Source organism: Burkholderia sp. AU30280, assembly GCF_020420125.1.
Taxonomy (GTDB): Bacteria; Pseudomonadota; Gammaproteobacteria; order Burkholderiales; family Burkholderiaceae; genus Burkholderia.
On sequence record NZ_JAIZRY010000001.1, the window covers coordinates 856,128 to 909,730 of the forward strand.

Consider the following 53,603-nt stretch of genomic DNA (forward strand, 5'->3'; position numbering starts at 1 on the left):
TGAAAGACTGCGTCATCCGCTGCGGGATCGGTGGTGGGTGGAAGCTTGCGCATGAAGGTGGACGATGGAGGAAGCCGGACGCGCTGCCCGCGCGTCCTCTCGTGCTTATACCAGAAAGGTGCCGGGGGCAGCCGTGCGGTTGCCTCGGCTGCGTCGGCAGCCGCACGCCGAAGCGAATACAATGCCCCGATCCCCCGCCGCTGCGCCAACCTGCCGGAGCCGCCATGTTCGACCTGACCACGCTGACCACCTTCACGGCCGTCGTCCTGGGCCTGTTCCTGATCCCCGGCCCCGCCGTGCTGCTCGTGCTGAGCCGCACCGTGCAGGGCGGCCGCAAGACCGGCATCCTGACCGGCCTCGGCGTCGCCAGCGGCGATTTCGTGCATACGCTGTTCGCGGCGGTCGGTCTGTCGGCTCTGCTGATGACGTCGGCGCTCGCGTTCAATGTCGTGAAGGGGGTCGGCGCCGCGTACCTGATCTATCTCGGCGTGCGCGCGCTGATCGAGAAGCCGTCCGATCCGTCGCTGCCGGCGGTGTCGCCCGTCACGCCGCTCAAGGCGTACCTGCAGGCGATTCCCGCCGAAGTGCTGAATCCGAAGACCGCGCTGTTCTTCCTCGCGTTCATGCCGCAGTTCGTGCATCCGGAACGCGGCTCGACGTTCGTGCAGTTCGCGGTGCTCGGGCTGATCTTCGTCGTGCTCAGCTCGCTCTACACGACGCTGATCGCCTGTTCGATCCGCCCGCTCGGCCGCATCGTGAAGCGGCTCACGTGGCTCACGCGCTGGCAGGGGAAGATCATCGGCTCGATCTTCATCGCGCTCGGGCTGCGCGTGGCCGTGCAGCAGCGCTGACGCGCGCGGCCGCATGACGTCCAGCACGGCGCCCGCCGACGAAGCCCTCTATACCGACCCGCGACTCGTCGCGGTCTACGACCTGTTCAACGCGGGCGATCGCGATTTCGCGTTCTACGCATCCGTGATCGGCACCGCGCGACAACGCATTCTCGACCTCGGTTGCGGCACCGGCACGTTCGCGCGCCGGCTCGCGGCGGCCGGGCACGACGTCGTCGCGATCGATCCCGCGCCGGCGATGATCGATTACGCACGACGCCAGCAGGGCGCCGACGCGGTACGCTGGATCGCCTGCGATCTGGCCGGCCTGCCGCCCGACGCCCGGTTCGATGCGGTCGTGATGACCGGCCACGCATTCCAGTGCCTGCTGACCGACGACGACATCGACGCGACATTGCGCGGCGTGCGGCGCGTGCTCGCCGACGGCGGCCGTTTCCTGTTCGATACCCGCAACCCGCGCGTCGAGCCGTGGCGTGCATGGACACCGGAGCATTCGGCACGCAGCGTCGAATCGCGCGAATCCGGCGTCGTCGATCTCCATCATGCGGTGCGCGCGGTAGACGGCGCGATCGTGACGTTCGACACGTACTACCGTTTCCGCCGCGACGACACATTGCTGACGAACACGAGCCGGCTGCGCTTCATCGCGCAACCCGAACTGCAGGCGCGCATAGTCGCAGCCGGATTCTCGTCGGCCGACTGGTTCGGCGACTGGCAACGCACACCGTTCGATGCCGCGACCAGCGCGGAGATCATCGCGATCTGCCGCGCGTGAGTGCGCGTTCGATGACGTCATCCCGCAACGGCCAGCGTGTCCACCGCATACGCATGCCGGAGCATGCGGCCCGATAACCCGATACTGGAAGATCACCATGCCCCTCCCGCTTCATCCCGCGCAGGTTCGCGCGCTGCTCGAATGCTATCTGCGCGCGAAGGACCAGAACCGGCCCGCGTTGATCGCCGACTGCTTCGCTGCCGATGCCGAGCTGAGCTTTTCGCTCGCGAACGACGATATCGATTTTCCGCCGCGCGTGACGGGTGCGGCGGCCATTGCGCGCACGCTGGTCGAGGAATTCGGCGAGCGGTTCGAGCGGTGCCGGACCTATTACATCTGCACGGAACCGGCAGTCGACGAACGCGGCGTCAGCGCAATGTCGTGGCTCGTCGTGATGCGACAGAAGGACAACGGCGCGTTGCGGATCGGGCATGGCACGTACCGTTGGCAGTTCGCGGACAACCGCGAAAGCGAGGACGCCGCGCGGATTGCCGCGCTGCACATTCATATCGCCCGGATGGATACGATCGACGATCCGAAGTCGGCGAAACTCGATGCGCTGCACGCGGCGTTCGGATATCCGTGGCTGCCGGCGCAGGCGTTCGCGCGCGGGCTGGCGGACGTAGCGGCGGCGCAGCCGGATTGGGCGTTCCTCGCGCCGTTCCAGGGGGCGGCAGCGGCAACGGCGTGACCGAACCCGCCCGCGTGCCCGCGGGGCCGCTCGGCTCCGCGCGGCATCCGCGCCGCCGCGCTCACCGCGCCCCGTCGAGCGCCTGCCGCACGCCCTCCCAATCCAGCCCGAATCGCGCGAGATACTTGCGCAGCCGGTCCGCATCGTTCGGCTGCTTCTTGTTCTGCCGCGAAACCGCGAACAGCGTGCGCCCCGCCTCCGACAGGCTTGCCGACACGCGGCACACGTCGAGCACGCGTTCGAGCTGCGCGCGGTCGAACAGGTCGAGTTCCGCCGCACGCGCGCCGAACACCGCGTCGACACAGCCATCGGACGCACCCGCGCCGCCCGGCGGCGACCACGTGCGCGTCAGCCGTTCGACTTCCTGCTCGGCGAGCGCTTCGGTAATCCGCCCGGCATCGGCCAGCGTCGCCATCCGCGTGACCGACGCGGACAGCTCGCGGAAGTTGCCGGGCCACGCCGCACGCGGCGACGCGGCGAACGCGAGATAGCGCCGCTTTGCCTCGACGTTGAAACGCACCTGCTCGCCCTGCTCGCGGCCGAAACGGTCGAGTTCGAATTCGAGGTTCGGCTCGATGTCCTCGCGCCGCTCGGCCAGCCCCGGCAGTTCGTACGTCCACAGGTTGATCCGCGCATAGAGATCCTCGCGGAACGTGCCGGCCGCCACCATCTGCCGCAGGTCGCGATGCGTGCCCGCGATCAGCTCGAAATCGCTGGTGGCCTCGACGTCCGCGCCGACCGGCAGGAAACGCTTCTCCTCGATCGCCTTCAGCAGCATCGCCTGTTCGTCGAGCCCGAGTTCGCCGATCTCGTCGAGAAACAGCAGGCCGCCGTCCGCCGCGCGCAGCAGCCCGGCCCGCGCAGATTGCGCACCCGTGAACGCGCCCTTCACATGACCGAACAGCGTCGACATCGCCGCGTCGCCGCGCAGCGTCGCGCAGTTGATCTCGATGAACGGCCCCGCGAGCCGATGACGGCCGCGCTTCAGCTCATACACGCGCTTCGCGAGAAACGACTTGCCGGCGCCCGTCGGCCCGACCAGCAGCATCGGCGCACGCGAACGCACGGCCACCCGCTCCAGTTGCTCGATCAGCGCGTTGAAGCGCGCGTTGCGCGTCGCGATGCCGGCCTTCAGGAACGACACCGTTTCGTCGCGCTCACGGGTGAAGCGCTGCGCGATGCGGTTGTAGCGCGACAGGTCGAGATCGATCACCGACATCGTGCCGGGCCCGCTCAATCCTTCGTCGGTCTTCTGCGGTGGCGCCGTCTGCGCGAGACGCGCAGGCAGGTAGCGCGCTTCCGCCAGCAGGAACCAGCAGATCTGCGCGACGTGCGTGCCGGTCGTGATGTGGATCAGGTAATCCTCGTGGTCGAGATCGAACGGGTAGGCGCGCGCGAAATCATGCAGCGTCGCATAGACCTCCTCGAAATCCCACGGGTCGCGAATCTCCATCGGGACGAGCCGCACGTCGGTGTGCGGCGACACGCGCTCGAGATCCTGTTTCACGCGGTTCGCGAGACGCGCGTAGTTCGGCGAATGCAGCAGTTCGAGCCGGTCGATCGGCGTGTCGCGCTGTTCGCACAACGAAATCGTCGGCCGCCAGTTGCGCCAGCGGCGCTGCGAGCCGCCGCCCTGGTCGAGCACGGTACCGAGAAAACCGATCGCGACGGTCTTGCGCATGTTTATCCCAAAAGATAATGGACGATCCGATTGTATCGACATTTCCGGATCGAGCCATGGCCCGATTTCCCTACGCAACCCACCACACAAAATAATTCCCCTTTTATTTCAACGGCTTGGGATTTATCGAGCACATCAAGCCGCCTACTGGCACGCTCCTCGCTAAATAGAAGGCGCCGGATGTCCCGCTGGCCCGCGAGCCAGGGTTCAACAAGCCCTGCTGGTGCGCCGCCGCCGAACCTGGTTCGTCGCGGTCGCGCATGCCGCCATGGGCAGACGAAGGCAAACGGGCGCGTACTGGAACTTCGCCCGGGTTCGAATCCCGGGGCGCCCACCGTTCGGTAGCTCATTTGGGTAGAGCAGCCGGCGCAAGCCGGTGTGTAGCGGGTTCGAATCCCGCTCGAACACTGTCCGCAAGGACAGTCTCTTGATAGCAGCAGTACCCGCCGGTGCGGGCCGCGAGGCCCGCCGCGCGTCGGACCGGTTGCGGTTCCGCGCGATCGGCCGGACGGCCGCACGGCCCGCGCGAAGGCGCACGACGACGCGATGCAGGATGCGTCGCCGTGCACGTCGGCGCCGGGCCGGCGCGCCGCCCGCCCGGTTGCGTCGCCCCGCGATCCGCACGATGTGCGTCACCCGGCGGTCATTGAAGAAAAGGACAAGAATATGTGGATGCGACATGTGGTGAAAAAGAACGAACGCGCGCTGCTGATGAATGAGGGCGATTTCGTGAAGGTGCTCGAACCGGGCGTGTTCAAGGCCTTCGATCCGTTCAAGCGTTTGTCGGTGCAGACCGCGCGTCTGGACGCGCCGCTCGCCGACGCGGCCCTGGCCGACTACCTGCGTCACGACGCACCGGACGTGCTCGCCCGGCACTTCGTCGCGATGGATCTCGCCGACGACGAAGCGGGCCTGCGCTACGAAGACGACGTGCTCGTCGAGATCCTCGCGCCGGGCACGCGCCGGCTGTACTGGCGCGGCCTGACCGCGCACCGTCTCGAACGCGTCGATCTCGCGCAGGACAGCATGCTGCCGGCCGCCCTCGTGAAGCGCATCGCGCAACCGGCGCTGCGTGCGCGCGGCGTGGCGGGCCTGACGGGCGTGTTGCTGGCGCAGGTGCCGGCGTACCACGTCGGCGTGCTGAAGATCGACGGCAAGATCGAGCGGCTGCTGGACGCGGGTGTCGCGGCGTTCTGGCGCTTCAACCGCGACGTCGCGGTCGAACTCGTCGACCTGCGCTTGCAGGCGATCGAAGTCGGCGGGCAGGAAATCCTGACGCGCGACAAGGTCGCGCTGCGGCTCAACCTGTCGGCGACGTGGTGCTATGCGGACGTGCTGCACGCGTTCGGCCAGTTGCAGAAGCCGGTCGAACACCTGTATCGCGAGCTGCAGTTCGCACTGCGATCGGCCGTCGGCACGCGCTCGCTCGACGAACTGCTGGAAGACAAGCAGTCGATCGACGACGTCGTGATCGCGCAGGTGCGTGCCCGCCTCGGCGATTCGGGCGTGGACGTGCGCAGCGTCGGCGTGAAGGATATCGTGCTGCCGGGCGACATGAAGACGATCCTCGCGCAGGTGGTCGAAGCGGAGAAGTCCGCGCAGGCGAACGTGATTCGCCGCCGCGAGGAAACGGCGGCCACGCGTTCGCTGTTGAACACCGCGAAGGTGATGGAAGAGAACCCGACCGCGCTGCGGCTCAAGGAGCTGGAAACGCTCGAGCGCGTCGCGGAACGGATCGACCGCATCTCGGTGTTCGGCGGTCTCGACCAGGTGCTGAACGGACTCGTCAGCATCAAGGGCGCATAAGGCTCGAAACAAGCGGCGCGGCGCATGTGCACCGCGCCGCACGAATGAATGAATGAATCAGGTGAAGCAAATGAGCAACATGGATTATCAGGTGATGGAACTGGCGAACGGCAAGCCGGTGAAGATGTGGACGCAAGGCGTCGCCGTCGAGGACGAAGCGCGCGCGCAACTGCGCAACACCGCGCAGATGCCGTTCATCTTCCGCCACGTCGCGGTGATGCCGGACGTCCACCTCGGCAAGGGCTCGACGATCGGCAGCGTGATCCCGACCAAGGGCGCGATCATTCCGGCCGCGGTCGGCGTCGACATCGGCTGCGGGATGATGGCCGCGCGCACGACGCTGACGGCGTCCGACCTGCCGGATTCGCTCGCGGGCCTGCGCAGCGCGATCGAACGCGCGGTGCCGCACGGCCGCGCGCCGGGCCGCCGCGATCCGGGCGCGTGGGGCGACCGCACGCCTGCCGCCGTGACGGAATCGTGGAAGTCGCTGCAACCGGGCTTCCAGCGGATCGTCGACAAGTATCCGAAGCTGGAAAAGACGAACCACTACGCGCATCTCGGCACGCTCGGCACCGGCAATCACTTCATCGAAGTGTGCGTCGACGAAGCGGACCACGTGTGGTTCATGCTGCACAGCGGCTCGCGCGGCGTCGGCAATGCGATCGGCAGCCTGTTCATCGAGCTCGCGCAGGCCGACATGCGGCAGCACCTCGCGAACCTGCCGGATCGCAACCTCGCGTACTTCACCGAGGGCAGCCGGCACTTCGACGACTACGTCGAGGCGGTCGACTGGGCGCAGGACTACGCGCGCCGCAACCGGCAGGCCATGATGGACGCGGTGATCGGTGCGGCGCGCGGCGTGATCGCGAAGCCGTTCTCGGTCGACGAACACGCGGTGAACTGCCACCACAACTACGTGCAGCGCGAACGCCACTTCGGCGAAGACGTGCTCGTGACGCGCAAGGGTGCGGTGTCCGCGCAGAAGGGGCAGCTCGGGATCATTCCGGGCTCGATGGGCGCGAAGAGCTTCATCGTGCGCGGGCTCGGCAATCCGGAAAGCTTCTGCTCGTGCAGCCACGGCGCGGGCCGGACGATGAGCCGCACCGAAGCGAAACGCCGCTTCACGGTCGACGACCAGGTGAAAGCCACCCAGGGCGTCGAATGCCGTAAGGACGCGGGCGTCGTCGACGAAATCCCGATGGCCTACAAGGACATCGACGCGGTGATGGCGGCCCAGCGCAGCCTCGTCGAAGTGGTGCATACGCTGCGCCAGGTGGTGTGCGTGAAAGGATAGCGCGGTGCGCGGCCGATGGCCGGCGGCCGCGCGCAACGAAAGGGAAACGACAACCATGAAAACGGAAAAAGCAATGACAACCGTGCGCAGCGCGCACCCGGTCGACCCGGCCGTGCGGGCGCGCGTGATGGCGGAGCTCGCGGAAGTCGAGCGCCGCCACGACGTGCGCGTGCTGTTCGCATGCGAATCGGGCAGCCGCGGCTGGGGGTTCGCATCGCCGGACAGCGATTACGACGTGCGCTTCGTGTATGCGCACCGGCGCGACTGGTACCTGAGCGTCGAACCGCAACGCGACGTGATCGAGCGGCCGCTCGACGACGAACTCGACGTCAGCGGCTGGGAACTGCGCAAGGCGTTGCAACTGCTGCGCCGCTCGAACCCGACGCTGCTCGAATGGCTCGACTCGCCCGTCGTGTATCGCGAAGACGCACGCTGGGCGCCGCGGCTCAGGTCGCTGGCATCGGCGTTCTTCTCGCCGGTGCGCGGGCGGCACCACTACCTCGCGATGGCGAAGAAGAACTTTCGCGGCTACCTGCAAGGCGACACGGTGCGCTACAAGAAGTACCTGTACGTGCTGCGGCCGCTGCTCGCGGCACGCTGGATCGACATGGGGCTCGGGATGCCGCCGATGCGCTTCGCGGATCTCGTCGACGGCACCGTGCACGCGCCGGCGGTGCGCGCGGAACTCGACGCATTGCTCGCACTGAAGATGCGCGCGAACGAAAGCGAATACGGGCCGCGCCGGCCGGCGATCCACGCGCTCGTCGAGACGATGCTCGCCGATGCCGAGCACGATCGCGAATACAAGCGGCCGTGGGGCGACGTGGCGATGCTCGACGCATTCCTGCGCGACGTGGTGGACGGTCGGTGAAAGACGAACGGCGCGATGCCTGCGGGCATCGCGCCATTTTCGCATCCGCACGTGTCCGCCCCATGCCGGCCAGTCATGGCCGTGTCCGCACACTACGCGTCGTCGTCACGATCGCAGCCCGTTGCGGCGGTATACTCGACGCTGTTCGGTAAAGCGCGCCGCCGCATGCGCCGCAGCCCTCGACCTGCCCGGCTTGCTGACGATGCGCTTGCAGCCCGACGTTTCCGCCCGCCCATCCACCGTCGATACGAACCGTCATGTCGCACCGCCTTTCGCTCGCCATCGCCGCTCTCCTCGCCGTTTCCCCGATCGTTGCCCAGGCTCGCCCGCTCGCGCGGCCGCCGGTCGAGCGCGATTTCAAGAACTGGTCGGTCGTCTGCGACAACGGCAACCGTTGCGTTGCCGAAAGCCAAGCCGACGATAGCGACGACGCACGCACCCGCCTCATCCTGCGCGTGACGCGCGATGCCGGCCCGGACGCGCAAGCATCGCTCGACCTCTACGCGTCGGCGCCGCTGGACCTGCGCACCGCCCGCGTGGACGGCCGCCCGTTCGATGCAATGGCGGCCCAATGGCATGCGTTCGGCGGCAAGCCGGACGATGACGACGCGTACCCGTTCCGGATCCGGACCCACGATCCGGCAACGGTTGCCGCATGGCTCGCCGCATCGCGCAATGCGCAACTGCTGAGCTTCGGCGATCCGGCGTCGGCGCAAACCGCCCGCACGCCGTTGACGGGATTGAATGCCGCACTGCTGTTGATCGACGACACGCAGGGCCGTGTCGGCACCGTCACCGCGCTGCTGCGCCCGGGCACCCGGGCCGCATCGTCGGTACCGGCCGCACCGGCGCTGCCGCCCGCCGTCACGCCGGCGCCGGCCGTCGCGAACCTGTCGGCCGCCGAGCAACGCTCGCTCGTCGACGCGGTGCTCGCGAAGTTCGGCGGCGACGTGAAGCAATGTGCGGCCGATGTCGAAGACGAAATGCCGGCGAGCGATCGCAGGAAGGCGTCGCGCGCCGTGGCGATCTCCGCCGACGAAGCACTGGTCGCGATTCCGTGCCAGACCAGCAGCATGTATAACCACACCGACCTGTGGTATCGCGTGCGACGGATGGCGCCGCTCACGCCGACACCGATGAATTTCGGCGAGAACGCGAACGCGGGGCTCGATTCGGCGTCGTTCGCGAACGAACTGACCGACGCCGCCTACGATTCCGCCACCGCGACGCTGTCGAGCAAGGTCCGGCTGCGCAGTCTCGGCGATTGCGGCTCGACCGCATCGTGGATCTTCGACGGCCGGCGCTTCGTGCTCGACGATATCGCCACGCACGGCACGTGCAACGGCCTGTTCGACGATCAGTGGCCACGCCTGTATCGACGGGCGGATGCGGCAGCGAGCCGCTGACGTGCGCATCGCACCGAAACACGCCGGCAGACATCACCCATAACAAACCGAGGGGCTGCAGCATGTTTCTCCCGTTCATCGATGCGTCGCGCCACGCGAGCGCGACGCGGCGCACGCGCGGCTGGCGTGGCGCGCTTGCGTTCGCGCTGGTCGCCATCACCGCGTTCGCGTCAGCGCCGGTGCGTGCCGCAAGCGCCGACGATTCGGTCGAAATCCCGTTCTGGTCGCGTAACTGGACCGGCACGATCGGCAACCGGCATGTCGAGGTCGCGTTGTCGCGCGTGGCCGATGCGGTATCGGGCTGGTACTGCTACGCGCCCTGCACGTCCGACAAACGCTATCGGCTCGCATTGAAGGGGACGCTCGACGCACACGGCGCCACGCTGTCGGAGCGCGACAGCGGCGCGAAAGTGAACGCCGAGCGCGTAACGGGCACGTGGCGCGTTGCCTCCCTCGACAATGCCGTGACCGGCACCTGGGCGTCGCCGGACGGCAAGCGCACGCTGCCCGTCTCGCTCGCGCCGAAACAAGACGGCAGGCCGTTCCCTTACGAGATCCGCCTCGTCGCGGACAAGCTGCCCGACGACGGCAGTGCGTGCAACGATCCACCGCACGTTTCCGCGATCCGCCTGTACGATCGAGGCCGCCTCGTACAGACGCTGCAGACCGATTCGCAAGGCACCTGCAGCCTGTTCACGCCCGAATTCGCCGACGTGAATTTCGACGGCTGGCCCGACCTGATGCTCGCGCAAGCATTGGGGGCGAGCCCGAACATTCCGTACCAGACGTGGATTTTCGATCCGAAGACGCGGCGCTTCGTCGATGCGCCGCCGGGGCTGCAGGGCATCACGTCGCCGGATTTCGATCCCGAGCACAGGATCATCTGGACAAGCTGGCGCGCGAGTTGCTGCGAGCATGGCGTGACGACTTACCGCTGGCAGGGCGACGACGTGAAGGAAGTCGACTCGGCCAGCAGCTACATGCTGCCGGTGCTCGACGGGAACACGCGTCGTTATTGCTACGTCGTGCCCGGCTACGGCGACGGTTACATCGAGTTTCCGCAGCGGATCGAGCAGACCGACACCGGGCTGCGTTCGACACTGGGCGACCCGAAGGCGTGCGACGCGAACGATTCGCCGTGGATGTCGCGCGTGTACATCGATATCTGGAAGCCGGGCGCGCCCGGCCATGCGCCGACGCTGGTACGCACCGAGAAGGTCACGTGGAAGCGCACGCAAACCCGCGCCGGCATGAAGTTCTGCCCCGATGTCCCGTTCTACGACAACGGCCGCATCCGCCGCATCGTGCTGAGCGACGAGCCCGACCAGTGCGAAGAGAAGAATCCAGACAAGAACTAGCGTGCGGGCCGACCGCACGCGCGACCCGACATCACATCACGCGCCGACGATCGAGATCGAGAACCCGTCCCAGCCCTTCTGCCCGACCGTCTGCACGGCGGTCGTCGTGACGTTCGGGGCGGCCGCGAGACGCGCGAACCCGTCGCGCACGCCCGCCACGTCGGGCTCGCGATTGTCCGGATCGGCCACGCGCCCACCGCGCACGACGTTGTCGACGACGATCACCGTGCCGGGCCGCGACAGCTTCAGCGCCGCGTCGAGATAGGCCGGATTGTTGTCCTTGTCGGCATCGATGAAGATGAAATCGAACGGTGCTTCACCCGCGTCGATGAGCCGCGCGAGGCTGTCCTTCGCGCTGCCGACCACCACCGTCACGGCCTGTGCGAACCCCGCACGTGCGATGTTCCGTGTCGCGACCTGCGCATGCGCGGGGTTCAGTTCGAGCGTCACGAGCGTACCGCCCGGCGGCAACGCGCGCGCGAGCCAGATCGTGCTGTAGCCGCCGAGCGTGCCGACCTCGAGGATCCGCCGCGCGCCGCGAATCGTCGCGAGCAGTTGCAGCAGCTTGCCCTGGTTCGGCGCGACGTTGATCGCGGGCAGACCGGCCGCGTCGCTCGCCGCCAGCGCGGCGTCGAGCGCGTCGTCGGACGGCACGAGCGTCGCGGAGAAATACGCATCCACCTGGTTCCAGTGATCCTGATTCATCGCGCACCCCTTGTTTGCGGAACAGGCATTTTATGCGGCGCCCCGCCATAAGCAACACACCATTCGTTCTAAAGCTAGCCGTGCACGTGCTCCTATAATCGCTCGACCACCACAACAACGGAAGGAGCACCCATGACCGATCAGGCCGCATCGAACTGGCGTCTCGAAACCATCGCCGTGCACGGCGGTTATCGTCCCGACCCGACCACGCGCGCTGTCGCCGTACCGATCTACCAGACCGTCGCGTACGCATTCGACGACACGCAGCACGGTGCCGACCTGTTCGACCTGAAGGTCCAGGGCAACATCTACACGCGGATCATGAACCCGACGACGGACGTGCTCGAGCAACGGATCGCCGCGCTCGAGGGCGGCATCGGCGCGCTGGCGCTTGCATCGGGGCAATCGGCCGTCACGTACGCGATCCAGACGATCGCCGAAGCCGGCGACAACATCGTGTCCGCGAGTTCGCTGTACGGCGGCACCTACAACCTGTTCGCGCATACGCTGCCGCAATACGGGATCACCACGCGCTTCGCCGATCCGCGCGATCCCGCATCGTTCGAGCCGCTGATCGACGCGCGCACCAAGGCGATCTTCGCGGAATCGGTCGGCAACCCGCTCGGCAACGTCACCGACATCGCCGCGCTCGCCGAAGTCGCGCATCGCCACGGCATCCCGCTGATCGTCGACAACACGGTGCCGTCGCCGTACCTGCTGCGCCCGTTCGAGCACGGCGCGGACATCGTCGTGCACTCGCTGACGAAGTATCTCGGCGGGCACGGCACAAGCCTTGGCGGCGCGATCGTCGATTCGGGCAAGTTTCCGTGGGCCGAGCATGCCGACCGCTTCAAGCGGCTGAACGAGCCCGACGTCAGCTATCACGGCGTCGTCTACACGGAAGCGTTCGGGCCGGCTGCCTATATCGGCCGCGCGCGCGTGGTGCCGCTGCGCAACATGGGCGCGGCGATCTCGCCGTTCAATGCATTCCAGATCCTGCAGGGCATCGAAACGCTGGCGCTGCGCGTCGAGCGGATCAGCGACAACGCGCTGAAGATCGCGCAGCATCTCGCGCGCCACGACAACGTCGAATGGGTGAACTACGCGGGCCTGCCCGATCACCCCGATCATGCGCTCGTCGCGCGCTACCTGTCGGGCCGCGCGCCCGGCATCCTGACGTTCGGCGTGAAGGGCGGCCGTGACGGCGGCGCGAAATTCCAGGACGCGCTGAAGCTGTTCACGCGGCTCGTCAACATCGGCGACACGAAATCGCTCGCGACGCACCCGGCATCGACGACCCACCGGCAACTGTCGCCGGCCGAACTCGCGAAGGCGGGCGTGAAGGAAGAAACGGTGCGGCTGTCGATCGGCATCGAGCATATCGACGACCTGCTCGCGGATCTCGATCAGGCGCTCGCGCAGCTTTGACCGGCACCGGCGCGCCGGCTTGCCGGTGCGCGCCGCATCGAATGGGTTGACTTTGAAGCGGCTTCAAGGTGTTCAATTGCCGGTTGATGCCGGGGCCACGCCCCCGCGCGTATGAACCGTACAACGCAGCCGGGCAGCGCGACGCCGGGCCCGCTGCGGTACGCCAACCGTTCGAGAGGCCTCATGACACCGACCGCGAAGCTTGCGCTGCTCACGTTGCCGCCCGTGCTGGCGGCCAGTTTCGGCGCCCTCGCGGCCGCCTGGCGTGCCCCCGGCCCGAAAACGTCCAGCGTCATCCAGCATTTCACCGGCGGCATCGTGTTCGCGGCCGCCGCGCTCGAGCTGCTGCCGCAGGACCGCGCGCATGCGCTGTTTCCGGTCGTCGTCGGCTTCGTGCTCGGTCTCGCGCTGATGCTCGCGATCCGCGCGCTGTCGGGGGCGATCGAGACGCGCTTCGAGCAAGCGCGGCTGCCCGTGAGCCTCATCATCGTCACCGCGATCGATCTCGTCATCGACGGCCTCGTGCTCGGCATCGCGTTCTCGGCAAGCGACGAAAGCGGCATCATCCTGACCGTCGCGCTGACGCTCGAGGTGCTGTTCCTCGCGCTATCGGTGAGCGCTGCGCTCGCGGCCGCCGGCGTCGGCCGCATGCTGTCGATCGTCGTACCGGTCGGGCTCGCGGCGCTGCTGAGCCTCGCGGCCGTTGCCGGCAACGCGGCGTTCGCCGGACTTCCGCCCACGATCTACGCGGCGCTGCTCGGGCTGGGCACCGTCGCACTGCTGTACCTCGTCACCGAGGAACTGCTGGTCGAAGCGCACGAGGTACCCGAAACGCCGTTCGCGACGGCCGCGTTCTTCGTCGGCTTCATCGTGTTCTTCCTGATCGAAGGATCGGTAAAGGCCGGATAAGCCGGGCGCGGCTGCGCACCGGCTACCACGTCGTCGCGCCCGTCGGATACGACTCGACGATGCGCGTGCCGTTGACGGGCGTCACGCCTTGGTTGCGCAGCGCGGCCCACAGGTCGATCGCATGTTCGCGCGACTTGCGGCTGCCGTCGTCGGTCAGCACGTTCAGCGCGATCACTTCGTCGCGCGTCGCCAGTTGCAACTGCTCCTTCAGCTTGCGCGACTGATGCGATGCGGTGCGGACCTCACCGAGCACGATCCGCTGCTCCGCGGCAATCGATCCGCCGCCTGCATCGGCGGGTACGAACGTCAGCCGGCCGTTGTCGACCTCGCATTGCCCGCGCGTGAACGTCGCGCTCCACGCGCCGGCCGGCACGGCCGCGAACTCGCAGCGCATCCGCTCGTTCTCGCGCCGGCCGACATCGTGCGCCGACGCGTGCGACAGCGCACGTTCCGGCCAGCCGGCCGCCATCGCGGCCGTCGACATCAGGGTCACCGCAAGCACGATTCCTTTCGCGAAATGGCGCATGGCGCCCTCCTCTTCGTGTGGGGGGCGGCCGACAGGCACTGCGCCGGTCGGCCGCGAGGGAACGATCAGCGAACCGCAAAACGGTTGTCGTGCGCATCGACCAGCGGCGCCGTCTCGCCGCGATGCACGGTCGCGCGATGGATCTCCTGATTGCGTGCGACGGCGGCCGGGCTTGCCGGGTAGTCGTGACTCGGGCTCGGGATCGCGCCGTCGTGGCGCGCGCGCACCAGTTCCTGACGGACTTCCTGCCGGGTCTTCTGCTGCGCGGCCACTGCCTGAGAGAAGGCCGCAAACGATAGTGCGGTGGCGGCGATGACGATCATCGGTCGCGGAATATTCATGTGGTTCGCTCCTTGCTGTTGATCCATGACAGGAGCCTTCACTTTGATCCGGCGGCGGTGCGAAATCGTGATCGCAGTATGACGGTTTCGTCACCGCCGTGACATCCGCTGCATCGCTCTGCGAATCAAAAATTCGTCGTCGGTTTTTGCGTCCATGATTACGTGCTGTCGAAGCGTACCGATCTCTACACGGTCGGCGCGTGGCAACGCGCGAACGGCGAACGGCGCACGCTCGACGGCGGCACGCAGACGGCGCAGGCGTCGATCGGCTCCTGCGGCTATGGCGGAACGCGCACGCAGGGCATCGTCAATCTCGGGTTGCGCCACCGGTTCTGACCGCAGGAGCAATACGCGCGCTGCATGACGAAAATTTCATGTTCCGGTCAGGTTCGCGAAGCGTCGCGTCGCTACGATCGTAAACGTGACGGGCAGCGCCCGTTCCAGACCACGCAAGCGAGTCGCTGCCGCACGGCGCGTCACGCATTAGGCCCGGACACGTCGAGTGCCGGGCATTTTTTTTGGTTGCGCCCACATGATCAGGGTGTCGAATTGCGCCGCGGGAACAGGCACGGATGCGTTTTCACGTACAGGTTCGGATTGCCGCAACGATGCCCGGCATAGTCGACCTGCTCGCCGGGCATGAGATCGGCCGGCACCGGCTTTTTAGCCGCTGCCCGCGTGGCCTGCGCAGTTGACGTCGTGCCGGAACGAGTCGATGCGCATCCCGCGAACAACGGGACGATCAGGACTGCGATCCAGGCTAGGCGAGTGGCGGGACGATACACGTTTCAAGTCCGGTGTGAAAGTCAGAACAGGGCCGCCCGCTTGCCATAAGGCTATCGCGAACGGCGCGAATGCCTCCGGCCACATCGACCCTCGGCAGACTTCATGTTCCGCTTCCCGCTCATCGCGCCCGTGACGCGAACATGACGAATGCGTCATGTCGACTGCCCCCGAACGGCGTATCTGCGCATCACGCTATCTGACGCATTTTTCATCTCGCGATCACGATCACGCACGGCTGCTTTCGCATACTGGGTCCATGGTTCGCCACCCGGCGGCCCTGATCAAGGAGAGCACTCGATGAAAACGGCAACACTCGCAGCACTGTTCGTCACCGCCGCGCTGTCGCTCGGCATCGCCACGCAGGCCGCGTTCGCGCAGACGCAGACGCAAACGCAAACGCAGGGCAAGACCCGCACGCAGGTCGTCAATGAACTGAAGCAGGCGCAGCACGACGGCGTCGTGCCGACGAGCAAGACGCAGTACCCGCCGACCGGCGAGCTCGTCGCGCGCAACAAGGAGCTTCACGGGATGTCGGTGCATGGCGGCGAGAAGAAGCCGCAGACCGACAATCACGACAACCTGACCGCGCGGTAATGGCGCTCGGCCACACGACCGCGGGCAGCGCGCCGCGCGCGGCCGCTTCATGGCGAACGCGCGCGCGGGCCCGCCCGCGGTGTCAGGTGCCGATGGCCGCCGGCCGTTTCAGTTCGGCCGGCTGGCGCGGAAAGCGCAGCCAGAACGTCGTGCGACGGCCCGGGTCGCTGTCGACGCCGCATTCGCCGCCGTGGTTGTCCATGATCGACCGGACGATCGCAAGGCCGAGCCCCGTCCCCGACGCCGAATTGTGCCGCGACGGATCGACGCGATAGAAGCGCTCGAAGATCTTTCCGACGTGTTGAGCCTCGATGCCGGGCCCCGTATCCGACACGGCAATCGTCGTCGCACCGCCCTGCTCCACACAGTCGATCGTCACGACGCTGCCGCGCGGCGCGTACCTCAGCGCGTTCGACAGCAGGTTGCTCAGCGCGCGCTGATACAACGTCAGGTCCGCATCGACCCACGCATGGCCGTCGACCTTCACCGTCACGCCGGCATCCTCCGCCAGCGGCTCGTAGTATCCCGCGACGCGCTCCGCCTCTTCCGACGCGTCCAGGCGCCGCACGTTGATTGACGTGCCGGCCTGTTCCGAACGCGCCAGGAACAGCATGTCCTCGATCATTCGCGACAACCGCTGGTATTCGTCGATGCTCGACTCGATCACGTTCCGGTATTCATCCGCGCTGCGCGGCTGCGACAGCACGACCTGCGCGGCCGCCTGCAGGTTCGTGAGCGGCGTGCGCATGTCGTGCGCGAGATTCGACGAGAACTGGCTCAACCGCGTGAACGATTCGTTCAACCGCCCGAGCATGCCGTTGAACGCGTGCTCGAGCTCCTTCAGCTCGCCGGCGGTATCCAGCGCCGGCAGCGGATGCGCAAGCCGGCTCGTCGACATCTGTTCGGCGCGCGCCGCGAACCGCCGCAGCGGGCTCAGCCCGAGCGCCGCAATGCCGTATGCGATCGCGGCCGCGAGCACCACGCCGAACACCTCGATCACGACGATCGTATAGGCGTGCGTGCGCAGCAACAGCACGTCGGCGCTACGGTCGTACTGCACCACGACGCGCACCACGGGCGCGCCTGCGCCGGCAAGCGGCACGGTCGCGACGAGATACCGCTGCCGTGCGCCGGGAGGTGCGACGCCGACCGGCACACGCCCTGCATCCAGCGACATCAACGGCGCGACCGGACGAAATCCGGGCGTGCCGACGAGGCGCGTCCCCGTCGCATCGAAGATCGCGAGATCCATGTTCGGATGGCCGTGCAACTGGTCGATCCAGATATCGGTGTTGCGCGCGACGTCGGCCGTCGAGCGCGCTTCGGCCAGGTGCGCGCCCAACGCGGCGGAAATGCCGGCCATCTGCTCAGCCGCCGTCGTTTCGATGCGATTGCTCAGTGCTTCGTAAAGCGCAACGCCGCTCGACGCGAGGATCACCGACGTCGACAGGATGATCAGCGCGGTCAGGCGTCCGCGCAGCGTGCGCGGCAGCAGGCGCGCAATCATGCCGCGCCGCCGCCGCGCGCCTCGAGCACGTAGCCCATCCCGCGCACGGTGTGGATCAGCTTCGGGTCGTACGCGTCGTCGATCTTCGAGCGCAGGCGCCGGATCGCCGAATCGACGACGTTCGTGTCGCTGTTGAAATTCATGTCCCAGACCTGCGACGCGATCGTCGCGCGCGGCAGGATCTCGCCCTCGCGGCGCATCAGCAGCCAGAGCAGCGCGAATTCCTTTGCGGTCAGCAGGATCGTGTCGCCCTGCCGCGTGGCCTTGCGGCGCGTCAGGTCGAGCTCGAGGTCGGCCACGCGCAGCGTGTTCGAGTCGCGCGGCTGGCCGCGTCGCAGGATCGACTTGATGCGCGCGGTCAACTCGACGAAGTCGAACGGCTTCGCGAGATAGTCGTCGGCGCCGAGCTCGAGCCCTTTCACGCGATCGCCGACGTCGTCGCGCGCCGTGAGGAACAGCACGGGCGTCGACTTGCTGCGCCGCAGGTTCTGCAGCAGCGTCCAGCCGTCCTGCCCGGGCAGCATCACGTCGAGCACGAGCAGGTCGTACTCCTCGGTCTCGGCCTGATGCTGGCCCGTGATGCCGTCCTCGACCCAGTCGACGACATAGCCGGCCTCCGTGAGCCCCTTGCGCAGGTAAGCGCCCGTCTTCGGTTCATCTTCGACAATCAGAATTCGCATCACGCATTACCCTTGAAGAAACCCAACCGGCGCAGCACGCCCATGCCGAAGCCGCCGCCGAAGCTGCCCCAAAGCGCGGCGCGCCACGACACCGCATGGCTGGCACGGTACAGCACGGGCAGCACCAGCAGCGTCAGCGCCGTGGACGACAGGATACCGCCGATCACGACCGTCGCGAGCGGGCGCTGCACCTCGGCGCCGGTGCCAGTCGCGAACGCCATCGGCAGGAAGCCGAGCGACGCGACGAGCGCGGTCATCAGCACCGGCCGCAGCCGCGTGAGCGCCCCTTCGCGCACGGCGGCCTCGAGCGGCATCCCTTCATCACGCAGGTTGCGGATGAACGAGATCATCACGAGCCCGTTGAGCACGGCCACACCGGACAGCGCGATGAAGCCGACCGCCGCCGTGATCGACGGCGGAATCCCGCGCAGCCACAGCGACACGACGCCGCCGCTCAGCGCGAACGGAATGCCGGTGAACACGAGCAGCCCGTCCTTCGCGTTGTTGAACATCACGAACAGCAGCACGAACACCATGAACAGCGCGAGCGGCACGACCAGCTTCAAGCGCTCGCTCGCGCTTTGCAGCTGCTCGAACTGCCCGCCCCACGACACCCAGTAGCCGGCCGGCACACGCACGTCCTGCTGCAACCGCTCGCGCGCATCGGCGACGAACGAGCCGACGTCGCGGCCGCGCACATTCGCGCTGACGACCACCCGCCGCTTGCCGTCCTCGCGGCTGATCTGGTTCGGGCCCGGCGCGACGTCGATCGTCGCGAGCTCCGCGAGCGGCACGTACGGCGCCGCCGCGAGCGGCGCGCGGGCGCCGGCCGCGGGTGCGGGCAGCGCGATCGGCAGCCGCTTGATTGCCTCGATGTCGGAGCGCAGCTCGTCGGGCAGCCGCACGACGATGTCGAAGCGGCGGTCGCCCTGGAACAGCGTGCCGGCCTTCTGCCCGCCGACGGCCGCGGCCACCGAGTCCTGCAGGTCGGCAACGCTCACGCCGTAGCGCGCGAGCTTGTCGCGATCGAGGTTGACGGTCAGCACGGGCAGGCCCGTGGTCTGCTCGACCTTCACTTCGGACGCGCCAGGGACCTTCTGCAGCGCGGCCGCGATCTGCTCGCCGGTCTGGTTCAGCACGGCCATGTCGTCGCCGAAGATCTTCACCGCGACGTCGCTGCGCACGCCCGAGATCAGCTCGTTGAAACGCAGCTGGATCGGCTGCGAGAACTCGTACGCGTTGCCCGGCAGCTCGGCGAGCGCTTCCTCGATCTCGCGCACGAGTGTGTCGCGCGGCTTCTTCGGGTTCGGCCACTGGTCGGCCGGCTTCAGCATGATGTAGCCGTCCGACAGGTTCGGCGGCATCGGGTCGGCCGCGATTTCGGCCGTGCCGGTGCGCGCGAACACGCGCTCGATCTCGGGGAAGCGCGCCTTCAGCGTCTTCTCGATCGACTTCTGCATCTCGACCGACTGCGACAGGCTCGTGCCGGGAATCCGCAGCGCGGAAACGGCCAGGTCGCCTTCGTTGAGGCTCGGGATGAACTCGCTGCCGAGCCGCGTGGCGAGCCCGAGGGTGACCAGCACGATGGCGCCCGCGCCGATCATCACGCGCGCCGGGCGCGTCATGAACGCGGCGAGCGCCGGTTCGTACGCACGTCGCGCCCAGCCCATCAACCGGTTCTCCTTCTCCTCCACGCGCTCGCCGATGAACAGCGCGACGGCCGCCGGAATGAACGTGACGGTCAGCACCATCGCGGCCGCGAGCGCCATCACGACGGTCGTGGCCATCGGGTGGAACATCTTGCCTTCGACGCCCGTCAGCGCAAAGATCGGCAGGTACACGACCATGATGATCAGTTGCCCGAAGATCAGCGCGCGGCGCGCTTCCTGCGACGCGCCGAACACTTCGACGAAGCGCTCGTCGCGTGTGAGGGGCCGCCCGGCCGCCGCCTGCGCATGCGCGAGCCGCCTGACGCAGTTTTCGACGATCACCACCGCGCCGTCGACGATGATCCCGAAGTCGAGCGCGCCGAGGCTCATCAGGTTCGCGCTCACCTTCGCGTTCACCATCCCGGTGAAGGTCATCAGCATCGACAGCGGGATCACGAGCGCCGTGATCAGCGCCGCGCGCATGTTGCCGAGGAACAGGAACAGCACGGCAATCACGAGGATCGCGCCTTCGAGCAGGTTCTTCTTCACCGTCGCGACGGCCTTCTCGACGAGCACGGTGCGGTCGTATACGGGAATCGCCTTCACGCCGGACGGCAGCGTGCGGTTCACGTCTTCCATCTTCGCGACGACGGCCTTCGCGACCGTGCGGCTGTTCTCGCCCATCAGCATGAAGACCGTGCCGAGCACGACCTCCTCGCCGTTCGAGGTCGCCGCGCCCGTGCGCAGCTCGCGGCCGATGTCGACCACTCCGATGTCCTTCATCCGCACCGGTACGCCGCCGACGTTGGTCAGCACGATGTTCGCGATATCGTCGACGGTGCGCGCCTGGCCCGGTACGCGCACCAGATACTGCTCGCCGCGCTTCTCGATGTAGCCGGCGCCGACGTTGTCGTTGTTGCGTTCCAGCGCGCGCACGACGTCGGCGAGCGTCAGCCCGTACGACATCAGCTTCGCCGGGTTCGGCGCGACGCGGTATTCCTTCACGTAGCCGCCGATCGAGTTGACCTCGGTCACGCCGCGCACGTTGCGAAGCTGCGGCCGGACGACCCAGTCCTGCAACTCGCGCAGGTCGGCCGCCGTATAGCGCGTGCCGTCGGGCTTGCGCGCAGCCGCGTCGGCCTCGACGGTCCACAGGTAGATCTCGCCAAGGCCCGTCGACGTCGGCCCCATCGCGGGCGCGATGCCGGGCGGCAGCTTGTCCTTCGCTTCCTGGATGCGCTCGTTGACGAGCTGTCGCGCGAAATAGATGTCGGTGCCGTCCTTGAAGATCACCGTGACCTGCGACAGCCCGTAGCGCGAGATCGAGCGCGTCTGCTCGAGGCCCGGCAGGCCGGCCATCACGGTCTCGACCGGATAGGTGATGCGCTGCTCGGCCTCCAGCGGCGAATAGCCGGGCGCGGACGTGTTGATCTGGACCTGCACGTTGGTGATGTCGGGCACTGCGTCGATCGGCAGCTTCTGGTAGCTGAACACGCCCAGCGCGGCCACGGCCGCAATCGCCAGCATCACGAGCCAGCGATGCGCAATCGCAAAGCGGATCAGGCGCTCAAACATGACGGGATTCCTTGAAACGGGGGACGGTCACCCTCGACGGACGGGCCGCCCGGCCGGTCAGGCGGCGAGCCGGAAAGCGGGCCGCATGGCGGGCCGCGAGTCGTGCAACGGCGCACACGTCACGCTCATTCATGTTCCGCGCTCCCCTTGCCGAGTTCGGCCTTCAGCACGAAGCTGTTCGACGCCGCGTACTCCTGGCCCGGCTTGAGGCCCTTCAGCACTTCGGTCGCACGGTCGTCGCGCCGCCCCGTCTCGACGGCCTGGGCGACGAAACCCTTCGGCGAGCGCACGAACACGGACGGTGCGCCGTCCACGTCCTGCAGCGCGTCGCTCGCGACCGCGATGGGCACGCCCTGCCTGCCCGCGTCGACCGACACGTTCACGAACATCCCGGGCCGCCACACGCGGTCCGGGTTCGGCAGCACGACGCGCGCCGGCGCGGTGCGGGTCTGTTCGCCGAGCAGCGAGCCCACGTACGCGATCGGGCCGCTCGAACGCGATTCGAACGCGGTCGCGACGACCGTCGCGTCGCGGCCGACCCGCACGTCGTTCAACCGCTGCGCGGGCACGGCCATCTCGGCCCATACCGTCGACAGGTCGGAGATCACGAACATGCTGGCATCGGCGGCGATCGCTTCGCCCGGCGTCGCGTGCTTCTCGACGAGGGTGCCCGCGAACGGCGCGCGCAGTTCGTAGCGGTTCAACGCACCCGCGCCGGCCGGCGCGTTCAGCGCGGCAAGCTTCTGCCGCGCGTTCTGCACGGCGATCTCGGCTTCACGCAACTGCACCTGCGCCTGCTGATAGTCCTGCTCGGCCGAGATGCGCTCCTGCCACAGCGTGCGTTCGCGCTCGTAGGTCGCGCGTGCGCCCGACAGCCGGCGCTCGGCGGTCAGCAGCTCGCTGCGCCGCTCGGCAAGATCGGTGCTCGCGATCACGGCCAGCACCTGCCCCTTCGCGACGTTCTGCCCGAGCGACACCGACACCTGCTCGACGATGCCGGCCACGCGCGGCACCACGTGCGCGGTGCGATCCTCGTTGAACTTGATCTCGCCCGGCAACTGGAACGGCGTCGCGATCTGCGCGGGGCCCGCTTTCGCCAGCGTGATCTTCGAGGTCGCCAGTTGCGCGTCGGTCAGCGCGATCGCGCCGTCGGCGCGCGCGAACGGGAACGACGCGGCCTCCTTGCCCGCCTTCACGTCGATCGTCGCATCGAACACGTGCGGCTTGCCGATCGACTGCGCGGACACGAACTTCGGGCCGGCCGCATCGAAACGCAGGGGTTCGTGCGTGCGGTCGTAGCGAACCAGCGTGCCGGACACGGTGACGCCCTTGCCGGCCGGCTTGCCGTCGACGAACGGATAGACGACGAGGCGCGCATCGCCGGGCTTCTCCGTCATCACGATTTCGACGGACAGCTTGCCGCGCTTGAGCACGACACCGCCGCGCTCGCCGGCGACTTCGGCGGATGACGCGGCTCCGGAAGCCGTCGATGCGGCCGCGCCGTTGCCGCCGCCGTTGCGTGTGACGCCGAGTGCGCCGATGACGATCCCGGCGCTGCCGAGCACGACGGCCGCGATGATCAGGATTCTGTTGCGTGACATGGTGATCCTTCAGGTAAAAGAGGCGTCTGTTGCGCTATTGCGTGACCGGCTCGGGTGGCGCAAGCGGCGCGAGCGGCGTACCGACGAGCCGGCCGAGGTCGGCGCGGGCCGTATGGGCATCGGCGAGCGCGCGCACGTACTGCGACTGGCCCTGGAACAGCGTGCGCTGTGCGTCGAGCACGTCGAGGAAACTGAACTTCCCGAGCTCGTAGCCGCGCGACATCGCGTCGAGCGCGAGGCGCGCGGCCGGCAGGATATCGGCCTTCAGGCGCTGCGCTTCCTGCGCGGCGGCTTCGAAATTCGCGTACGCCTGCGTGAGGTCCAGCCGCAGGCGCGTGCGCTCGCGATCGAGATCCGCGTTCGCGCGCTCGGCCTTGTGCGTCGCCTCGAGCAGCGCGCCCTGGTTCGTGTTGAACAGCGGAATCGGGATCGACACGCCGACCACCGCCTGGTTGTCCGGCACGCCGCCCGTGGTCACGCGCTTCACACCGGCACTGATCGTCACGTCCGGCATGCGCCGCGCGCGTTCGAGCGACACGGCCGCGTTCGAGCGCAGCATCTCGGCGCGCGCGATCCGCGCGAGCGGTGCATCGTCGAGCTGCGCGGTCAGCGCGGACAGCGGCTCGACCGGCGGCACGGTTTCGAGATCGCCCTGCACCGCCAGCCGGCCACCGCGTGCTTCGCCCATCACCGCGTTCAGCTTCTCGCGCGCGACCTCGACACGGCCGCGTGCCGTCACGACCTCGATCTGCACGCCGGCCGCCGCCACATGCGCCTTGGTCGCCTCGACCGGCGACACCTTGCCGGCCTGTGCACGGCGGCTCGCGAGATCCGCGGAGCGCGCGGCGATCGCGGCCGATTCCTCGGTCACCTGTAGCTGGCGCTGCGCGGCGAGCAGCCCGTAGAACGCGGCAATCACGTCGGCGCGCACGACGGCGCCCTGCTCGTCGAGCGATGCATTGGCCGCTTCCCTGCCGTACGACGCGACATCGAGCCGCGCACGGCGCTTGCCGCCGAGTTCGATCGTCTGGTTGATCAGCGCGGTCGACGTGCGTTCGGCGCGACGGAACCCCTCCTGCAGGAACGACACTTCCGGATTCGGACGCGCGCCGGCCTGCATCAGCGCGCCGGCCGACGCATCGACGTCCGCGCGCGCGCCGCGCAGCGCGGGATTGTTCCGGGCCGCGACCGACAGCGCGTCGGAAAGCGTCAACGAAGTGGAAGGGAGGGCGTCGGGTGCCGGGGCGCCGATCGGCGCGGCGCTGCCGGAGGCAGCCGGGGCCGGCTGCGGAGACAGCGACGGCTGCGCGTGAGCCGTCGCGGCCATCGCGAAGACGACGGCCGCGGCGAGGTTGAGCTTGAGCATGTTCGGTTCTGCGGTAACGGTTCGCGACCGATGCTACGGTCCGGCCGCAGTGCGAACATGAGGCGAAGATGACATTTCCGTCATGTTCGACGCGTGGTACTCGCGGAATCAACGGGCATATCTGCCCAGATAGCCACCTGCACACAACGTCTAAACGCTCGCATGCGATCCGATGGTGTCGTCACATTCCATCGGACTCGTCGCCTCGCTTTCGAACACTCAATTCGATCGCGTCAGAATCACAAAGAATAATTGTCCATTCAAAAATTTCGAACAAGTTCTATGGACATTTTCACTTGAAAAGATGACCGTTCAAGGCTGCGGGAACGCGAATGTAATCATGCTGCTTCATGACCTCCGGTTGGGCGGCGCCGGTTTGCGTGATCAGAATATGTTCGGAGATTCTCGCCTATCCACGCTCATTCATGAAGTAACGCACTTCGCCGACACCTTCGGCAGCAGCGACCCTCGTTACGGGCTCGACCCTACGGCGACCGCATGGGCAAGAGCCCATCCTGATCTCGCATTGAGAAATGCGGATACACTCACTGGATTCGTGATCTATGGTGAAGATTTATTTGCAGAGTAAGGAGTCGAATTCAGCATGAACATCGCGATTGCGGCACTACCGTCTATTTTTGCAGCTCTATTCCTTTTTTCCACAAATTCCATCGCAGAATGCCAGGGTTCGCAAAATTTACCATCGCGACAATTTTTTGTTTCTTTTTCACCAGACAGCCACGAAATCAGCGAATCCGAGAAAATTCGAATCGAACAATGGGTCTCGGAAATCAACTCCAAGCACCCAATTCAGAAATGGATCGACATAATTGGCAGCGCGTCCAAAAACGAAAGCACCCCCGATCAACTTGCAAAGAAACGTGCGTCCGCGGTGGCAAAGACCGTCATAGACGACGGCCTGACAAACGCACCATTTCAGATACAAACGCAAATCTATCCAGCCGGCAGCACAACCGAATCAACGCCGGAAACCCGTGAGGTCACCGTTCAGGTAAGTCCCGGCTGCCTCGACAACTGCTGTACGGGCCGTTGACATGAAGTCGGATCATTTATCGCCGCCGCGCTTGCGTTGAGCTGCCCATCTCCAACGCTCGCGCGCGACGGTCCATGGAAGCTATCCAGACGATATTTCGTTATACGATTCAATAATGATTCGCGCGACATATCGACCGCCGCACGGGTGAAGCTATCAGGGCGCTCTCAAGACTCAAACGATCCCGTGCTTCGCGCGCCGGCGCTGCACGAGCCAGTCGAGCAGTTGCCGTCCGTCGCGTTCGCCGAACCAGCGCGCGTGCCCGATCAGATAACCGTCGTACGCGATGTCGACGATGGCCGGCGCATCGATGATGCAACCGAAATAAGCGACCTCCGACAGCGCGAACTCCGTGTGCACGATCGGCAGCAGTGCGACCAGCGCCGCGTAGGCTTCGTCTCCCAGCGGTTCGAGCGATTCGTACCCGTCGAGCAGCGCGTCGATCTGCGCGTACTCGACGCGGCGCGCGTCGGCCGGCGCCATCCAGTCGACCGTGTTGCGCTCGATCGCGAGCGCAAGGTCCATCACCGCGCAGGTGCGATCCGACAGTCCGAAATCGAGCACGGTCCGCACCTGCGCGCCGGGCCCCGCTTCGGTCCACAGCAGGTTCGACGCGTGCCAGTCGCCGTGTGTCCACAGCGGCGGCAGCGCAGGCAGCAGCGGCACGAGGCGCGCATGATACGGGCCGATCGCGTCGGCCACGTCGCCGCGCCAGTCGCGCGCGCCAAGCGCGCGCACGAGCAGCGGCTGCGCGTCGACCCAGCGTTCGAGCGCGCCCGCCAGATCGGCGGACAACAGCACGCGAAAGCTCGACAGCAAGGTCCGCACGGGCCGCGCCGGCGCATCGTAGCCGGCCGACGCGCGATGCAGCTCGGCCAGTGCTCGGCCGGCCGCGTACGCGTGCGAAGCATGCGTGAACGGCTGCCACGACATCACGCCGCGATACGGGTCGACGCCGGGCGCCCGCACGTGCACCTCGTAGGTCCACTCGCCGGACGCGAATGCGGTCGCGCCGTCGCGATCCGCGAGAATGTCGACCACGGGCATCCCGCGTTCGCGCAGATGCGCGATGAAGCGATGCTCTTCCTCGAGCCCTTCGACATCGCGCAGGCTCACGTGATGACGCTTGACGAACAGCCCGCGGCCGTCCGTCATCTGCACCAGGACGGCCGCCGCGAACTGCCGCGGGCTGTGCCATGTGAGCCGCGCCGGCTCGCCGGCGCCGTCGATCCGCGCGAGCACCGCCGCCACCTCGTCGTGCGTCATCAGCGGCCAGTCGCGTTCGGCCTGCACGCCGTCGACGCCGAATTGCGGCGGCGCGACGTCGCGCGGCAGGGATCCGTCCGGCTCGAGTGGGAATGACATGAACGACGTTGCTCCGTAGTTGAATCCGAATCGGCGCGTGGATCAGCGCGCGCCGCCGCCTGTTGCCAGCGCGCCGCCGGCCGCCGCGCGCAGCGCCGCGGCCGTGCGGTTCCAGTCGCGCCAGCCGACGACGGCCAGCCCGATGAACAGCGCATAGAGTCCGGCCGTCAGATACAGTTCCTTGAACACGAACATCCCGACGTACACGACGTTCACGACGATCCACAGCCCCCACGACGCAATGTAGCGCCGCGCGGTCCAGTATTGCGCGACGAGGCTGAACGCGGTCAGCGATGCATCGACGAACGGCAGCGCCGCATCGGTCCAGCGCGCCATCATGCCGCCGAGCAGCGCGCTGCCGACGATGGCCGCGATCAGGTCGGGCAGCATCTGCATCGGCCGCACGCCCGTGACGGGCGCCACGTCGCCGGCCGGTGCCGCATTGCCGTCGGCCTCGCTTGCACGCTGCGCGAGCCAGCGCTGCCAGCCGTACACCTGCAGCACCGCGAACGCACCCTGCAGCAGCATGTCCGAGTACAGCTTCGCGTCGAAGAAGATCCAGCCGTACAGCGCGACCGACACGAGCCCGACCGGCCAGCACAGCATGCGCCGCTTCGCGGTCAGCCAGATCGCGAGCGCGCTGACGATCACGCCGGCGATTTCAAGTGGGGACATCGTCTGTGCTCTCCAGGTTAGCGGCCGGTTCCGGACGGTCAGAAATCATAGGTCAACGATACGCGCGCGGTGCGCGGCGCACCCGGGAACAGGTACGCATCGCCCTGCTGCTCGCCCGCGTCGCGCCAGTAGAACTTGTTGAACAGATTGTCCACCGACACGCGCAACACCGTGCGATGGCCGCCGATCTTCGTCGTATAGCGCGCGCCGAGATTGAACACGAACCACGACGGCACGCGCGCGGTGCCTTCCTCGTTCGCGTTGCGGGCCGCGCTGTACTCGACGCCGCCGAGCACGTTCAGCCCCGCGACGCCGGGCACCGCATAGTCCGCATACAGCGACGCGCGCAGCGCCGGTACGTTGATGATCTGGTGTCCTTCGTACGCCGGCGACCCGGAATCGTATGCACGCGCGCGAATCGCCGCGACGCTGGCCGTCAGGCCCAGGCGCTCGGTCACGCGCCCGGCCGCGCCGAGTTCGATCCCCTGGTGCCGCTGGGTGCCGCGCTGCACGAACGTATAGCTCGTGCCCGATGCGTCCGGATCGGCGAACTGGAACGGCTTGCTGATCGAGAACACGGCGGCCGTGAGGCTCAGCCGGTCGAGCCAGTCGTATTTCGCGCCGACTTCGACCTGGTGCGATTCGACGGGCGGCAGGAACGCATACGCGTTGGTCGCGCGCACCGGCGCCTGGTCGCCGAGCGACAGCGCCTTGCTGTACGACGCGTACAGCGACAGCACGTTCACCGGCTTGTAGACGAGCGCGACCTGCGGCAGGAACACCGAGCGGTCGGTATGCGTCGCGTCGCCGTCGAGGCTGCTCCAGCTACGCTGGCGCAGCAGCACTTCCTTGCCGCCCGCGAGCACCTGCCAGTGTTCGCCGAGGCTGATGCGGTCGAGCCCGAACACGCCGTACTGCCACGCATCGAGGTGCGTATACGATGGCCCCGGCGAATTCGGCGACGGCGAAAACGTCGTGTCGGGCCCGTAGATGTTCTCGCTGCCGACGTAGTCGTACACGGCGTCGGCCATGCTCACGACGCGGCGCTGCACGCTCACGCCGAGCGTCAGCTCGTGTCGCAGCGGGCCTGTCGCGAACTTGCCCGTCGTGACCGCGCGCAGATCGTCGTTGCGGCGATATTCGCCGGGGCTGCGGAAGTCGTACACGTCGTAGTCGCCGTTCGCGCCGAAGAAGAACGGCGACGTCGCACCGGCCGTGCAACTCGCCGCATACGAGCAGCCGTACGGGAACGCGCTGTTGTCGTCGATCATCGTGCGGCTGCGGCCGGCGGCAATGTAGGCCTTCCAGTCGTCGTCGAACTGGTAGTCGAAGCGCGCATTCAGGTTCAGCGCGTCGGTCGTCACCGGTTTCGCCCACGGCTGCGTGCCGAGCGCCTTCGACGTCGTGTTGACCGACGGCACGACGGTGCCGCCGAGCAACTGGTAGCCGGGCGCGGAACGCTGGATCCACTGCTGGAATTCGGCGTTGAGCTGCAGGCTCGCACGCGGGCTGATGTCCCAGTCGGCGGCAATCGAGCCGAACGTGCGCCGCCCGTTCGTGCCGTCGACGTACGAGTGCATGTTCTCCTTCGCGGCATTGATCCGGAAGCCGAACTGGTTGTCGGGGCCGAAGCGGCGGCCGAGATCGACGGCCGCCGACGTCGAACCGCGGCTGTCGACGCCACCCGTCACGCTCGCGACATTGGCCGAGCGCTTCGTCACGAAGTTGATCACGCCACCCGGCGCGACGACGCCGCTGTCGATGCCGGCGAGCCCCTTCAGGATCTCGACGCGCTCCTTGTTCTCGAGCGGCACGTTCTGCTCGCCGGATACCGTCAGCCCGTCGATCCGGATCGCGCTCGCGAGGTCGACCGGAAAGCCGCGGATCGCGAAGCCTTCGAAATAGCCGACCGGCGCATAGTCGTTGACGACCGACGCGTCGTTGCGCACGACGTCGCTCAACCGCTTTGCCTGCTGGTCGTCGAGCTGCGCGCGCGTGACGACGCTCACCGACGCCGGCGTGTCGCGCAGCGGCGTGTCGTCGAGCCCCGCGACCGATGCGTTGCGTGCGCGCAGCGCATTGCCGCGCTCGCCGCTCACCGTGATCGTCGGCAGCGTCGCGCTGCCGGCTGCCTCGGCGTCCGGCGCCGGCGCATCGCCCTGCGCCGCGGCGGCCTGCGCCGCGAAAAGCGTGATGCCGAGACCGACGCCAAGCCCGATCTTCGCGCGCCGCCGCCGTGCGGGCGACGCTGTTGTTCTATTCACCGTCATTGTTCTGGATGGAAAACTCGCCACTCGACCTGTCGAAACCTGTTACGAAGCTTCGAAGCGTGCCCGCGACCGGACCCCGCCCTTCAGCCGCACGCATGGGTCGGCTCGATATTCATCAGACGAACCGGACGATGCGGCGCGCAAGCGGGCCGCTCGGTCGGGACGACGCGGGATGGAACATCGGATTCAGGTGACGCACCGGGCACCGACGCAGCCGTCGACGGGTTCGTCGGGGGCGTGTCGGGTGGCCGGCTGCATCGCGCGGCCTTGTCATGCGGAGGGACGCTTCGAACGCCTCGGTGCGGGTGCGACGCGCTTGCGCGCACCGTTCGATGGAACGGCGGCGTGCCCGTCGCGCGCGACATCGCGGCGCGGCGCGCATTTTACCCCGGGCGGGGCTGGCCGCCCTGGAATCGGGCGAAACGGGAGGCGGCGAACGCGGAAATCGGGAAAGCGCGATTCGTGCGGCGCGACGACGGCGCCGATGTGCGCGTGACTGGCGTCGTGCGCGGCAGTCTCGAAAACCGGCGCAGTGGCGCGCCGGTCATGCGGCCGCCATTCGGAGCGGGCGCGATTGCCCGCTCGCGATCCGGCGACCGGCCACTCAGAACCCCTGCATCGTCACCGTCGGATCGACGACCAGGTGCACGACGCCGTAGATGACCGCGCCAACGAGCAGCGCGAGGAGGATCGCCACGAACGGCAGCAGCGTGAAGTTCGCGTTCGCGAGATCCGTCGCGTGCGCCTTGCTGTTGCGTACGCCGAAGAAACTCCACAGGACCAGTCGGATCATGCCGAGCAGTTTCATGATTGCGCTCCTTTCATCTATCGGTTGACGCTATCGTCGATCCGACCGGCATCCGAAAAAAGAAGCAGTTGTGCGCGCTTTTCGCGCAGCAGGCCGTCTGCGGCGGCATGTCGCAGGGTGCATCAGCGGTCGAGCACGAGCGGTTCCGTCCCTTGTTCGGGCCGCGCAATGCACAGCAGCGCGCAACCGGGTTCAACCGGCGCATCGGGGGCCTGCTCGTAGCCGACCGCCCCGGACAGCACGCGCGTCGCGCATGTGCCGCACGACCCGGAGCGGCATTCGGACGGCACGTCCACGCGCTGCCCCTCCGCGAATTCGAGCAAGGTGCCGTCGGCGGACGTCCACGCGGCTTCGCGGCCCGTGCGCCGGAATACGACCGGCACGCTCGCCACCGCGGGCGCTGCAGACGCGCGGGTCGCGCTGCGTGCCACGCTCGACGGCCCGAATGCCTCGAAACGGATGCGTTCGTCGGGCACGTTCAGCGCGCGCAGGCCGTCGTACAAATCGCGCATGAACGCCGACGGTCCGCAGAGGTAGAAATCGTAATCGTCGAACGAAAGGATCCGCTTCAGTCGATCGATGTCGATGCGGCCGGCATGTGCCGCCGAGCCTTCGTGAGGATGACTGTCGAACCAGTGGAGCGACAATCGTCCATCGGCGGCCGCGACGCGTGCCAGCGCCTCGGCGAACGGTCGATCGTCCGGCTCGCGCGCGCCGTGTACGAACACCACGCGGCGCGACGGTTGATCGTCGGCCAGCGCGCGGCGCAGCATCGCGATCATCGGCGTGATGCCGATACCGGCCGACACGAACACGGCCGGGCGCGGGCTCGCGAGATCGAACGAGAAGCGGCCGCGCGGCATCTGCGCGTCGAGCGTCATGCCCGCCTGCGCGTGATCGTGCAGCCACGCCGATACGCGCCCTTCGCGCTTCACGGTGATCCGGTAATGCGCACCGCCCGCTGCATCGGAGAGCGTGTAGCTGCGAATCGCCGGCGCATCGCAGCCCGGCAGCGCGACGCGCAGCGTCAGGTGCTGCCCGGCTTCGTAGGCAGGCAACGCGCCGCCGTCCGCCGGTTCGAAATGGAACGAACGGATCGCACGCGCTTCGTCGACGATCTTCGCGATGCGCAGCGGCCGCCATGCGGGTGACGAGGCGCTCGCCGGTGTCGGTGTCGGTGTCGGTGTCGGTGTCGGTGTCGGTGTCGGTGCCGATGCCGATGCCGATGCCGGTGCAGGTGCAGGTGCAGGTGCTGATGCAGGTGCTGATGCAGGTGCTGATGCAGGTACCGTTGCCGATGCAGGTGCAGGTGTGGATGTGGACGACACCACCCCCGCCCCCGCAGCTGCGCTTGCGCTTGCGCTTGCGCCCGCGCCCGCCGCCATTGCGGCGAACTGCAGCGCACGCTCGACCGCCGACCACCGGAACGGCAGCACCGCGCGCATGCGCCGCACTTCCCGGACATGGAACCGCACGACCCGCTGCGCGCCGTCGAACGACGCAACAAGCGGCCCATCCCACACGATCTCGGCATGCGCTGCCACATACAGCAGGTCGCCGTTGTCGAAATCGACGAACAGCAGCCCGGCACGCGGATCGTGCTGCAGGTTGCCGAGCGTGTTGAAGAAGCGGTTGCCGCTGAAATCCGGCGTCGTCAGCGTGCGCGCATCGTCGACGCGCACGAAGCCCGGCATCCCGCCGCGATGCGACACGTCCGCGCCGCGCGCGGCGCCCGCGTCCGCCGACGTGTTCGCGCTCGCGACGAAAAACGTATCGGCCTGCGCCAGCAGCGCACGATCCGCATCGTTCAGCGCGTCCGACACGCGGGGCCCGGCGGACCTATCGACTTCCCGTGCGACGAACGTCGGCTTGCGGCCCTGGATGTACTTCGCGCAGTTGCCGAAGCTCTGCTCGACCGTGATCGTCAACGCATCGCCGTCGACCGCGCGCACGACGCCGTTGACGCGATTGCGCCGCCGCGTAGCGAATTCGATGCCGAGCCCGCCGAGCGGCGCGCCCGGCTGCCACGCGCCGGTCAGCGGATCGCCCGGCAGCGCGCGCGCCGCGATGCGCAGCGTGCGCGCGTCGGGCGACGTCACGAACCCCGGCGCGCCGGCCCGCAGCGTCGCCCACGGCTGACCGTTCGCGTCGACGCCGCCGAGCACGAAGAACGGCAACTGCGCGAAAAACGTCCGGTGCTGATCCGGCATGAAGCGCCGGATCCCGCGCCGGCCGGCCGAACCGGCAGCCTCCGTCACGCCCGCGCGCTGCTGCACGGCGAGCTCGCCCGCGTGAAACGGCGCGGCATCGAGTTCCCAGCCCGGTACGACGGCGGTCGGGGTGTTCATCACGTTCTCCCTGTTCAGGCCCGGCTTCGGCGGGCGTTACGCGGCGAGCAGGCCCACGCGCGTCGTCGGCATGGCGACGAAGCCCGGCAGCGCCTCGATGCGCGCCAGCCACGCACGCACGTGCGGATACGGCTCGAGCGTCACGCCGCCCTCCGGCGCGTGCGCGATGTACGAATACGCGGCGATATCGGCGATCGTCGGCTGCGCGCCGGCCGCGAACGGCTTGCCGGCCAGCTCGCGGTCGATCACGTCGAGCACCTTCGCGGCCGTGCGCTTGGCGGCCTCGTGGTCGAGCTTCGCGCCGAACACGGTCACGAGCCGCGCGGCGGCCGGCCCCGATGCGATCGGCCCGGCCGCATACGACAGCCAGCGCTGCACGACTGCCGCGCCGGCCGGGTCGTCAGGCAACCAGTGCGCGTCGCCATAGCGCTTCGCGAGGTAGACGAGAATCGCATTCGAATCGGCGATCACCGTGCCGCCATCGTCGATCACGGGCACCTGCCCGAGCGGATTGACCGCGAGGAATGCCGGTTCGCGCTGCGCGCCGGCCGCGAGATCGACTTCGACCGTCTCGGACGGCAGGCCGAGCAGCGACAGGAACAACCGGACGCGATGGGCGTGCCCGGACAGCAGGAACGAATAGACGCGGATCGGCGAGGCGGGCTGGCGGGCAGCAGACATGGAAGCACTCCGGAATCTCGCGCCGCCGGGGATCGGCGACGAACAACTGCAGCGTAGCGCTCGCGGTTCATCACCAGAAGACGGATAATCGTGGAAACATTATCCTCTTTCATAGGACAATCGACGATGGCCGATCTGCGCGACGTGAACCTGAACCGGCTGGCGATCTTCGTCGCGGTGGTCGACGCCGGCTCGCTGACAGCCGCTGCCGAGCGGCTCGGCCTGGCGAAGACGGTCGTCAGCACGCACATGCAGCGCCTCGAATCCGAGGTGGGCGCGAACCTGCTGGTGCGCACGACGCGGCGGCTGAGCGTGACCGACGCGGGGCGGGCGTTCTACGACGCGTGCCGCGACATCGTGCGCGCCGCCGAAAGCGCGCTCGACGCGGTGTCGTCCGACGCGGGGCCGCTGCGCGGTACGCTGCGCGTGAGCGTGCCGATCGACTACGGCGCGCTGGTGGTCGCGCCTGCCGTCGTCGCCTTGCGCGACCGGCATCCGGGGCTCGACGTCGAACTCGTCGCGAACGACCGCGTGGTCGATCTCGTCGCGGACAACCTCGACGTCGCGATCCGCATCGGCCGCCTCGCCGATTCGAACTATCGGGCGGTGCAGCTCGGCACGTACGAGAAATGGCTGGTCGCGAGCCCCGCGTTCGTCGCGCGCCACGGGCGGCCGCACGATCCGGATGCGCTCGCCGCGCTGCCGTTCGTGATGCTGTCGACGCTGCCGCGCCCGCATACCGTCGAACTCGAAGACGCGAACGGCGGCGCCGCTTCCGTGCGCTGTGCCGCGCAGGTCGTGTCGAACACCGCCACCGCGTGCCGCGCGATCGTGCTCGCGGGCGGCGGCTTCGGGTTGCTGACGGATTTCTCGACCGCCGACGACGTCGCGGCCGGCCGGCTCGTGCGACTGCTGCCCGCGTGGCGCTCGGCGCCGGCCGGGATTCATGCGGTGTATCCGTCGACGCGGCTGCCTTCGCCGAAGGTGCGGGCGTTCGTCGATGCGATGAAGGCGAGGATCGGGGAGACGGCGGCAGCGCCGGTGCGCGCGACATGAGTGAAGCCCACGCGCGGTCGATGCCGGACTGCCGGCGTCACCCTGCACGATCGCCGGCGATCGATGCGCTTTAATCCACCTCCAGTTTCCTTTCTCCGGGCCTTCTCATTCGGAATGAATACGCCCTTTATTTTTATGAAAATCGCTCTTTGCCTTTCCTGATTTTCTACTAATCTTGTTCCCAGCAATACGCTGATTTGCGTTTACCGAAATGCTTCAATTCCTCGCTTTATTCAATCGAGAAGTCTGAAATGCAATCCGCCGTGATTTCATGGGGGACCACGCCGTTGATCCGCGTCTAGGTGGACAACGGCAACCAGATCACCGAGCGCTGCCGCGACGGCCGGAACCGGTACACGGGCGCGTTCAACCAGACGGGCGACAACGTATCCGCAACATGCCGGCTGGTCGGACGCACGATCCACATCCGCGTGTATGCAACCTGCGGCGGCGCGACGACCGAATGGTACTGGGATGGCAACTGCCGGACCCGCAGCGGCTATACGGGTTTGCGATCAAGCGTGCCTGGGGCGCGAATATTTTCGCGCCACGACCGGCGCAATGCGAACCCAATTTCGCATTGCGCCGCTTTTTTTGTTTCGCCACATTGTTTCGATCAGCCCACTGCCACCCGGAATCGAAACCGAGAAAAATGACAGCCTATTGAAAATAGTTTTCGCCCAAAATCTCCGGATTTTTATTTACGCAACAGGCGATTAAATCGAGCAAGAAATCGACACGGCGTTCGGGGCGCGTGCCGCGAATGCTTCATTTTCAACCGGCAATCTCTTCCGGTCAGCCGATCTCCCGCAGCGTCCCCAGCAGCACCTTCCTGCAACTCGCGATCATCTGCGCCTCGGGATCGCGATACTCGGTGAGCAGCCACGCCGCGCCGACGTTCGTCATCGCGCCGACGAGCGCGAGCCCGACCAGCCGTTGTTCGGTGCGCTCCGCGGGCGTCGCCGCTTCGCGCGGCGCGCCGATCGCCATGATCAGCTTGCCGAAGTCGATCAGCATGCGCTGGTAGGTCATGTCGGTGTCCGCGCTCACGCCCATCACCTCGAGCAGCAGCACGCGCGCCGCGCACGGGTCGCGCAGGAACGCGAAGAACGCGGCAAGCCCCGCCTCGACGCTCTCGTGCAGATCGCCGCCGCGCTCGGCCACCGCGCGCGCGACCGCGTCGTGCAACTGCTGCGCGTGATGCAGGTAGGTGCAGCGCAGCAAATCCTCGGTGCTGTCGAACGCCGCATAGAAGTAGCGATCGTTCAGCTTCGCTTCCTGGCAAATCGACCGCACGGTCGCTTTGCGGAACCCGACCGTGCCGAACACGCGCGTTGCCGCGCGGATCAGTGCGTCGCGCCGCTCCGCGGCCCGCACCTCGGGCGCCACGCCGCCATACGACCGGCCCCTTTTTTTTGTTTCGAGTGCTTTCTCCATTCCGCTATTTGACATCAGGACACCCGAAAACTAAAGTGGTGACGAACAACACCACATTAGATGCGCCGTCGGTGCAGCGCAAGCGGAACGGGAGGAGCAACGGATGAACGGGTTTTCCGGCAAGGTCGCCGCGATCACGGGCGCCGGTTCGGGCATGGGCCGCAGCCTCGCGGTCGAGCTCGCGCGGCGCGGCTGCGAGGTTGCGCTCGCCGACGTCAACGAAACCGGCCTCGCCGGCACGGCGGCCGCCTGCGCACGGCACGGCGTGCGCGTGAGCAAGCGGCGGCTCGACGTGTCCGACCGCGATGCGGTGTTCGCGTGGGCCGATTTCGTGCGCGCCGAGCACGGCAAGGTCAACCTGGTCTTCAACAACGCGGGCGTGTCGCTGGCCGCCAGCGCCGAGACCGCGCGCATCGCCGATCTCGAATGGATCGTCGGCATCAACTTCTGGGGCGTCGTGCACGGCACCCAGGCGTTCCTGCCGCACCTGCGCGCGTCGGGCGACGGGCACGTCGTCAACACGTCGAGCCTGTTCGGCCTCGTCGCGATGCCCACCCAAAGCGCGTACAACGCGACCAAGTTCGCGGTGCGCGGCTTCACCGAGGCGCTGCGGATGGAGCTCGAACTCGACGGCGCGCCGGTGAGCGCGACCTGCGTGCATCCGGGCGGCGTCGCGACGAACATCGTCGATGCGGGCCGCGTCGACACCAGCATCCACGCACTCACGGGCCAGGACGAAGCGACCCATCGCCGCCAGGCGAACCGCCTGATCAACGCGACGACGGCCGACGACGCAGCACGGCAGATCCTCGCGGGTGTCGAGCGCAATGCGCGCCGCGTACTCGTCGGCGCCGACGCGCGCCGGCTCGACCGGATCGCGCGCCTGCTCGGCGCCGGTTACCAGTGGCTGATGCTGCGCCACGTACGCCGCGCCCGCACTCGCAACCTCGAACGCGCGCACGCCCCGGCCGCGCTCCCGACCACGCCGACCAAGGATCCCGCATGACCTCGACGACGACCGACCGGCGCGACGCGCCGCCCGCCCCCGACGCCCGCGGCGACAGTAACGACCTCGACGTGCTGATCGTCGGCGCCGGCCTGTCCGGCATCGGCGCGGCCTATCACCTGAAGCAGCGCTGCCCGCATGCCAGCGTGGCCATCGTCGAGGCGCGCGACGCGATCGGCGGCACGTGGGACCTGTTCCGCTATCCGGGCGTCCGTTCGGATTCCGACATGTTCACGCTCGGCTACAGCTTCCGCCCGTGGCACAGCGACAAGGCGATCTCGGACGGCCAGACGATCCTCGACTACATCCGCGACACCGCACGCGCGTACGGCATCGACAAGACGATCCGCTACGGCCAGAAAGTGGTCGCGGCCGACTGGGACTCGAACCGCGCGCGCTGGACGGTACGCATCGAGCGCACGCGGAACGGCGCGACCGACACGCTCGTGTACACCTGCCGCTTCCTGTTCATGTGCAGCGGGTACTACGACTACGACGCCGGCTACCTGCCCGACTGGGCCGGCATGGACACGTTCGAGGGCACGCTCGTTCATCCGCAACACTGGCCGAAGGACCTGTCGTACGCGAACCGGCGCGTGGTCGTGATCGGCAGCGGCGCGACGGCCGTCACGCTCGTGCCGTCGATGGCGGCCGATGCGCAGCACGTGACGATGCTGCAGCGCTCGCCGACCTACATCGTGTCGCTGCCCGCCCGCGACAGGATCGCGAACGCGCTGCGCCGCGTGCTGCCGTCGCGGCTCGCCCACCGGCTCGTGCGCGTGAAGAACGTACTGCTGACGATGTACCTGTACAACGTGTCGCGCCGCAAACCCGACCGGACGAAGCAGTTCATCATCCGCGCGGCCAGCAAGCAGGTCGGCCCCGGCTTCGACGTCGCGAAGCACCTGACGCCGCGCTACATGCCTTGGGACCAGCGCGTGTGCCTCGTGCCGAACGGCGACCTGTTCAAGTCGATCCGCGCGGGCCGCGCGTCGATCGTCACCGACGAGATCGAGCGCTTCACGCCGACCGGCCTCAAGCTGAAAAGCGGCCAGCAGCTCGACGCGGACGTGATCGTCACCGCGACCGGGCTGAAGGTGAAGATGCTCGGCGGCGCGCGCGTCACCGTCGACGGCCGCGCGGTCAACCTGCCGGATACCGTGTCGTACAAGGGGATGATGTACAGCGACGTGCCGAACCTTGCGTCATCGTTCGGCTACACGAATGCGTCGTGGACGCTGAAGGCCGAGCTGATCGCGCGCTACGTGTGCCGGCTGCTCAACCACATGCGCGCGAACGGTTACGACACTTGCGTGCCGCGGCTCGGCCCCGGCGATCTCGGCAACGTGCCGGCCGTCAACCTGAGCTCGGGCTACATCCAGCGCGCGGCAGGCATCCTGCCGAAACAGGGGCATGGCAAGCCGTGGAAGTTCCACCAGAACTACGTGCTCGATCTCGCATCGCTGAAGTTCAGCGGACTCGCCGATTCGGCGATGCGGTTCGAACGCCGCGCGAAAGCCGGCCCGGCCGCCACGACGCCGGTTGCCGAACCCGCACTCGAAACCCGTTGAGGCCGACATGACCCCTACGCTCCATCTGATCCAGAACGTGCTGCTCGGCGTCGTCGCGGTGCTCGCCGCGCTCGCGCTGTTTACCGGTTACGTGGGCCGCCGCGTGACGCGCGCGTTTCCGCCCGAAGGCCGCTTCGTCGATATCGGCGGCGACCGCATCCACTACGTCGAATACGGCAACGGCCCGCCGCTCGTGTTCGTCCACGGGCTCGCGGGGCAACTGCGCAATTTCGCGTACCTGCCGCTCGCGCGGCTCGCGCAGCAGCATCGCGTGATCCTCATCGACCGTCCGGGCGCCGGCCGCTCGCTCCGCGGCGCGGGCTCGCAGGCGAACGTGTTCGCGCAGGCCCGCACGGTCGCCGCGTTCATCGATGCGCTGCAGCTCGACAAGCCGGTGCTCGTCGGCCATTCGCTCGGCGGCGCGATCGCGCTCGCGGTCGGCCTCAATCATGCGGACCGCGTGAGCCGGCTCGCGCTGATCGCGCCGCTATCGCACGAGCAAAGCGAGCCGCCGGCGCCGTTCAAGCCGCTGATGCTGCCCTCGCCGCTGGTGCGCCGCTTCGTGTCGTGGACCTTCGCGATTCCGCTGACGATCCTGACCGGCCGCAAGGCGGTGCGCCAGGTGTTCGCGCCGGAAGACGTGCCGCGCGACTTTCCGGTCAAGGGGGGTGGACTGCTCGGGATGCGCCCGCACGTGTTCTACGCGACTGCGACCGACCTGCTGTCGGCACCGCTCGACCTGCCCGCGATGGAGCGCCGCTACCCGGACCTCGCGCTGCCGGTCGACGTGCTGTACGGCCGCGCCGATCCGATCCTGAACTGGCGCGAGCACGGCGAAGCGCTCGCGAAAAAATCGGCGCGCGTACGGCTGAAGGTTGTCGAGGGCGGGCACATGCTGCCGGTCACGATGCCGGATGCAACGGCCGACTGGCTGCTCGAAGTCGCCGCCGCACCGGCCGAGGCTGCCGCGCCGGCGACACGCATCGCGTAAGCCGCAACCGCGTCACCGGGCCTGAGTCCGTGCCGCCGGCGCGGAATCAGGTTTCGTCGTCGGGCACCCGCAGCCCGAGATCCGATATCACTTCCCGTGCGCTGCGGAACGCCTCGACCGCAGCCGGTGCGCCCGCGTACAGCGCGCTGTGCAGCAACACCTCGCGGATTTCGACGAGGCTCGCGCCGTTGTTGAGCGCGCCGCGAATGTGACCCTTCAGTTCCGTGCTGCGGCCAAGCGCCGCCAGCATCGCGCACGTGCACAGGCTGCGCGTCTTCAGGTCGATCCCGCCCCGCTGCCACGTGCTGCCCCACGCGTGCTCGTTCAGCCAGTCCTGCAGCGGGCGCGAAAAACCGTCGAGGTCGCGCATCGCGCGCTCGACGAACGCCTCGCCCATCACGTCGATGCGTCGCGCCTTGCCGTATTCCCTGTCCTGTTCGCTCATGTCCGTGTCCTCGGTGGGGTCGTGGCGGCTGCGGCGGCGTCGGCAGCCGGGGAGTCGCGTCATGTTCATCGGGCCGGCGCGTTTCGTCAAAGATGCGGCCCTCGGTTCGCGGCCGCCCGCGTCACGCGATATCGAACGCTACGTAACATCGCGCCGCGCGTTACGGCGGCTTGCGGGAACATCGCAACCGCCGCGCCGGCGCACCCTGCGTGCCCGCCGCGCGAAACCACCGCAACTCCGTTTAAATCGCGCCGATATTCCCGATTCCTGCAATAAAGCGCGACACCGTTTCGGGACAACTGTCATGGCGCGAAATTTGCAGAGGAGGCTTGGACACACTTCCAATGTCGAGGCCAACATGCACACATTCTTCAAGAAGACGACGGTAACGATGGCCGTCTCGTCGCTGCTCGCACTCTATGGTTGCGGCTCGGTCGATGGACCGACGACGCCGCCGACGATCAAGCCGAGCACGTCAGGGACGGGCGGCAGCTCGGGGACTTCGGGGACGTCGGGTTCTTCCGGTACATCTGGTTCTTCGGGGACCTCGGGATCTTCCGGTACGTCGGGGACTACTTCTGGTACCTCGGGCACCTCCGGCACGTCTGGCACCTCCGGTACGTCTGGTACGTCTGGCACGTCGGGTACGTCAGGCACTTCCGGTACGTCAGGCACTTCCGGTACGTCGGGCACTTCCGGCACGTCGGGCACCTCCGGTACGTCGGGTACTTCCGGCACGTCGGGCACCTCCGGTACGTCGGGCACTTCCGGTACCTCGGGCACTTCCGGTACCTCGGGCACTTCCGGTACGTCGGGTACTTCGGGTACTTCGGGTACTTCGGGTACTTCGGGTACTTCGGGTACTTCGGGTACTTCGGGTACTTCGGGTACTTCCGGTACGTCGGGCACTTCCGGTACGTCGGGCACTTCCGGCACGTCGGGTACGTCAGGCACTTCCGGTACTTCGGGTACTTCCGGTACGTCAGGCACCTCCGGTACGTCGGGCACTTCCGGTACGTCAGGCACTTCCGGTACGTCAGGCACCTCCGGTACGTCGGGCACTTCCGGTACGTCAGGCACTTCCGGTACGTCAGGCACCTCCGGTACGTCGGGCACTTCCGGCACGTCGGGCACCTCCGGTACGTCGGGCACTTCCGGTACGTCGGGCACTTCCGGTACGTCAGGCACTTCCGGTACGTCAGGCACTTCCGGTACGTCAGGCACCTCCGGTACGTCAGGCACCTCGGGCACCTCGGGCACGTCAGGCACCTCGGGCACCTCGGGCACGTCAGGCACCTCGGGCACCGGCGTCACCCCTCTCGGCAATGTCCTCCAGAAATCCGGCAACCTCGTGACGGCAGTCGGCACGACGGTCGCGAACGGCGGCGGCCAGATCGGCGGCGTGCAGATCCCGGGCACGAACCCGACGACGGCCACCAGCGTCGGCAACGCGGTCACGAGCCTCGGCAACGGCGTGCAGGCGCTCGGCAATGGCGTCGCGGCCGGCCTCGGCTCGATCGGCGTGTCGGCCAACCCGCTCGGACCGACGCTGACGTCGACCACCGGCCTGCTGACCGGCACCGGCGGCGCGGTCAACAACCTCGGCAACGCGGTGAAGAGCCTCGGCTCCGGCCCGCTGTCGCCGCTGTCGCCGGTCACGACGCTCGTCGGCGATCTCGTCAACACCGTCGGCGGCGCCGTCAATTCGACCGCGTCGGGCCTCAACACGGCGCTGAACAGCTCGCCGGTCCAGCAGCTCGAGACGCAGGTCGGCAAGGTGATCAACCCGATCACGAACACGCTGACCGGCGGTGTCTCGACGCCGGGCGCCACGCAGACGCTCGGCGGCGTGACGCTGCTCGGCACGCCGCTCAACGGCCTGCTGAGCGCGCTCGGCAACGGCCTCGCAAGCGCCGGCACGAAGGTCGGCGGCGCAACCGACAACCCGGTCGGCGCCGGTCTCGGCGGCGTCGTGGCACAGCTCGGCAACACCGTGACGTCCACCGGCGGTCTCGTCCACGACAACAACGCGGGCAGTTCCAGCAGCGGCACGGGCGGCAGCAACCCGCTCGCCCCGATCACGGGCCTGCTCGGCACGCTGACAGGCGGCCTGGGCGGCGGCAGCTCGAGCGGTTCGGGCGGAACCAGCGGCACCAGCGGCACGAGCAGCGGCGGCCCGCTCGGACCGGTCACGGGCCTGCTCGGCTCGCTGACGGGTGCGCTCGGCGGCCTCGGTTCGAGCGGCACGAGCGGCACGAGCGGTACCGGCGGAACGAGTGGCACCGGCGGCACCAGCGGCACCGGTGGCGCGGGTATCGGCGGCCTGCTGGCGCCGGTCACCAACCTCGTCAACTCGCTGACGCCGCTCGGCGCCAGCCTCACCGGCACGGTCACGACGCCCGGCGGCAACGTGACGGGCACCCTCGGCGGCCTGCTGACGAGCGGCCCGGTCGGCACGGTGGCGGGTGCGCTGACGACGTCGGCAGGCGGTGCGGGCGCGGGCGGCACGGCCAGCCCCGGCGGTGCGGCCGGCTCGGTCACGACGCCGGCTGGCGGCGGCACCGTGGTGGGTGGCCTGACCGGTAGCTCGAACGGCGGTGCCGCGGGCGGCGCCGGCAACCTGCTCTCGCCGGTGACGAACCTCCTCGGCGGTCTGCTGGGCGGCGGCAACAAGAAGTAACGCTTTACCTATCAGAACCACAGGCCAATGGCCGGGCGCGCATCCCTACCAAGCCCGGCCGACGGCCGGCGTCACCCGCCAAGCGGGGGCGCCGGCCCTCAAACGTACGAGGACCCGATCATGAATTCCACGCTTGACGGCATCGCCGCGGTCCAGGACCGCCCACCCCGTTCCGCCACGCCCCTGCGCGCCGGCCTGCTCGGCATTGCCGCCGGGCTCTTCGCGCTGTGGATCACGCGCGGCCAGCCGACCCTCGACGCAGCCACGCGCGCGGTCATCGCCAGCCTCGCGATCATCGGCACGATCGCGCTGCACGAAATCTTCATCTCGCGCGTCTACCTGCGCCCGAGCGCGGGCCTGTCGCGGCAGGCGGTCCGGCCGCTCGGCATCGCGCGCGTCGCGACGCGGCTCGGCGCGCTGACGTCGATCTATGCGGGCATCGGCGCGATCTACTGGCTGCTGCCCGAATACCATGGCGCGTTCTACCTGCCGTTCTGGTCGCTGCTGCGCTCGCTCGCACCGTACGTGATCGTCGCCGCGCCGTTCTACTTCGCGTGGATGGACCGCCACCAGCGCGAGACCAACGACGCCTACCTGCTGTGGGGCCGCTTCCTGTTCCGCCGCGAGCAGCCCGCGAGCTGGAAGCCGGTGCGCGAGATGCTGGCCGGCTGGGGCGTGAAGGCGTTCTTCCTGCCGCTGATGACCGTCTACCTGTCGAAGGACGCCGATCACCTGACCGCGTCCCTCACGAACGCGATGCACGCGCCGATGACGATCGCGGCCTTCGTGTTCATGTATGACCTGTCGTTCACGATGGACCTGATGTTCGGCACCGTCGGCTACCTGTGCACGTTCCGCATCCTCGACAGCCATGTGCGCACCGTCGAGCCGACGACTCTCGGCTGGGTGGCCGCGCTGATGTGCTACCAGCCGTTCTGGTCGCTGTTCTCGAACAACTACATCCGCTACGAAGGCTCGATGTTCTGGGACAACTGGCTGATGTCGGCTCCGACGCTGCGCGTGATCTGGGGCACCGTGATCATCCTGCTGCTGCTGACCTACGCGCTGTGCACGATCTCGTTCGGGCTGCGTTTCTCGAACCTCACCAACCGCGGGATCATCACGTCGGGCCCTTACCGCTTCACGAAGCATCCGGCGTACATCACGAAGAACCTGTCGTACTGGATGGTGTCCGTACCGTTCGTCGAGCCGCTCGGCTGGCAGGTCGGGCTCATGCATTGCGCGGGGCTCGTCGCGGTCAACCTGATCTACTACACGCGGGCGAAGACGGAAGAGCGCCACCTGATGCGCGATCCCGACTATCGCGCGTATGCCGAATGGATCGCGCAACACGGGCTGTTCGCGCGGATCAGGCAGGCGTTCGGGCAGCGCGCGCCGGCCTGACGCGGCGGCAAACGGCGGGGCCGGCTGCCCCGCCCTCGTCTGCGTTACGTTAGCGTGCCCGCATCGACGTTTCGCCGGTTCCGGCGCACAATGCGCGCTCCCTCGAGAACGGTGCAACAGACCAACGATGAGCGTCACCACGGTACGGCCGGCTACGACCGATGATGCGGCGATTGCCGCACGCATCCTGACCGATGCCGTTGCGTTCAAGACCGCGCACGACGACCCGGCATGGGGACACCGTGCGCGAACCGAACAGGACGTTCGACCGATGCTCGACGCCGGCAGCCTTCACATCGTCGAGCAGGACGGCGTCGCTGCCGCGATGTTCGTGCTGAGTTGGGAAGACGCGGAGTACTGGGGGCCGCAGGCGCCCGTCGCCGGGTATCTGCACCGGCTCTCGGTACGTGACGGCTTCCACGGCCGCGGGCTCGGCCGCCATATGATCGACTGGTGTGCGGATCAGGTACGCGCGCAGCAACGTACGTTTCTGCGGCTCGATTGCGATCCGCGCAACGCGAAGCTGTGTGCGTATTACGAGGCGTTCGGCTTTGAACGTGTCGCGCTTCGCCCGCTGCCCAGCGGTTACATCGCTTCGCTCTACGAGCGCGCGGTGGCCGGTTGACGGCGCCGGCCGCGCGCACCCGCGACTTCCGCTGAATGCCGCGCGGCCCGAAACCGCCACGCGTCTCTGCACGCGTGCTCAGTCGAACTCGACACTGCTGTCGCGCCCGTCGCCCGTGCGACCAGTCGTACGCGCCAGCCCCCTGATCGCGACGAAGCTCGCGAGGCCCATGCCGAAGCAGCAGGCCGCCAACGGCCACGGGGTAGCCGCGTCGAAGACCAGTGTCGCGAGCGTGCCCACGCCGGTGACGATCACGCCCTGCACCGCGTAGTAGAGCGCAACCGCCTTGCCTGCCGCATCGCCGAAATCGCGCAGCGCCCCGTTCGCGGACACCGACGACATCAGCACGATACCGACCGCAACCAGCCACATCGGCATCACGAACGTCGCGAACGACGGCTTCGCCAGGACCGTACCGACGGCCAGCACGATCGCACCCGTCATCATCGTGAGCGCCCCTCGCGCAACGCAGTCTGCCTCGCCCCACCTCGACACGAACGTCCCTGCGAAACGCGACACGACGACCATCACGATCGCGACGGTCGCGAAGGCCATGCTGAATGCCCCGCGGGAATAGCCAGCACCGCCGACCAGCACGCGCGGCGCGGTGGAGAAGAACACGAAGAACGCCCCCATCGCGGCGGCAAACGCGAGCGTATGAACCCGAAAAGGCCGGCTGCCGAGCATCGATGCAACGGACGGCCCCTGCCGGTTCGCCGTCCGTGGCCGCGTTTCGTGCCAGCGCGGCCACGCGCGACCGCACGCGAGCACACCCAGCAGGCCGAGCGTCGCGAAGATCGCGCGCCATCCGCAGGCTGTCGCGATGGCCGCGCCCAGCAGCGGCCCCAGCGCGGGCACGCACGCCAGCATCGCGCCGAACCGGCTGTAGATGAGGCGGCCTTCGGGGCGATCGGCGTAGACATCGCGAACGGTCGCGAACGTGGCGACAAGCGCGGCCGACGCGCCCAGCGCCTGCAGCGCCCGTAGTGCGACGAACAGGCCGCCGCCGGTGGCGATCGCAAGGGCCAGGGAAGCCGCCGCAAAACACAGCGCGCCGCCCAGCACCACCGGCCGTCTGCCGACGCGGTCCGACAACGGGCCGAAGATCATCTGGCCCAGCCCGAGGACGACCATGTAGACGCTCAGCGTCAACTGGACGATGGCCGGCGACGTACCCAGCGCGGACGGCATCTCCGGGATCACCGGCAGGTACACGTCCATCGCCAGCGAAGCGAGGAGATCGAAAGGCGCCATCAGCAGCAGCGCCGACGGCAACGAATAGGCCCAGACGGGCGTGGATTGTTCAGGCATGACAAGGCATCCGCTCAGAAAAGGGAATCTGGCGGCGATCTGCCTGGTCAGCGAGGGACAACGGGAGATCGCCGCAACGACCGGTTGACGAAGGTCGTTGCGGCTTAGCGATCCGTGGACGGGCCGGCTCCCATGGAGGAATCCTTGCGGTGTGCGTTGACTGCGCAGTGTAGTCGGTTCGACAGAACGGCACCAGCCGTGCACGCACGGCCGGGTGGTTGCGACCCGGTCGGCCAGCTCGCGTATCGTGCTGGCCAGCCGCGTGCGATACGGCGCCGCGCATTCCGGTGGAACGGAACGTGGCCCACAAAGTCCCGATCCGGTTCGCACGCTGCCTGGCTGGCCGCGCCGCGATCGCCGCCGCGAATCGGCATATCGCCAGCGGATTCGCGGCCCCGGCTCGCGCCGCCGAGCGTTAATGCTTCAGACGCACAACGTACAGGCCGGTGAAGTTTGCAGCCGCCGCCAGGCTGAAGTTCGGCGGGGTCGAAATGATCGATCCCATGATGGTTGGCTTGTACGTGACGGTCCCGCCCGAGATGTCGGCCATTTCAATGACCGCCGGGCTCGGATTGGGAATGATGTTCGAGGTGAAGTTCAGGGTCAGCGTACGGTCGTACATGTTGTCGAACCCACCGTAGGACTTGATCTCGTAGACAAAGTCCGCGTTCACGCCTGTCGGCACCGGATCCGGTTTGCCCAGGCAAATCAATCCGTCGCGAACCACGCCATTCGGCGGAGTCTTGAAGGTCAACGTCGCGATGCCGTCGTCGGTGACCAGCGTCATCGTCGCATTCGCAACGGCACTCTTGGTGAGCTGGATCGACTTGTAGCCGTCCGGACACTTGAACGTGACAGGCTGAGGGTCCGGTGCGGTCGGCGAAGGGGTTCCCGCCGCGCTGTCGCTACTCGTCGCGTTGCTCCCGCCGCCGTCACCGCCACCACCGCATGCCGATTCGGAAGCACGCCGTTTCGACGGGAAGTGTCGGATACGCCTCGATGCGCGGCACGTCCGAACGCACGGAGGGCGTGTGCACGGCCGCGTCGCGCTGCTGTGCGTCGCGCTGCTGCTGTGCTTGTCGATCCTGTTCAGCGTTCGCGCGAGCGGCGGCAGCCTGATCCGCGGGAGTCGGCGCCTGTTGCGCGTGAACGGCGGCCGCGACAAAAGTCGTAAGCGGCAAAAGGGTGAGCCGATGAATAATTTTCATTTTGACTTTTCTTGGTCTTAGCTTTCGTTTGTTTTGTAGCTAACGCGTGCTCTCCTGCAGCAGGTGTGGAATGGTTTGATCTTCAACATCGCAGCGAACACTACACACCTATCAACGCCTGCCCTATTAATGAATCTGCGCCCGCTGCCTCGACAGCGCGGTCAAAAACTTCAGTCGGAGATGATGCGCGAGCATGTATAGCCAATACCGACCTCACAAGAGCGGGAGTCATTCGACCCGGACGCTTAATCTTTCTGGGTCATCGCTCGACATTTCAGCTTTGCACGACCATCGATTGAACCGAATTGCACGATGGCATCACAAATTATTTCTTTCTCACAAAATTCACTGTCACAAAGACACAAAACACTCCACCCAGTAGAGCACCGTTCACTAGAATGAATTTGGCATCGTTATTTTCCCACTGCAAACCGCCACCATAAAAATAAGCCACAAAAATCATGACAAATACTTTTATTGAGGCAAAACACATAAATGACACAAAGAAAGCAGCCAAATATGAGGCAATCAATCTAATCACTTCCTCGCCCCCCAAATTCGAGACTTGGCATCATTTATCGACTTCACTCCTGCTTCAGCGCCGGCAGCACCGTCAATACCAACACCAATTTCAGCAACTTTATCCCAGTTAACCAGATATTGCCCTGATGATTCCACTTAAACACCAGTCCCAGGGCAAGCTCTACATCGCGCTTATCGGAATTTCATGATGCAACTGCCGGTTGAAGCGGCTCGCTCTCTCAGAGTTTCATTGCTGTTAGGACTTGTCCTGCGTGTCGTCCTTCACTTCGTAGATCTTGCGCGCCTTTTTGTAGCTGTTATCGAACGGTCTGATTTTAAGCAGTCTTGCCTGGCTAGTCATTCCACCAACTATCGCCAGCCCAAAACCAAAACACACCATCAGAACGCTAATAATTGATGGAGGGCCGTACTTCAAGAAGCCGAACATGATTGCAACACCAATTAACACCATCACCACACTCACAGGGCGCGAAAAATTCCCCTCTACAATAATCTTCATTTTGATTTACCCCCGCCAGTCAAGCGCCCGGCCTTCGGCTTTCTGTTCGGTGATGCCAAGTTGCTTTGCGACGATCTTCGCGTCCTTCTTCGCTAATGCATATTGATCTGGATGCAACTGCCGATTGAACCGATCAGCGCATTCTCCGGCGACAGAAATCCTCGGTTCCCGCATTGAATTCCATGCTTACAGAAAAGACACGCCTTCCCATCCTGTCCAACTCCTGCTTATCAGATTTTTCAGCAAGAGACGCCTTCATTCCACTCTTGCACATCACATATGTACCATCATCCACTCCCAAAAACACCCACCCCTTTTCTTTCAGAGAGTTTTTGAGAAATTTTTCTTTTTCCTCACCGAAAGTCGATGCATCCACATCATAAAGCGCAAGAGCCGCCCCCGTTTTTGCACTTTCATGTCGAGACAAAATTGTTGCATTATCAAAAAGATAACTTAAATCCGCAGTCATAATTTCCAATTTCGCTTTCGCAGTGGAAACTATCGGAGTCCGGGAAATCACCCAAACTCCCAGCACCACCCAAACGAGGAAAAAAATGACTTTCTTTGTCGACAGCCTCTTCATATCTTTACTCGATCATTGCACGAATGAAGTGCCACAAACAGCAGCGAGGCTGCAATGCAATTCCCCCGTCGGTTAATGCTCATAGATGTTGTTCTTATCAATCGGGATCGTCGATTTATGGAATGCATCGATCCAACGCGACTCGCAGAGCAGCGCCGATTTCGGCTTCTGGCGAATCGAATGGAAGGATGACTTTGGTGTCGTCGCCCAACCCTTCCCACGCTTCGAGCTTGTCATGACGGTTTGGATCAAGCGTTAGAACACCGTCAACGACTTTTGCGTGGCACAAGATCATTTTCTTGAACAGGGCTTGCTTGGTTTTGTACCCGAACCGTGTAAGAAGGCCATCGACCCACTTCTTATAGTTCTCTCCAACCAGCCGAAAATCGAAGAAAAGCGGATTTTCCGCACGTTGCTGCGGGGTAATGAAACGGCTTTTCAACAACGCATCGTTGAGACAACGACCGAGTGTTTCGTCATCAGCATCTGTGTCGAGAAAATGTGCACCTCCATCCGGATCTGCGATTGAAACGCTATATCCAGACTGCGTTCCAATGAAAATGAAATCTCGATTTCGATAAATGGCCGCACCGCGCCAAGGATTAACGTCACTCAATTCACTTCCCCTTTACCGTTGTCACAACAACCTTAACACCCTGGCTCTCACCGTACTGGATAGCCCGATTGATCTGCTCCCACTGCGCCGCGTTTGTTTGTTCCGGCACTGCAAGTTGCAGTTCTTTACTCACTATTTGTGCAGGATCAACCCGTGTGCCAAGGAGGGTGTAGGGTTTGTCATAGTTCAACATAGCGTCAATGTTGACCTTCACCGACGAATATACCTGCTGTGGGTTGGTGACCCGAGATTGCAATGTCGTGTCCAATGTCTTGGCGCTTGTCGCCGTTCGGGTTTCAATATCGTAGAAATCGAACGTCTTGAAATTCGGTGGCAAACGTGATCCCGCGGGCATCTTCGTCTCAAGATAATTTTCCCACGGAAGTCCCTGCGTACCAATGCCCTTCCCCCACGTAATGCCGGCATCGACCACGGTCGCGCTACGCCCCGCGAGCGCCATGCTATCAAGCATATCGCGACCGACCGTGATGCCGACCTTGGCAAGGCCTACACCGGCCTTCACAGCACCGCCAACGCCAGCCACCACGGAACCGACCTGCCAAGTCAGATCGCCTATATTTTCACCGAGTTGCAGCGCCTGGTCCGTCCCGCCGACGCGCAGCGCGGTCTGAATCTGTCCGATCTTGACATTCAAGTTGTCAACGACCGCCTGTCCAAGCTGGTCACGCATCTCCTTGCTGTTGATCAGGTCATACATCCCTTTCAGGCCGGTCACCGGGTCGCTCAGGAATTCCGCCAACCCACGGACGTCGTTCCAGCCTGCCTGCGCAAGCCCCTTGCCAAATCCAGCCAACGTCGCGGCATCCTGTACTGACGATACCGTTGCCCACTTTCCTGTTGTCTGGACAGCACACATCAGATTCGTACAGGCCATCAACTCCTTCTGCGCCTGCACCTTCTGTTCAGTCGCAAGCCAATTGTTCTGCGCGGCCACGGTCGCGCTGGTCGTTGTCGTGGTCGCGCCCGAGGCGCCGCCCACCCCGGATTCAGCCGCCACGCCGGCCACGATGGACGAAATCAGATTCTGTTTCGCTTCCTTCTCCTGCTCGGTCATATCAGGAGTTGGGGGCGCAAACAGATTCGTCAGCAGACTGGATGCCGCCGCGCCCATCGCACCGGCGCCGCAGCTTTGGCTGCTGGCAGCCGCTCCCGCACATCCAACAATCGCATGCAGCGCAGCATGCAGCGGGCTACCTTCCGTCACCGTGCCATTTTCGACCAGCTTGCCTATGTACGACGCGCCTTGCTGCTGCAGGTAATTCACCAAACCAGCCTGCGCAAACTGGCCAGCGCCACCGGTCACGTTGCCGCCCGCAGCTGCGGTCAGTGCGGACAGCACTTGCCGGTACGTACCGCCTGGGCCCCATTCCGCCGTCAACTGGTCGGCCTGCTGCTGCGCCTGCAATCGTTGCTCGGGCGTCAAATTCGGATTCTTGGCGGCAGTCTGCGCTGCGTCCGCTTCCTTCAATCGATTGTCGACGAAGGTCCCGACCTGGTTGATAAACTGGCTCGTGATGTCGAACCCGGCCTGAATCTTGTCCTTGTCGAAGATCGGCGCGAGCGCACTGCTCGTGTTCGACGTGTCGCGATTGATGTTCGCTACCGCTTCGGCGGCGGTCTCGCCCGTCAGCTGCTGTTGCTTCGCGCCGTCTGTAATCGTGACCGTACCACCGCTCACACCGCTCTTCGTGGTCGAGCTCGCGTCACCTGATGCGCCCATCACCACTGGCGGCGCAACCGACACCCCGCCCTTGCTCGGCACACTGGTTCCCGGCACCGGATTCACGTTATCCGCCGTGCCTTTCTGATCCTTGCCGATAGTGCCGCCATAGCCGCCCGAGAGCCCGACCGACGATGCGTCGTACGATGCGTGGTTCTCGATGTCGCTATGGGTGAGGGTGCCGGTCGTCAGTTTGTTCAGGTTGTCCTGCACTGCCTTGTCGCTGCTCGCGATCACACTGCCTTTGAGATCGGTATTGCCCTTCACATCGACCTGGAAACCGCCATCACCCGCCTTGATTCCCGATTGCTCGATCACACTTGCGTAATCGCTGTTCATCTTGGTCTGGCCGACACTGCCCGCCACGCTCGACTTCCCGGCGCAAAGCGGCGGCGCACACACGCTCGCCGAAATACCGGCGCTCTGCTGCTTCGAATCATAGTGATCCTTGTCCTGCAGGCTCTCGATGTTCAGGTTACCGCCGACATCGGCAACCACCTGTTTGCCTGACACGACCGCGCTCTTCAGATTCGTATCGCCGCCCGACTGGATTGCAAGCTGGTTGCCTGCAGCCACGTGCGTATTCGTCCACGTCGACGAATCTCCATCCGCGTTGCCTCGATTGCCTGCAACGCCCGCCGTAAAGGCTATCCCCGACTTGTCGCCGACCGTGAACGACACGCCCACCGACGCACTCGACCCACTGTTCGTACTGTGCTGGCTACTGGTATTTTCTGCCGCCTGCAGGTTCACATTGCCTTCGGCGGCCAACTTCGCATTGTTGCCTGCAGAAATCGTGCTGCCGATCACGTCGATATTGCTGTCCTTGCCGGCGCCAGCGGCAGCGGCAGCGATCGTCACGTTGCGGCCTGCCGACACGGTACTCCCCACCGCAGTGTTCGACTGTGCCTGCATCTGGCTGTCGCTCTTGCTCGCGCCGACCGACACGTTGATCCCGACACTTGTCGCGGCTTTCACCGGGTCGCCGCCCATCTGCTTCAGCGAGTCATAGGTGTTCTTCGCCGCAAGGCCCGTCGTGGCGGCTGCCAGCGCGATCAAGCGCGGATCGCCACCCACGCTTTGCGCAGCGTTCGTCATCTGCCGACCAGTCTGCACCGCGGCCACGACCGGATTCGTCACGCCCACCGTCACGCCGGCCTGACGAAACTGCTGCTGCTCTGCGAAGTTGGATGTATCCGTCGCGGCGTCGATCTTCACGGTCTTGCCGGCAAGATTCACGTCGTTGCCCGCATGCAGGATGCTGCCGGTCGCGTGCAAATCGTTGCCCGCACTCACAGTCAGGTTGCCGTTCAGTGCTCCAATCGCACTGCCGTTGTTTGTCACCGATGAAGACTGCTGCTTGTCCGAGTTCGAACGAGAACCGACGGACACCGAGAGGCCCCCATTCGACATCAGGCCGGTTTCCTTTTTGTCGTAATAGGTAGACGATTGAATCGTGTCCTGCGAGGTCTTGATGTTCACGTCTCGCGCAGCCGACAGCGACACATCGTTTGTACCGACGATATTACTGCCCGTCACGTTGATGTCCCGGCCGCTCGTGACCGTCACGCCATCCGCCGAAATCGTACTGCCCTGGCTATAGGTCGCCGTCTGGTCGATTCCGCTCGCGATCTTCGAACCGCTCACCACATTGCTGTGGCTATGCGTCTCGTGTGAGTTCAGCTCATGCGTCTCGGTTGCCGTGCCGACATTCACATCGCCGGCCGCCAGCAAGTTCGCGTTGCCCTTGTCGAGGCTGATCGCACTGCCGCTGACGGTAATGTCCTTGCCCGACACGATATTGACCGTATCGCCGCCCTTGAGCATCGTCCCGGTCAGCGCCTGGTCCGACGTATGCAGCGTTTCCGCATAGCTGCCGTGACTGTCACTACCCGAGCTATTGCTGTTTACGGTCGACGTCGCGCTCGCCGCGCCCAGCGTGACGTTACCTTTGGCCGCGATCGTTCCACCCTGCCCGAGGTCGATCTGCGCGCCCTTCGTCGTCAGATCGCCACCCACGACGACATTAGATTGCCCACCGACTGTCACCGAGCTCCCGACCACCTTGTTGATGTCGGTATTCGATACCCCATTCGCGCGCTGCACGATCTTATGCTCGCCAGTCTGCACCGCGCCGAGATCCCAGTTACCGCCGACACTCATGCCAAGGTTGCCACCGACCGACAAATTGCCCGCGTTCTGCTGGAAGTTGCCGCCCGTCGTAATCGACGCGTCACCTGCGACGTCGAGTTTCGCCATCGGCCCGAGCGTCGTCACCACGCTCGT

The 53,603-nt window shown here is 66.4% G+C and carries 46 protein-coding genes, 1 tRNA gene and 3 pseudogenes (1 of these 50 only partly in view); 23 read left to right on the forward strand and 27 right to left on the reverse strand.

Features of this window, described 5'->3' with window-relative positions:
• On the reverse strand, positions 1–53 hold the 5' portion of the coding sequence (locus tag LGN17_RS03875; RefSeq protein WP_175952237.1) for an AraC family transcriptional regulator. The gene continues 748 nt to the left of window position 1, outside the view; 53 of the gene's 801 nt are visible here — the first part of the coding sequence; the start codon lies at positions 51–53; the stop codon falls past the left edge of the window.
• Positions 54–224: 171 nt separating this feature from the next.
• Here LGN17_RS03875 and LGN17_RS03880 point away from each other — a divergent pair, with 171 nt between their 5' ends.
• The 3 genes from LGN17_RS03880 to LGN17_RS03890 all read left to right on the forward strand — a co-directional run bounded on the left by LGN17_RS03880 (position 225) and on the right by LGN17_RS03890 (position 2,317).
• The gene (locus LGN17_RS03880; RefSeq protein WP_226195218.1) at positions 225–851 is read left to right on the forward strand and encodes a LysE family translocator; all 627 of its coding nucleotides are present in this window, start codon (positions 225–227) and stop codon (positions 849–851) included.
• Between the two features lie 13 nt (positions 852–864).
• The gene (locus tag LGN17_RS03885) at positions 865–1,626 is read left to right on the forward strand and encodes a class I SAM-dependent methyltransferase (RefSeq protein ID WP_226195219.1); all 762 of its coding nucleotides are present in this window, start codon (positions 865–867) and stop codon (positions 1,624–1,626) included.
• A 97-nt stretch (positions 1,627–1,723) separates the two neighbouring features.
• Entirely contained in the window at positions 1,724–2,317 is a 594-nt protein-coding gene (locus tag LGN17_RS03890) for a nuclear transport factor 2 family protein (RefSeq protein WP_226195220.1), read from the forward strand.
• 61 nt (positions 2,318–2,378) lie between these two features.
• Here the strand turns inward: LGN17_RS03890 and rtcR are convergent, their stop codons facing one another.
• Positions 2,379–3,998 carry an RNA repair transcriptional activator RtcR gene (gene rtcR, locus LGN17_RS03895; RefSeq protein ID WP_226195221.1) on the reverse strand — a complete coding sequence of 540 codons (1,620 nt, stop codon included), beginning with the start codon at positions 3,996–3,998 and terminating at the stop codon, positions 2,379–2,381.
• A 335-nt stretch (positions 3,999–4,333) separates the two neighbouring features.
• Between rtcR and LGN17_RS03900 the strand changes: the two genes are divergently transcribed.
• The 6 genes from LGN17_RS03900 to LGN17_RS03925 all read left to right on the forward strand — a co-directional run bounded on the left by LGN17_RS03900 (position 4,334) and on the right by LGN17_RS03925 (position 10,733).
• Positions 4,334–4,406, forward strand: a tRNA-Cys gene (locus tag LGN17_RS03900).
• A 258-nt stretch (positions 4,407–4,664) separates the two neighbouring features.
• The gene (locus tag LGN17_RS03905; protein ID WP_226195222.1) at positions 4,665–5,804 is read left to right on the forward strand and encodes a slipin family protein; all 1,140 of its coding nucleotides are present in this window, start codon (positions 4,665–4,667) and stop codon (positions 5,802–5,804) included.
• A gap of 70 nt (positions 5,805–5,874) precedes the next feature.
• A complete protein-coding gene (locus tag LGN17_RS03910; protein WP_319000802.1) occupies positions 5,875–7,098 on the forward strand; it encodes an RtcB family protein in 1,224 nt (407 codons plus the stop codon).
• Between the two features lie 55 nt (positions 7,099–7,153).
• Positions 7,154–7,969 carry a nucleotidyltransferase domain-containing protein gene (locus LGN17_RS03915; protein WP_226195223.1) on the forward strand — a complete coding sequence of 272 codons (816 nt, stop codon included), beginning with the start codon at positions 7,154–7,156 and terminating at the stop codon, positions 7,967–7,969.
• A gap of 257 nt (positions 7,970–8,226) precedes the next feature.
• Positions 8,227–9,375, forward strand: a complete 1,149-nt coding sequence (locus LGN17_RS03920; RefSeq protein ID WP_226195224.1) for a DUF1176 domain-containing protein — start codon at positions 8,227–8,229, stop codon at positions 9,373–9,375.
• Positions 9,376–9,437: 62 nt separating this feature from the next.
• Positions 9,438–10,733 carry an XAC2610-related protein gene (locus tag LGN17_RS03925; RefSeq protein WP_226195225.1) on the forward strand — a complete coding sequence of 432 codons (1,296 nt, stop codon included), beginning with the start codon at positions 9,438–9,440 and terminating at the stop codon, positions 10,731–10,733.
• Between the two features lie 36 nt (positions 10,734–10,769).
• Here LGN17_RS03925 and LGN17_RS03930 read toward each other — a convergent pair whose 3' ends face one another.
• A complete protein-coding gene (locus LGN17_RS03930; RefSeq protein WP_226195226.1) occupies positions 10,770–11,438 on the reverse strand; it encodes an O-methyltransferase in 669 nt (222 codons plus the stop codon).
• A gap of 132 nt (positions 11,439–11,570) precedes the next feature.
• Here LGN17_RS03930 and LGN17_RS03935 point away from each other — a divergent pair, with 132 nt between their 5' ends.
• Positions 11,571–12,866 carry an O-acetylhomoserine aminocarboxypropyltransferase/cysteine synthase family protein gene (locus tag LGN17_RS03935; RefSeq protein ID WP_175952246.1) on the forward strand — a complete coding sequence of 432 codons (1,296 nt, stop codon included), beginning with the start codon at positions 11,571–11,573 and terminating at the stop codon, positions 12,864–12,866.
• Positions 12,867–13,049: 183 nt separating this feature from the next.
• A complete protein-coding gene (locus tag LGN17_RS03940; protein ID WP_226195227.1) occupies positions 13,050–13,775 on the forward strand; it encodes a ZIP family metal transporter in 726 nt (241 codons plus the stop codon).
• A gap of 22 nt (positions 13,776–13,797) precedes the next feature.
• On the opposite strand, the gene LGN17_RS03945 is transcribed toward LGN17_RS03940, so the two are convergent.
• On the reverse strand, positions 13,798–14,301 hold the full coding sequence (locus LGN17_RS03945; protein WP_226195228.1) for a hypothetical protein: 504 nt from the start codon (positions 14,299–14,301) through the stop codon (positions 13,798–13,800).
• Positions 14,302–14,366: 65 nt separating this feature from the next.
• On the reverse strand, positions 14,367–14,684 hold the full coding sequence (locus tag LGN17_RS03950; RefSeq protein ID WP_413226996.1) for a DUF4148 domain-containing protein: 318 nt from the start codon (positions 14,682–14,684) through the stop codon (positions 14,367–14,369).
• Positions 14,685–14,798: 114 nt separating this feature from the next.
• On the opposite strand from LGN17_RS03950, the pseudogene LGN17_RS03955 reads away from it, so the two are divergent.
• Positions 14,799–14,978 (forward strand): annotated as a pseudogene (locus LGN17_RS03955) (porin); the annotation flags it as partial.
• 200 nt (positions 14,979–15,178) lie between these two features.
• Here the strand turns inward: LGN17_RS03955 and LGN17_RS03960 are convergent.
• Positions 15,179–15,427 (reverse strand): hypothetical protein, encoded by a 249-nt coding sequence (locus LGN17_RS03960; RefSeq protein ID WP_226195229.1) that lies wholly within the window; start codon positions 15,425–15,427, stop codon positions 15,179–15,181.
• Between the two features lie 298 nt (positions 15,428–15,725).
• On the opposite strand from LGN17_RS03960, the gene LGN17_RS03965 reads away from it, so the two are divergent.
• The gene (locus LGN17_RS03965; protein WP_226195230.1) at positions 15,726–16,022 is read left to right on the forward strand and encodes a DUF4148 domain-containing protein; all 297 of its coding nucleotides are present in this window, start codon (positions 15,726–15,728) and stop codon (positions 16,020–16,022) included.
• A gap of 82 nt (positions 16,023–16,104) precedes the next feature.
• Here the strand turns inward: LGN17_RS03965 and LGN17_RS03970 are convergent, their stop codons facing one another.
• From LGN17_RS03970 to LGN17_RS03990, 5 genes are all read right to left on the reverse strand, one after another.
• Positions 16,105–17,529 carry a heavy metal sensor histidine kinase gene (locus tag LGN17_RS03970; protein ID WP_226195231.1) on the reverse strand — a complete coding sequence of 475 codons (1,425 nt, stop codon included), beginning with the start codon at positions 17,527–17,529 and terminating at the stop codon, positions 16,105–16,107.
• Complete coding sequence (irlR, locus tag LGN17_RS03975; protein ID WP_226195232.1) at positions 17,526–18,209, reverse strand: heavy metal response regulator transcription factor IrlR; 684 nt, start codon at positions 18,207–18,209, stop codon at positions 17,526–17,528. The genes LGN17_RS03970 and irlR overlap by 4 nt, the downstream gene beginning before the upstream one ends.
• Complete coding sequence (locus LGN17_RS03980; protein ID WP_226195233.1) at positions 18,209–21,433, reverse strand: efflux RND transporter permease subunit; 3,225 nt, start codon at positions 21,431–21,433, stop codon at positions 18,209–18,211. The genes irlR and LGN17_RS03980 overlap by 1 nt, the downstream gene beginning before the upstream one ends.
• Before the next feature lie 125 nt (positions 21,434–21,558).
• A complete protein-coding gene (locus LGN17_RS03985) occupies positions 21,559–23,034 on the reverse strand; it encodes an efflux RND transporter periplasmic adaptor subunit (RefSeq protein WP_226195234.1) in 1,476 nt (491 codons plus the stop codon).
• A gap of 34 nt (positions 23,035–23,068) precedes the next feature.
• Positions 23,069–24,400, reverse strand: coding sequence for a TolC family protein (locus LGN17_RS03990; RefSeq protein WP_226195235.1), 1,332 nt, complete (start codon positions 24,398–24,400; stop codon positions 23,069–23,071).
• A gap of 340 nt (positions 24,401–24,740) precedes the next feature.
• Between LGN17_RS03990 and LGN17_RS03995 the strand changes: the two genes are divergently transcribed.
• Together LGN17_RS03995 and LGN17_RS04000 are read left to right on the forward strand one after the other, a co-directional pair.
• On the forward strand, positions 24,741–24,989 hold the full coding sequence (locus tag LGN17_RS03995) for a M35 family metallo-endopeptidase (RefSeq protein WP_226195236.1): 249 nt from the start codon (positions 24,741–24,743) through the stop codon (positions 24,987–24,989).
• 15 nt (positions 24,990–25,004) lie between these two features.
• Positions 25,005–25,454, forward strand: coding sequence for an OmpA family protein (locus tag LGN17_RS04000; protein WP_226195237.1), 450 nt, complete (start codon positions 25,005–25,007; stop codon positions 25,452–25,454).
• Positions 25,455–25,628: 174 nt separating this feature from the next.
• On the opposite strand, the gene LGN17_RS04005 is transcribed toward LGN17_RS04000, so the two are convergent.
• The 6 genes from LGN17_RS04005 to LGN17_RS04030 form a co-directional block, all read right to left on the reverse strand.
• Positions 25,629–26,819: a phosphotransferase enzyme family protein gene (locus LGN17_RS04005; RefSeq protein ID WP_226195238.1), complete on the reverse strand. Its 1,191-nt coding sequence runs from the start codon at positions 26,817–26,819 to the stop codon at positions 25,629–25,631.
• 42 nt (positions 26,820–26,861) lie between these two features.
• Positions 26,862–27,494 (reverse strand): nicotinamide riboside transporter PnuC, encoded by a 633-nt coding sequence (gene pnuC, locus LGN17_RS04010; RefSeq protein WP_226195239.1) that lies wholly within the window; start codon positions 27,492–27,494, stop codon positions 26,862–26,864.
• Positions 27,495–27,532: 38 nt separating this feature from the next.
• On the reverse strand, positions 27,533–29,764 hold the full coding sequence (locus LGN17_RS04015) for a TonB-dependent siderophore receptor (RefSeq protein ID WP_226195240.1): 2,232 nt from the start codon (positions 29,762–29,764) through the stop codon (positions 27,533–27,535).
• 604 nt (positions 29,765–30,368) lie between these two features.
• Positions 30,369–30,572 (reverse strand): DUF2970 domain-containing protein, encoded by a 204-nt coding sequence (locus tag LGN17_RS04020; RefSeq protein WP_175952258.1) that lies wholly within the window; start codon positions 30,570–30,572, stop codon positions 30,369–30,371.
• Between the two features lie 122 nt (positions 30,573–30,694).
• Positions 30,695–32,920 (reverse strand): pyridoxamine 5'-phosphate oxidase family protein, encoded by a 2,226-nt coding sequence (locus LGN17_RS04025; protein WP_226195241.1) that lies wholly within the window; start codon positions 32,918–32,920, stop codon positions 30,695–30,697.
• A 36-nt stretch (positions 32,921–32,956) separates the two neighbouring features.
• Complete coding sequence (locus LGN17_RS04030) at positions 32,957–33,601, reverse strand: glutathione S-transferase family protein (RefSeq protein ID WP_175952260.1); 645 nt, start codon at positions 33,599–33,601, stop codon at positions 32,957–32,959.
• Positions 33,602–33,727: 126 nt separating this feature from the next.
• On the opposite strand from LGN17_RS04030, the gene LGN17_RS04035 reads away from it, so the two are divergent.
• Both LGN17_RS04035 and LGN17_RS04040 read left to right on the forward strand, forming a co-directional pair.
• On the forward strand, positions 33,728–34,657 hold the full coding sequence (locus LGN17_RS04035; RefSeq protein ID WP_226195242.1) for a LysR family transcriptional regulator: 930 nt from the start codon (positions 33,728–33,730) through the stop codon (positions 34,655–34,657).
• A gap of 302 nt (positions 34,658–34,959) precedes the next feature.
• The gene (locus LGN17_RS04040) at positions 34,960–35,313 is read left to right on the forward strand and encodes a hypothetical protein (protein WP_226195243.1); all 354 of its coding nucleotides are present in this window, start codon (positions 34,960–34,962) and stop codon (positions 35,311–35,313) included.
• A gap of 139 nt (positions 35,314–35,452) precedes the next feature.
• On the opposite strand, the gene LGN17_RS04045 is transcribed toward LGN17_RS04040, so the two are convergent.
• Positions 35,453–36,094 (reverse strand): TetR/AcrR family transcriptional regulator, encoded by a 642-nt coding sequence (locus tag LGN17_RS04045; RefSeq protein WP_226195244.1) that lies wholly within the window; start codon positions 36,092–36,094, stop codon positions 35,453–35,455.
• A 103-nt stretch (positions 36,095–36,197) separates the two neighbouring features.
• Here LGN17_RS04045 and LGN17_RS04050 point away from each other — a divergent pair, with 103 nt between their 5' ends.
• Genes LGN17_RS04050 through LGN17_RS04060 form a run of 3 tightly spaced genes read left to right on the forward strand, consistent with a single transcriptional unit; the run spans position 36,198 to position 39,662 of the window.
• Positions 36,198–37,100 carry an SDR family NAD(P)-dependent oxidoreductase gene (locus LGN17_RS04050; protein ID WP_226195245.1) on the forward strand — a complete coding sequence of 301 codons (903 nt, stop codon included), beginning with the start codon at positions 36,198–36,200 and terminating at the stop codon, positions 37,098–37,100.
• The gene (locus LGN17_RS04055) at positions 37,097–38,671 is read left to right on the forward strand and encodes a flavin-containing monooxygenase (RefSeq protein ID WP_226195246.1); all 1,575 of its coding nucleotides are present in this window, start codon (positions 37,097–37,099) and stop codon (positions 38,669–38,671) included. The genes LGN17_RS04050 and LGN17_RS04055 overlap by 4 nt, the downstream gene beginning before the upstream one ends.
• A gap of 7 nt (positions 38,672–38,678) precedes the next feature.
• Positions 38,679–39,662, forward strand: a complete 984-nt coding sequence (locus tag LGN17_RS04060; protein ID WP_226195247.1) for an alpha/beta fold hydrolase — start codon at positions 38,679–38,681, stop codon at positions 39,660–39,662.
• Positions 39,663–39,708: 46 nt separating this feature from the next.
• Here the strand turns inward: LGN17_RS04060 and LGN17_RS04065 are convergent, their stop codons facing one another.
• Entirely contained in the window at positions 39,709–40,107 is a 399-nt protein-coding gene (locus tag LGN17_RS04065) for a carboxymuconolactone decarboxylase family protein (RefSeq protein ID WP_226195248.1), read from the reverse strand.
• Positions 40,108–40,465: 358 nt separating this feature from the next.
• On the opposite strand from LGN17_RS04065, the gene LGN17_RS36830 reads away from it, so the two are divergent.
• From LGN17_RS36830 to LGN17_RS04080, 3 genes are all read left to right on the forward strand, one after another.
• Positions 40,466–42,787, forward strand: coding sequence for a collagen-like triple helix repeat-containing protein (locus LGN17_RS36830; RefSeq protein ID WP_226195249.1), 2,322 nt, complete (start codon positions 40,466–40,468; stop codon positions 42,785–42,787).
• A 120-nt stretch (positions 42,788–42,907) separates the two neighbouring features.
• Positions 42,908–44,191, forward strand: a complete 1,284-nt coding sequence (locus tag LGN17_RS04075; RefSeq protein WP_226195250.1) for an isoprenylcysteine carboxylmethyltransferase family protein — start codon at positions 42,908–42,910, stop codon at positions 44,189–44,191.
• Positions 44,192–44,318: 127 nt separating this feature from the next.
• A complete protein-coding gene (locus tag LGN17_RS04080) occupies positions 44,319–44,816 on the forward strand; it encodes a GNAT family N-acetyltransferase (RefSeq protein WP_226195251.1) in 498 nt (165 codons plus the stop codon).
• A 78-nt stretch (positions 44,817–44,894) separates the two neighbouring features.
• On the opposite strand, the gene cml is transcribed toward LGN17_RS04080, so the two are convergent.
• The 8 genes and pseudogenes from cml to LGN17_RS04115 all read right to left on the reverse strand — a co-directional run.
• On the reverse strand, positions 44,895–46,127 hold the full coding sequence (cml, locus tag LGN17_RS04085) for a CmlA/FloR family chloramphenicol efflux MFS transporter (protein ID WP_226195252.1): 1,233 nt from the start codon (positions 46,125–46,127) through the stop codon (positions 44,895–44,897).
• A 415-nt stretch (positions 46,128–46,542) separates the two neighbouring features.
• A complete protein-coding gene (locus LGN17_RS04090) occupies positions 46,543–46,914 on the reverse strand; it encodes a hypothetical protein (protein ID WP_226195253.1) in 372 nt (123 codons plus the stop codon).
• A 166-nt stretch (positions 46,915–47,080) separates the two neighbouring features.
• Positions 47,081–47,335, reverse strand: a pseudogene (locus LGN17_RS04095) (ShlB/FhaC/HecB family hemolysin secretion/activation protein); the annotation flags it as partial.
• Between the two features lie 778 nt (positions 47,336–48,113).
• Positions 48,114–48,377, reverse strand: a complete 264-nt coding sequence (locus LGN17_RS04100) for a hypothetical protein (protein ID WP_226195254.1) — start codon at positions 48,375–48,377, stop codon at positions 48,114–48,116.
• A gap of 133 nt (positions 48,378–48,510) precedes the next feature.
• The gene (locus LGN17_RS04105; protein WP_226195255.1) at positions 48,511–48,960 is read right to left on the reverse strand and encodes a hypothetical protein; all 450 of its coding nucleotides are present in this window, start codon (positions 48,958–48,960) and stop codon (positions 48,511–48,513) included.
• A gap of 115 nt (positions 48,961–49,075) precedes the next feature.
• Positions 49,076–49,576, reverse strand: coding sequence for a contact-dependent growth inhibition system immunity protein (locus tag LGN17_RS04110; RefSeq protein WP_175952280.1), 501 nt, complete (start codon positions 49,574–49,576; stop codon positions 49,076–49,078).
• Position 49,577: 1 nt separating this feature from the next.
• Positions 49,578–50,471 carry a hypothetical protein gene (locus LGN17_RS36835; protein ID WP_413227002.1) on the reverse strand — a complete coding sequence of 298 codons (894 nt, stop codon included), beginning with the start codon at positions 50,469–50,471 and terminating at the stop codon, positions 49,578–49,580.
• 105 nt (positions 50,472–50,576) lie between these two features.
• Positions 50,577–53,603, reverse strand: a pseudogene (locus tag LGN17_RS04115) (hemagglutinin repeat-containing protein); the annotation flags it as partial.

Bases quoted from the DNA above. Each gene is read 5' to 3' on its own strand.
- LGN17_RS03880 (WP_226195218.1), top strand. From the start codon at position 225: ATGTTCGACCTGACCACGCTGACCACCTTCACGGCCGTCGTCCTGGGC.
- LGN17_RS03885 (WP_226195219.1), top strand. From the start codon at position 865: ATGACGTCCAGCACGGCGCCCGCCGACGAAGCCCTCTATACCGACCCG.
- LGN17_RS03890 (WP_226195220.1), top strand. From the start codon at position 1,724: ATGCCCCTCCCGCTTCATCCCGCGCAGGTTCGCGCGCTGCTCGAATGC.
- rtcR (WP_226195221.1), bottom strand. From the start codon at position 3,998: ATGCGCAAGACCGTCGCGATCGGTTTTCTCGGTACCGTGCTCGACCAG.
- LGN17_RS03905 (WP_226195222.1), top strand. From the start codon at position 4,665: ATGTGGATGCGACATGTGGTGAAAAAGAACGAACGCGCGCTGCTGATG.
- LGN17_RS03910 (WP_319000802.1), top strand. From the start codon at position 5,875: ATGAGCAACATGGATTATCAGGTGATGGAACTGGCGAACGGCAAGCCG.
- LGN17_RS03915 (WP_226195223.1), top strand. From the start codon at position 7,154: ATGAAAACGGAAAAAGCAATGACAACCGTGCGCAGCGCGCACCCGGTC.
- LGN17_RS03920 (WP_226195224.1), top strand. From the start codon at position 8,227: ATGTCGCACCGCCTTTCGCTCGCCATCGCCGCTCTCCTCGCCGTTTCC.
- LGN17_RS03925 (WP_226195225.1), top strand. From the start codon at position 9,438: ATGTTTCTCCCGTTCATCGATGCGTCGCGCCACGCGAGCGCGACGCGG.
- LGN17_RS03930 (WP_226195226.1), bottom strand. From the start codon at position 11,438: ATGAATCAGGATCACTGGAACCAGGTGGATGCGTATTTCTCCGCGACG.
- LGN17_RS03935 (WP_175952246.1), top strand. From the start codon at position 11,571: ATGACCGATCAGGCCGCATCGAACTGGCGTCTCGAAACCATCGCCGTG.
- LGN17_RS03940 (WP_226195227.1), top strand. From the start codon at position 13,050: ATGACACCGACCGCGAAGCTTGCGCTGCTCACGTTGCCGCCCGTGCTG.
- LGN17_RS03945 (WP_226195228.1), bottom strand. From the start codon at position 14,301: ATGCGCCATTTCGCGAAAGGAATCGTGCTTGCGGTGACCCTGATGTCG.
- LGN17_RS03965 (WP_226195230.1), top strand. From the start codon at position 15,726: ATGAAAACGGCAACACTCGCAGCACTGTTCGTCACCGCCGCGCTGTCG.
- LGN17_RS03970 (WP_226195231.1), bottom strand. From the start codon at position 17,529: ATGATTGCGCGCCTGCTGCCGCGCACGCTGCGCGGACGCCTGACCGCG.
- irlR (WP_226195232.1), bottom strand. From the start codon at position 18,209: ATGCGAATTCTGATTGTCGAAGATGAACCGAAGACGGGCGCTTACCTG.
- LGN17_RS03980 (WP_226195233.1), bottom strand. From the start codon at position 21,433: ATGTTTGAGCGCCTGATCCGCTTTGCGATTGCGCATCGCTGGCTCGTG.
- LGN17_RS03985 (WP_226195234.1), bottom strand. From the start codon at position 23,034: ATGTCACGCAACAGAATCCTGATCATCGCGGCCGTCGTGCTCGGCAGC.
- LGN17_RS03990 (WP_226195235.1), bottom strand. From the start codon at position 24,400: ATGCTCAAGCTCAACCTCGCCGCGGCCGTCGTCTTCGCGATGGCCGCG.
- LGN17_RS03995 (WP_226195236.1), top strand. From the start codon at position 24,741: ATGCTGCTTCATGACCTCCGGTTGGGCGGCGCCGGTTTGCGTGATCAG.
- LGN17_RS04000 (WP_226195237.1), top strand. From the start codon at position 25,005: ATGAACATCGCGATTGCGGCACTACCGTCTATTTTTGCAGCTCTATTC.
- LGN17_RS04005 (WP_226195238.1), bottom strand. From the start codon at position 26,819: ATGTCATTCCCACTCGAGCCGGACGGATCCCTGCCGCGCGACGTCGCG.
- pnuC (WP_226195239.1), bottom strand. From the start codon at position 27,494: ATGTCCCCACTTGAAATCGCCGGCGTGATCGTCAGCGCGCTCGCGATC.
- LGN17_RS04015 (WP_226195240.1), bottom strand. From the start codon at position 29,764: ATGACGGTGAATAGAACAACAGCGTCGCCCGCACGGCGGCGGCGCGCG.
- LGN17_RS04020 (WP_175952258.1), bottom strand. From the start codon at position 30,572: ATGAAACTGCTCGGCATGATCCGACTGGTCCTGTGGAGTTTCTTCGGC.
- LGN17_RS04025 (WP_226195241.1), bottom strand. From the start codon at position 32,920: ATGAACACCCCGACCGCCGTCGTACCGGGCTGGGAACTCGATGCCGCG.
- LGN17_RS04030 (WP_175952260.1), bottom strand. From the start codon at position 33,601: ATGTCTGCTGCCCGCCAGCCCGCCTCGCCGATCCGCGTCTATTCGTTC.
- LGN17_RS04035 (WP_226195242.1), top strand. From the start codon at position 33,728: ATGGCCGATCTGCGCGACGTGAACCTGAACCGGCTGGCGATCTTCGTC.
- LGN17_RS04045 (WP_226195244.1), bottom strand. From the start codon at position 36,094: ATGGAGAAAGCACTCGAAACAAAAAAAAGGGGCCGGTCGTATGGCGGC.
- LGN17_RS04050 (WP_226195245.1), top strand. From the start codon at position 36,198: ATGAACGGGTTTTCCGGCAAGGTCGCCGCGATCACGGGCGCCGGTTCG.
- LGN17_RS04055 (WP_226195246.1), top strand. From the start codon at position 37,097: ATGACCTCGACGACGACCGACCGGCGCGACGCGCCGCCCGCCCCCGAC.
- LGN17_RS04060 (WP_226195247.1), top strand. From the start codon at position 38,679: ATGACCCCTACGCTCCATCTGATCCAGAACGTGCTGCTCGGCGTCGTC.
- LGN17_RS04065 (WP_226195248.1), bottom strand. From the start codon at position 40,107: ATGAGCGAACAGGACAGGGAATACGGCAAGGCGCGACGCATCGACGTG.
- LGN17_RS36830 (WP_226195249.1), top strand. From the start codon at position 40,466: ATGCACACATTCTTCAAGAAGACGACGGTAACGATGGCCGTCTCGTCG.
- LGN17_RS04075 (WP_226195250.1), top strand. From the start codon at position 42,908: ATGAATTCCACGCTTGACGGCATCGCCGCGGTCCAGGACCGCCCACCC.
- LGN17_RS04080 (WP_226195251.1), top strand. From the start codon at position 44,319: ATGAGCGTCACCACGGTACGGCCGGCTACGACCGATGATGCGGCGATT.
- cml (WP_226195252.1), bottom strand. From the start codon at position 46,127: ATGCCTGAACAATCCACGCCCGTCTGGGCCTATTCGTTGCCGTCGGCG.
- LGN17_RS04090 (WP_226195253.1), bottom strand. From the start codon at position 46,914: ATGACGCTGGTCACCGACGACGGCATCGCGACGTTGACCTTCAAGACT.
- LGN17_RS04100 (WP_226195254.1), bottom strand. From the start codon at position 48,377: ATGAAGATTATTGTAGAGGGGAATTTTTCGCGCCCTGTGAGTGTGGTG.
- LGN17_RS04105 (WP_226195255.1), bottom strand. From the start codon at position 48,960: ATGAAGAGGCTGTCGACAAAGAAAGTCATTTTTTTCCTCGTTTGGGTG.
- LGN17_RS36835 (WP_413227002.1), bottom strand. From the start codon at position 50,471: ATGGCCTGTACGAATCTGATGTGTGCTGTCCAGACAACAGGAAAGTGG.